Source organism: Paracoccus sp. NBH48 (assembly GCF_015390265.1).
Lineage (GTDB): Bacteria > Pseudomonadota > Alphaproteobacteria > Rhodobacterales > Rhodobacteraceae > Paracoccus > Paracoccus marcusii.
On sequence record NZ_VUOJ01000002.1, the window covers coordinates 224,797 to 282,308 of the forward strand.

At 67.4% G+C, this 57,512-nt stretch carries 45 protein-coding genes, 1 tRNA gene and 12 pseudogenes (1 of these 58 running past the window's edge); 28 read left to right on the plus strand and 30 right to left on the minus strand.

Annotated features, from left to right (window positions below; genetic code table 11):
* Positions 1 to 244: 244 nt before the first annotated feature.
* Together F1642_RS15385 and F1642_RS15390 are read left to right on the plus strand one after the other, a co-directional pair.
* Positions 245 to 502 (plus strand): annotated as a pseudogene (locus F1642_RS15385) (cation transporter); the annotation flags it as partial.
* Positions 503 to 581: 79 nt separating this feature from the next.
* Complete coding sequence (locus F1642_RS15390) at positions 582 to 1,133, plus strand: cation diffusion facilitator family transporter (protein WP_255522128.1); 552 nt, start codon at positions 582 to 584, stop codon at positions 1,131 to 1,133.
* A gap of 24 nt (positions 1,134 to 1,157) precedes the next feature.
* Here F1642_RS15390 and xth read toward each other — a convergent pair whose 3' ends face one another.
* Both xth and F1642_RS04610 read right to left on the minus strand, forming a co-directional pair.
* Positions 1,158 to 1,943, minus strand: a complete 786-nt coding sequence (gene xth, locus F1642_RS04605) for an exodeoxyribonuclease III (protein ID WP_194885595.1) — start codon at positions 1,941 to 1,943, stop codon at positions 1,158 to 1,160.
* Positions 1,944 to 2,531: 588 nt separating this feature from the next.
* Positions 2,532 to 2,856: pseudogene (locus F1642_RS04610) on the minus strand (HesB/IscA family protein).
* Between the two features lie 74 nt (positions 2,857 to 2,930).
* Between F1642_RS04610 and F1642_RS04615 the strand changes: the two are divergent.
* The 3 genes and pseudogenes from F1642_RS04615 to F1642_RS04625 all read left to right on the plus strand — a co-directional run bounded on the left by F1642_RS04615 (position 2,931) and on the right by F1642_RS04625 (position 5,438).
* Positions 2,931 to 4,099, plus strand: a pseudogene (locus tag F1642_RS04615) (deoxyguanosinetriphosphate triphosphohydrolase).
* A 59-nt stretch (positions 4,100 to 4,158) separates the two neighbouring features.
* Positions 4,159 to 4,581, plus strand: a complete 423-nt coding sequence (locus F1642_RS04620) for an OsmC family protein (RefSeq protein WP_045999588.1) — start codon at positions 4,159 to 4,161, stop codon at positions 4,579 to 4,581.
* Entirely contained in the window at positions 4,581 to 5,438 is an 858-nt protein-coding gene (locus F1642_RS04625; RefSeq protein WP_194885596.1) for a transglutaminase family protein, read from the plus strand. Before F1642_RS04620 ends, F1642_RS04625 begins: the two co-directional genes overlap by 1 nt.
* On the opposite strand, the pseudogene F1642_RS04630 reads toward F1642_RS04625, so the two are convergent.
* Positions 5,435 to 7,031: pseudogene (locus F1642_RS04630) on the minus strand (peptide chain release factor 3). The gene F1642_RS04625 and the pseudogene F1642_RS04630 sit on opposite strands and share 4 nt — an antisense overlap.
* A gap of 160 nt (positions 7,032 to 7,191) precedes the next feature.
* On the opposite strand from F1642_RS04630, the gene F1642_RS04635 reads away from it, so the two are divergent.
* Together F1642_RS04635 and F1642_RS04640 are read left to right on the plus strand one after the other, a co-directional pair.
* A complete protein-coding gene (locus F1642_RS04635; protein WP_194885597.1) occupies positions 7,192 to 8,103 on the plus strand; it encodes a hypothetical protein in 912 nt (303 codons plus the stop codon).
* A complete protein-coding gene (locus tag F1642_RS04640) occupies positions 8,058 to 8,582 on the plus strand; it encodes a hypothetical protein (RefSeq protein WP_194885598.1) in 525 nt (174 codons plus the stop codon). Before F1642_RS04635 ends, F1642_RS04640 begins: the two co-directional genes overlap by 46 nt.
* Before the next feature lie 5 nt (positions 8,583 to 8,587).
* On the opposite strand, the gene F1642_RS04645 is transcribed toward F1642_RS04640, so the two are convergent.
* The 5 genes and pseudogenes from F1642_RS04645 to F1642_RS04665 form a co-directional block, all read right to left on the minus strand.
* A complete protein-coding gene (locus F1642_RS04645) occupies positions 8,588 to 10,252 on the minus strand; it encodes a formate--tetrahydrofolate ligase (protein ID WP_194885599.1) in 1,665 nt (554 codons plus the stop codon).
* Positions 10,253 to 10,255: 3 nt separating this feature from the next.
* The gene (locus tag F1642_RS04650) at positions 10,256 to 10,681 is read right to left on the minus strand and encodes a universal stress protein (RefSeq protein ID WP_045981702.1); all 426 of its coding nucleotides are present in this window, start codon (positions 10,679 to 10,681) and stop codon (positions 10,256 to 10,258) included.
* Positions 10,674 to 13,480: pseudogene (locus tag F1642_RS04655) on the minus strand (TRAP transporter permease). Before F1642_RS04655 ends, F1642_RS04650 begins: the two are co-directional and overlap by 8 nt.
* An 83-nt stretch (positions 13,481 to 13,563) precedes the next feature.
* Positions 13,564 to 14,532, minus strand: a pseudogene (locus F1642_RS04660) (TAXI family TRAP transporter solute-binding subunit).
* A 139-nt stretch (positions 14,533 to 14,671) separates the two neighbouring features.
* Positions 14,672 to 15,263, minus strand: a pseudogene (locus tag F1642_RS04665) (uracil-DNA glycosylase family protein).
* Between the two features lie 169 nt (positions 15,264 to 15,432).
* Here F1642_RS04665 and F1642_RS04670 point away from each other — a divergent pair.
* The 4 genes from F1642_RS04670 to F1642_RS04685 are packed head-to-tail and all read left to right on the plus strand — an operon-like array spanning position 15,433 to position 19,985.
* On the plus strand, positions 15,433 to 16,086 hold the full coding sequence (locus F1642_RS04670) for an ABC transporter ATP-binding protein (RefSeq protein ID WP_045981699.1): 654 nt from the start codon (positions 15,433 to 15,435) through the stop codon (positions 16,084 to 16,086).
* Between the two features lie 25 nt (positions 16,087 to 16,111).
* Positions 16,112 to 17,842, plus strand: a complete 1,731-nt coding sequence (locus F1642_RS04675) for a capsule biosynthesis protein (protein WP_194885600.1) — start codon at positions 16,112 to 16,114, stop codon at positions 17,840 to 17,842.
* The gene (gene kdsA, locus F1642_RS04680; protein WP_194885601.1) at positions 17,839 to 18,681 is read left to right on the plus strand and encodes a 3-deoxy-8-phosphooctulonate synthase; all 843 of its coding nucleotides are present in this window, start codon (positions 17,839 to 17,841) and stop codon (positions 18,679 to 18,681) included. Before F1642_RS04675 ends, kdsA begins: the two co-directional genes overlap by 4 nt.
* Positions 18,678 to 19,985, plus strand: a complete 1,308-nt coding sequence (locus F1642_RS04685; protein WP_194885602.1) for a mechanosensitive ion channel family protein — start codon at positions 18,678 to 18,680, stop codon at positions 19,983 to 19,985. The genes kdsA and F1642_RS04685 overlap by 4 nt, the downstream gene beginning before the upstream one ends.
* Here the strand turns inward: F1642_RS04685 and F1642_RS04690 are convergent.
* Positions 19,982 to 21,152, minus strand: a pseudogene (locus F1642_RS04690) (NAD(P)/FAD-dependent oxidoreductase). The gene F1642_RS04685 and the pseudogene F1642_RS04690 overlap by 4 nt on opposite strands.
* A gap of 94 nt (positions 21,153 to 21,246) precedes the next feature.
* On the opposite strand from F1642_RS04690, the gene F1642_RS04695 reads away from it, so the two are divergent.
* Positions 21,247 to 21,321: transfer RNA gene (locus F1642_RS04695), tRNA-Gln, on the plus strand.
* Positions 21,322 to 21,374: 53 nt separating this feature from the next.
* Here F1642_RS04695 and F1642_RS16335 read toward each other — a convergent pair.
* Positions 21,375 to 21,878, minus strand: a complete 504-nt coding sequence (locus F1642_RS16335; protein WP_370582780.1) for an IclR family transcriptional regulator — start codon at positions 21,876 to 21,878, stop codon at positions 21,375 to 21,377.
* Between the two features lie 124 nt (positions 21,879 to 22,002).
* Positions 22,003 to 22,167: pseudogene (locus F1642_RS16340) on the minus strand (helix-turn-helix domain-containing protein); the annotation flags it as partial.
* 171 nt (positions 22,168 to 22,338) lie between these two features.
* Here F1642_RS16340 and F1642_RS04705 point away from each other — a divergent pair.
* From F1642_RS04705 to F1642_RS04740, 8 genes and pseudogenes are all read left to right on the plus strand, one after another.
* Positions 22,339 to 23,457, plus strand: a pseudogene (locus tag F1642_RS04705) (M81 family metallopeptidase); the annotation flags it as partial.
* A 356-nt stretch (positions 23,458 to 23,813) separates the two neighbouring features.
* Positions 23,814 to 25,379, plus strand: a complete 1,566-nt coding sequence (locus F1642_RS04710) for an ABC transporter substrate-binding protein (RefSeq protein WP_045998967.1) — start codon at positions 23,814 to 23,816, stop codon at positions 25,377 to 25,379.
* A gap of 54 nt (positions 25,380 to 25,433) precedes the next feature.
* Entirely contained in the window at positions 25,434 to 26,375 is a 942-nt protein-coding gene (locus F1642_RS04715; protein WP_045981692.1) for an ABC transporter permease, read from the plus strand.
* Positions 26,375 to 27,250, plus strand: coding sequence for an ABC transporter permease (locus tag F1642_RS04720; RefSeq protein ID WP_045998965.1), 876 nt, complete (start codon positions 26,375 to 26,377; stop codon positions 27,248 to 27,250). The genes F1642_RS04715 and F1642_RS04720 overlap by 1 nt, the downstream gene beginning before the upstream one ends.
* Positions 27,250 to 28,923 carry an ABC transporter ATP-binding protein gene (locus F1642_RS04725; protein ID WP_194885603.1) on the plus strand — a complete coding sequence of 558 codons (1,674 nt, stop codon included), beginning with the start codon at positions 27,250 to 27,252 and terminating at the stop codon, positions 28,921 to 28,923. The genes F1642_RS04720 and F1642_RS04725 overlap by 1 nt, the downstream gene beginning before the upstream one ends.
* Positions 28,907 to 30,076 (plus strand): M20 aminoacylase family protein, encoded by a 1,170-nt coding sequence (locus F1642_RS04730; RefSeq protein WP_194885604.1) that lies wholly within the window; start codon positions 28,907 to 28,909, stop codon positions 30,074 to 30,076. The genes F1642_RS04725 and F1642_RS04730 overlap by 17 nt, the downstream gene beginning before the upstream one ends.
* The gene (locus tag F1642_RS04735; protein WP_194885605.1) at positions 30,073 to 31,203 is read left to right on the plus strand and encodes a M20/M25/M40 family metallo-hydrolase; all 1,131 of its coding nucleotides are present in this window, start codon (positions 30,073 to 30,075) and stop codon (positions 31,201 to 31,203) included. The genes F1642_RS04730 and F1642_RS04735 overlap by 4 nt, the downstream gene beginning before the upstream one ends.
* A gap of 7 nt (positions 31,204 to 31,210) precedes the next feature.
* Positions 31,211 to 32,617 (plus strand): amidase, encoded by a 1,407-nt coding sequence (locus tag F1642_RS04740; RefSeq protein ID WP_194885606.1) that lies wholly within the window; start codon positions 31,211 to 31,213, stop codon positions 32,615 to 32,617.
* On the opposite strand, the gene F1642_RS04745 is transcribed toward F1642_RS04740, so the two are convergent.
* The gene (locus F1642_RS04745; protein WP_370582781.1) at positions 32,614 to 33,663 is read right to left on the minus strand and encodes an NAD(P)-dependent oxidoreductase; all 1,050 of its coding nucleotides are present in this window, start codon (positions 33,661 to 33,663) and stop codon (positions 32,614 to 32,616) included. The genes F1642_RS04740 and F1642_RS04745 overlap by 4 nt on opposite strands.
* Here F1642_RS04745 and F1642_RS04750 point away from each other — a divergent pair.
* Positions 33,607 to 35,065: pseudogene (locus F1642_RS04750) on the plus strand (aldehyde dehydrogenase family protein). The gene F1642_RS04745 and the pseudogene F1642_RS04750 overlap by 57 nt on opposite strands.
* Positions 35,066 to 35,097: 32 nt before the next feature.
* Here F1642_RS04750 and F1642_RS04755 read toward each other — a convergent pair.
* Genes F1642_RS04755 through F1642_RS15410 form a run of 3 tightly spaced genes read right to left on the minus strand, consistent with a single transcriptional unit; the run spans position 35,098 to position 38,328 of the window.
* A complete protein-coding gene (locus F1642_RS04755) occupies positions 35,098 to 35,670 on the minus strand; it encodes a L,D-transpeptidase (RefSeq protein ID WP_045981684.1) in 573 nt (190 codons plus the stop codon).
* Positions 35,671 to 35,699: 29 nt separating this feature from the next.
* A complete protein-coding gene (locus F1642_RS04760) occupies positions 35,700 to 37,970 on the minus strand; it encodes an ATP-binding protein (RefSeq protein WP_194885608.1) in 2,271 nt (756 codons plus the stop codon).
* A gap of 52 nt (positions 37,971 to 38,022) precedes the next feature.
* Positions 38,023 to 38,328, minus strand: coding sequence for a molybdopterin-dependent oxidoreductase (locus F1642_RS15410; RefSeq protein ID WP_370582804.1), 306 nt, complete (start codon positions 38,326 to 38,328; stop codon positions 38,023 to 38,025).
* Between the two features lie 311 nt (positions 38,329 to 38,639).
* Between F1642_RS15410 and F1642_RS15415 the strand changes: the two are divergent.
* The 3 genes and pseudogenes from F1642_RS15415 to F1642_RS04775 all read left to right on the plus strand — a co-directional run.
* Positions 38,640 to 38,792, plus strand: a pseudogene (locus tag F1642_RS15415) (GntR family transcriptional regulator); the annotation flags it as partial.
* A gap of 136 nt (positions 38,793 to 38,928) precedes the next feature.
* Positions 38,929 to 39,303, plus strand: a complete 375-nt coding sequence (locus F1642_RS15420) for a GntR family transcriptional regulator (protein ID WP_370582782.1) — start codon at positions 38,929 to 38,931, stop codon at positions 39,301 to 39,303.
* 13 nt (positions 39,304 to 39,316) lie between these two features.
* Entirely contained in the window at positions 39,317 to 40,321 is a 1,005-nt protein-coding gene (locus tag F1642_RS04775; RefSeq protein WP_370582783.1) for a sugar kinase, read from the plus strand.
* On the opposite strand, the gene F1642_RS16345 is transcribed toward F1642_RS04775, so the two are convergent.
* The 10 genes from F1642_RS16345 to uxaC form a co-directional block, all read right to left on the minus strand.
* Positions 40,251 to 41,006 (minus strand): hypothetical protein, encoded by a 756-nt coding sequence (locus F1642_RS16345; RefSeq protein ID WP_370582784.1) that lies wholly within the window; start codon positions 41,004 to 41,006, stop codon positions 40,251 to 40,253. The genes F1642_RS04775 and F1642_RS16345 overlap by 71 nt on opposite strands.
* Positions 41,007 to 41,027: 21 nt before the next feature.
* A complete protein-coding gene (locus F1642_RS16350; RefSeq protein ID WP_370582785.1) occupies positions 41,028 to 41,726 on the minus strand; it encodes a UxaA family hydrolase in 699 nt (232 codons plus the stop codon).
* A complete protein-coding gene (locus F1642_RS04785) occupies positions 41,719 to 43,143 on the minus strand; it encodes a mannitol dehydrogenase family protein (RefSeq protein WP_194885609.1) in 1,425 nt (474 codons plus the stop codon). Before F1642_RS04785 ends, F1642_RS16350 begins: the two co-directional genes overlap by 8 nt.
* Entirely contained in the window at positions 43,121 to 43,861 is a 741-nt protein-coding gene (kduD, locus tag F1642_RS04790) for a 2-dehydro-3-deoxy-D-gluconate 5-dehydrogenase KduD (RefSeq protein ID WP_045998954.1), read from the minus strand. Before kduD ends, F1642_RS04785 begins: the two co-directional genes overlap by 23 nt.
* Positions 43,858 to 44,682, minus strand: coding sequence for a 5-dehydro-4-deoxy-D-glucuronate isomerase (gene kduI / locus F1642_RS04795; protein WP_127898745.1), 825 nt, complete (start codon positions 44,680 to 44,682; stop codon positions 43,858 to 43,860). Before kduI ends, kduD begins: the two co-directional genes overlap by 4 nt.
* An 11-nt stretch (positions 44,683 to 44,693) precedes the next feature.
* On the minus strand, positions 44,694 to 44,975 hold the full coding sequence (locus tag F1642_RS04800; protein ID WP_194885610.1) for a cupin domain-containing protein: 282 nt from the start codon (positions 44,973 to 44,975) through the stop codon (positions 44,694 to 44,696).
* A 13-nt stretch (positions 44,976 to 44,988) separates the two neighbouring features.
* Positions 44,989 to 46,269 (minus strand): TRAP transporter large permease, encoded by a 1,281-nt coding sequence (locus F1642_RS04805; RefSeq protein WP_045998951.1) that lies wholly within the window; start codon positions 46,267 to 46,269, stop codon positions 44,989 to 44,991.
* Between the two features lie 4 nt (positions 46,270 to 46,273).
* Positions 46,274 to 46,867, minus strand: coding sequence for a TRAP transporter small permease (locus F1642_RS04810; protein WP_239441287.1), 594 nt, complete (start codon positions 46,865 to 46,867; stop codon positions 46,274 to 46,276).
* Between the two features lie 67 nt (positions 46,868 to 46,934).
* Positions 46,935 to 47,906: a TRAP transporter substrate-binding protein gene (locus tag F1642_RS04815; RefSeq protein ID WP_045981674.1), complete on the minus strand. Its 972-nt coding sequence runs from the start codon at positions 47,904 to 47,906 to the stop codon at positions 46,935 to 46,937.
* 23 nt (positions 47,907 to 47,929) lie between these two features.
* The gene (gene uxaC / locus F1642_RS04820) at positions 47,930 to 49,336 is read right to left on the minus strand and encodes a glucuronate isomerase (protein WP_194885611.1); all 1,407 of its coding nucleotides are present in this window, start codon (positions 49,334 to 49,336) and stop codon (positions 47,930 to 47,932) included.
* A gap of 81 nt (positions 49,337 to 49,417) precedes the next feature.
* On the opposite strand from uxaC, the gene F1642_RS04825 reads away from it, so the two are divergent.
* Positions 49,418 to 50,113 carry a GntR family transcriptional regulator gene (locus F1642_RS04825; protein WP_194885612.1) on the plus strand — a complete coding sequence of 232 codons (696 nt, stop codon included), beginning with the start codon at positions 49,418 to 49,420 and terminating at the stop codon, positions 50,111 to 50,113.
* Here the strand turns inward: F1642_RS04825 and F1642_RS04830 are convergent.
* Positions 50,110 to 51,375 (minus strand): glycerate kinase, encoded by a 1,266-nt coding sequence (locus F1642_RS04830; protein WP_194885613.1) that lies wholly within the window; start codon positions 51,373 to 51,375, stop codon positions 50,110 to 50,112. The genes F1642_RS04825 and F1642_RS04830 overlap by 4 nt on opposite strands.
* Before the next feature lie 164 nt (positions 51,376 to 51,539).
* Between F1642_RS04830 and F1642_RS04835 the strand changes: the two genes are divergently transcribed.
* Together F1642_RS04835 and F1642_RS04840 are read left to right on the plus strand one after the other, a co-directional pair.
* Positions 51,540 to 52,070 (plus strand): biliverdin-producing heme oxygenase, encoded by a 531-nt coding sequence (locus F1642_RS04835; RefSeq protein WP_194885614.1) that lies wholly within the window; start codon positions 51,540 to 51,542, stop codon positions 52,068 to 52,070.
* Positions 52,071 to 52,117: 47 nt separating this feature from the next.
* Positions 52,118 to 54,256, plus strand: coding sequence for a histidine kinase dimerization/phosphoacceptor domain -containing protein (locus F1642_RS04840; protein WP_194885615.1), 2,139 nt, complete (start codon positions 52,118 to 52,120; stop codon positions 54,254 to 54,256).
* Here F1642_RS04840 and F1642_RS04845 read toward each other — a convergent pair.
* Both F1642_RS04845 and F1642_RS04850 read right to left on the minus strand, forming a co-directional pair.
* Positions 54,237 to 54,704: a response regulator gene (locus F1642_RS04845; RefSeq protein WP_127898753.1), complete on the minus strand. Its 468-nt coding sequence runs from the start codon at positions 54,702 to 54,704 to the stop codon at positions 54,237 to 54,239. The genes F1642_RS04840 and F1642_RS04845 overlap by 20 nt on opposite strands.
* Positions 54,701 to 55,816 (minus strand): PAS domain-containing protein, encoded by a 1,116-nt coding sequence (locus F1642_RS04850; protein ID WP_194885616.1) that lies wholly within the window; start codon positions 55,814 to 55,816, stop codon positions 54,701 to 54,703. The genes F1642_RS04845 and F1642_RS04850 overlap by 4 nt, the downstream gene beginning before the upstream one ends.
* A gap of 117 nt (positions 55,817 to 55,933) precedes the next feature.
* Here F1642_RS04850 and F1642_RS04855 point away from each other — a divergent pair, with 117 nt between their 5' ends.
* Complete coding sequence (locus F1642_RS04855; RefSeq protein WP_045999581.1) at positions 55,934 to 56,551, plus strand: hypothetical protein; 618 nt, start codon at positions 55,934 to 55,936, stop codon at positions 56,549 to 56,551.
* Here the strand turns inward: F1642_RS04855 and F1642_RS04860 are convergent.
* Both F1642_RS04860 and F1642_RS04865 read right to left on the minus strand, forming a co-directional pair.
* Positions 56,548 to 57,336 carry an ABC transporter permease gene (locus F1642_RS04860; RefSeq protein ID WP_194885617.1) on the minus strand — a complete coding sequence of 263 codons (789 nt, stop codon included), beginning with the start codon at positions 57,334 to 57,336 and terminating at the stop codon, positions 56,548 to 56,550. The two genes, F1642_RS04855 and F1642_RS04860, sit on opposite strands and share 4 nt — an antisense overlap.
* A protein-coding gene (locus F1642_RS04865; protein WP_045981665.1) for an ABC transporter permease crosses the window boundary here: on the minus strand, positions 57,333 to 57,512 show its 3' portion. It continues 702 nt past the right edge of the window; only the last 180 of its 882 coding nucleotides appear in the window; the start codon falls outside the window, past its right edge; the stop codon is at positions 57,333 to 57,335. Before F1642_RS04865 ends, F1642_RS04860 begins: the two co-directional genes overlap by 4 nt.

Genomic DNA, 57,512 nt, shown 5'->3' on the forward strand with positions numbered 1-57,512 from the left:
TACAGCCGGGCATGTGGCCCGCTGCACGCGCATGATCACAGCCAAGTGGCCGCATGTTTCTTTGATACTCTAAGGATGCTTTATATTGAGTGACGGGTCAATCAACAAATGCAATGCGTGTCTATCCGGCACCCGAACGCCTATTGTGCGCAAATGGCTGCAACCGTGGCTTGAGATTTCACAAAGCATCTGCGACATGCTGCGCCTCATACCCATCCCGTCCATGGCCAAGGGGAACGATCTGATGTCCAGCAGCCTGAAAATCGCCGTCGGCAGCATCTTTGTCGGCTTGATCGTGCTTGGGCTGAAGACCCTGGCCTGGTACCTGACCGGGTCGGTGGCGCTGCTGTCGGACGCGTTGGAAAGCATCGTGAACGTGGCGACCGCGGTTGCGGCGCTGGTCGCGATCTCGGTGGCGCAACGACCGGCCGATCAGTCGCATCCCTATGGCCATCACAAGGCCGAATTCCTCAGCGCCGTTCTGGAAGGGGTGCTGATCATCGTGGCAGCCCTGCTGATCCTGCGCGAGGCGTGGCACGCCTTCCAGAACCCGCGCGAGATTTCAAGCCGTCGGCATGGGCATGGCCATCAACGCCAGCGCGGGCTTGCTGAACGCGATCTGGTGCAGCATCCTGATCCGTCAGGGGCGGCGGCTGCGCTCTCCCGCGCTGGTCGCGGACGGCAAGCACCTGCTGACGGACGTGGTGTCGTCGGGGGGCGTCCTGCTGGGCGTGGGGCTGGCGGGTGGCGACCGGCTGGTCGATCCTGGACCCGGCGCTGGCGATGCTGTGGGGGTGAACATCCTGTGGTCGGGATGGAAGGTCATGGCGTCTTCCGTCTCCGGCCTGCTGGACGAGGCCGTGCCTGAAAAGACGCTGGTGACCATCCGCGACATCATCTCGGACAAGGCCAGCGGCGCGCTGGAGGCGCATGACCTGCGCACCCGTCATGCGGGCGCCGTCACCTTCATCGACTTTCACCTGGTCGTGGACGGCCAGACCACCGTGTCGGACGCCCATGACATCTGCGACCGGGTCGAGGCCAGCCTGAAGGCCAAGCTGCCCGACGCCCAGATCACCATCCATGTCGAACCGGAACACAAGGCCAAGCATTCCGGCGTTCTGGTGATCTGACCCGCCGCCGGGCGCCGCCTGCCGTCAGGCGGCCATGCGCACCCAGACCGGGACGTGGTCACTTGGTTTTTCACCGGCCCGCGCATCGCGGTCGACGCCCGTCTCGATCATCAGGTCGGCCGCCTGGGGCGAGAGCAGCAGATGGTCGATGCGGATGCCGTTGTCACGCTCCCACGCGCTGCCCTGATAGTCCCAGAAGGTGAACGGCCCGCGCGTGGCCCAGGGGTCGCGGATGCGCACCGCATCGGTCCAGCCTTGATTCACGATGGCCCGGAACGCCGCCCGGCTTTGCGGCAGGAACAGCGCATCCTCGGTCCAGCGGTCGGATGGGGCGGCGTCGCGCGGCTCGGGAATGATGTTGTAGTCGCCCAGCATCACCACCGGCAACTCGGATGCCAGCAATTCCGCCGCGCGCAGGCGCAGGCGTTCCATCCATGCCAGCTTGTAGTCGTATTTCGGCCCCGGTGCGGGGTTGCCGTTGGGCAGGTACAGCCCGGCGATACGCACCGCATGGGTGCCGACCACGGTCGCCTCGATATAGCGGGCCTGCTCATCGGCATCGTCGCCGGGCAGGCCGCGGGTCACGTCCTCCAACGGCAGCCGAGACAGGATCGCCACGCCGTTGAAGCCCTTCTGGCCGTGGGTTTCCACCTGCCATCCCAAGTCCTGGAAATGCTCGCGCGGGAACCCCTCGTCCACGGATTTGATTTCCTGCAGCACGACCAGATCGGCATCGGTCGAGGCCAGCCAGTCGGTCAGGGCCTGCACGCGGGCCTTGACGCCATTGATGTTGAAGCTTGCGATTTTCATGGGCGGCATCTTTTAGCGCCGCCTGCGCGTTTGGCAACACGAACCGGAAAGGGGCCGCGATGATCCGACTGCTGATCCTGCTGATGGTCCTGCCCGTGGCGGCCACCGCGCGCCGGTCACCGGGCTGCTGGAAAAGGCAAGCCCCCTGCCCGCGACGATCCCACTGCAGGTCCGCGCCCCCGCCGACATGGATCACGCGATCATCCTGACGGATGACCAAGGCACGCCCGTCATCAGCGGCTATCTGCGCGGCGGCGCGGGTCCTGCGGCTGCTGGTGCCGCCGGGAGATCACCGCCTGACGGTGGCCAGCGGGCCCGCGCAGGACTGGCAGGGTCTGCCCGACTTGTTCGGCGCGCCTGCCATCGCGTCGCCGCAGCCCCTGCCCTTCTTCATCGATGGCACGCGGCGCGAGGGGCAGGCGATCACGCTGTCGAAAGACGGTGACGGCCTGCGGATCACCGACCGGCAGAACCGTGTCATCTGTCAGAACGCCGGATGGGAAACCACGCGCGTCGTCAAGACGCTGCCCTCGGGACGCAGTTCCGTTATGTGGAGCGGCGACTGGACCCGCGCAGCATCCCCTGCGACTAGATCGAGAAGCTGGTCCCGCAGCCGCAGCTGGCCGTGGCGTTCGGGTTGTCGATCACGAAGCGCGCGCCGATCAGCTCGTCGGTGAAATCGATGACCGCCCCCCGCCAGATAGGGCAGCGACACCGGATCGACGACGACCTTCTGTCCCGATTTCTCCAGGATCAGATCGTCGGTTTCGGGCGCGTCCAGGCGGATGTCGTACTGAAACCCGGAACATCCCCCGCCCAGCACCGCGATGCGCAGCGGTACCGGGTCCTTGCCCGCATTGATCTGGGACAGGCGGTCAAAGGCGCGGTCGGTCACTTTGGGCGGCAGGTTCATGGGGCGTTCCCGTTTTCGTCTGGTCGCATCAAATATAGGGTCCGGCGGGTGAACCCGCAAGGAAGGCTGACCCCGTGACCGCACTCGCGCCCTATGCCTGCCATCCGCAAGACAGCCGCGGGCGATTGCAGGACGAAAGCCTGTCCACCTTCCGGTCGCCCTGGCAACGCGACCGCGACCGCATCATCCATTCCAGCGCCTTCCGCCGGCTGAAACACAAGACCCAGGTCTTTGTCGAGCATGATGGCGAAGGCTATCGCGGCGACTATTTCCGCACCCGCCTGACCCACACGATCGAGGTCGCGCAGGTCGCGCGCACCATCGCCGGGGCGCTGCACCTGAACACCGACTTGGCCGAGACCCGTAGCCCTGGCCCATGATCTGGGCCACCCGCCCTTTGGTCATACCGGAGAGGACGCGCTGTCCGCGCTGATGGCGCCCTATGGCGGGTTCGACCACAACGCGCAGGCGCTGCGCATCGTCACCAAGCTGGAACGCCACTATGCCGATTTCGACGGGCTGAACCTGACCTGGGAAAGCCTGGAAGGCATCGCCAAGCACAACGGCCCAGTGACCGGGCCGCTGCCCTATGCCCTGGCCGAGGTGAACGCGCTGTGGGATCTGGAACTGCACACCAATGCCAGCGCCGAGGCGCAGGTGGCGGCGGTGGCCGACGACGTGGCCTACAATCACCACGACCTGCATGACGGGCTGCGCGCGGGGCCTGTTCACCGAGGACGATCTGGTGGAACTGCCCGTGATCGGCCCGGCCTTTGCCGAGGTCGACCGCCTGTATCCCGGCCTGGACCCCACGCGGCGCCGCTACGAGGCGCTGCGCCGCGTCTTCGGCGTCATGGTCGAGGACGTGATCGCCGTTGCCCAGAACCGGCTTGCCGGGCTGCAGCCGCGATCGGCGGACGACATCCGCGCGATGGACGGGGCGATCATCCGCTTTTCCAAGCCGCTGTACCAGAACATCAAGGCGATCAAGTCCTTCCTGTTCCAGCGCATGTATCGCGCGCCCTCGGTCGTCGTCGAACGTACCCATGTCACGCAGATGCTGAACGACCTGTTTCCGCTGTACCTGGATCATCCCGACCGCCTGCCCGACCAGTGGCGCGACGCGGCCATGCGCCTGAACGATCCGACCGAACGCGCGCGTCTTGTGCTGGATTACGTCGCAGGGATGACCGACCGCTATGCGATTGCGGAACATCAACGTCTGATTCAGCCACAGTCCTGAACCTTGGATGGTGTTGCCGCGTTGGGCGGGCAACATTGACCAAGAAAAGGATGGATCAAATGATTACCCGCACCGGATCGGCTGAATGGACTGGCGGCCTGAAAGAGGGCAAGGGCCAGGTTTCGACCAAGTCGGGCGCGCTGTCGGCGCAGCCCTACGGCTTCAACACCCGCTTCGAGGACAAGCCCGGCACCAACCCCGAGGAACTGATCGGCGCCGCGCATGCGTCGTGCTTCTCGATGGCGCTGGCGATGATGCTGGAGCAGGAAGGCATCTCGGGCGTGTCGATCAAGACCAAGTCCGACATCTCGATGGACAAGGAAGGCGACGGTTTTGCCGTCAAGAAGGCCCACCTGACCACGACCATCACCGCTGATGCGGACCAGGCGAAGATCCTCGAAGTCGCCGAAAAGGCGAAGGAAGGCTGCCCGATCAGCAAGCTGCTGAATGCCGAAATCACGATGGACGCATCGGTTTCCTAATGCGCGTCCGGGTCGGTCACGAGTTCCGTATCAAGGTCGAGCAGCCGACCCCCCTCATCTGCCTTGTCGCCCCCGAGGCGGCACGGCACGACGATTTCACAGCCTCCGAACAGGTCACGACCGATCCTCATGTCGACGTGCATGAGTACCGCGACCTGTTCGGAAACATCTGCCGCCGCATGGTCGCCCCTGCGGGCGAATTTGTCCTTCGTGGCGATGTGACCCTGAATGACGACGAAATGTGGGACGATGTCGATTTCGCGGCCCAGGAAACGCGGGTCGAGGATCTGCCCGACGATGCGCTGATCTACCTGATGGCGTCCCGCTATGTCGAAAGCGACGTCCTGTCCCAGCAGGCATGGGACCTGTTCGGTCATCTGCAGCCGGGCTGGGGCCGTGTCCAGGCAGTGCTGGACCATGGCCACAAGGTGCTGACATTCGATTACGGCACGGCGTCGGTCTTTCGCACTGCCCATGATGCCAGCAAGGGCGGCATGGCCGTCTGCCGCGATTTCGCGCACCTGGCGCTGGCCTATCTGCGGGCGCTGAACATCCCGGCCCGCTATGTGAACGGCTATGTCGGCGATATCGGCGTGCCCAAGGTCGATGCGCCGATGGATTTCGCCGCCTGGATCGAGGTCTACCTATCTGGCCGCTGGTGGACGTTCGACCCGCGCAATAACGAACGCCGCCTTGGCCGCGTCGTCGTCGCACGGGGCCGCGATGCCGCCGATGTGGCGATGCTGGCCAGCTTTGGCCCGCATCAGCTGTTGGACTTCACCGTCTGGTGCCACCCGGTCGACGAGACCGGGCAGGAGTTGGACGGCATGGCCTTCGGTCAGGAGCCCCGGCGCTAGACCATCATCTCCTTGGTCGCGGTCAGCCTCAGGTCCGGGTGATCGCGACCGATCCGGTCGATGTCCCATTGCAGGCGGGTCAGATAGACCAGATCGCCGTCATGGTCATGGGCCAGATGCGCCTTGTTCGTTTCGGCGAAGGCATCGACCACCGATTTGGCGCCACTGACCCAACGGGCGCTGGTGAACTGGCTACCCTCGAACCGCACCGGGATGCCGTATTCCAGCTCGATCCGGCTGGCCAGCACCTCGAACTGCAGCGCGCCCACGACACCCACGATGAAGCCCGATCCGATCGCGGGCTTGAAGACCTTGGCGGCCCCCTCCTCGGCGAACTGCATCAGCGCCTTTTCCAGATGCTTGGCCTTCATAGGGTCCGTCGCGCGCACCGTCTGCAGCAGCTCGGGCGCGAATGACGGAATGCCTGTAAACCGCAGCGTCTCTCCCTCGGTTAGGGCGTCGCCGATGCGCAGCTGGCCGTGGTTCGGAATGCCGATGATGTCGCCGGCCCAGGCCTCCTCGGCCAGTTCGCGGTCGGCGGCCAGGAACAGAACCGGGTTCGACACCGCCATCGGTTTCTTCGTGCGGACGTGGACCATCTTCATGCCACGTTCGAAATGTCCCGATGCCAGCCGAACAAAAGCCACGCGGTCGCGGTGCTTGGGATCCATGTTGGCCTGAACCTTGAACACGAAGCCGGTCACGGTGTTCTCGTCCGGGGGAAATCTCGCGCTCGGCACTGTTCTGGGGCTGCGGCGGCGGGCCATAGGTGCTGATGCCCTGCATCAACTCCTGCACGCCAAAGCTGTTGATCGCGCTGCCGAACCAGATGGGCGTCATGTGCCCCTCCAGGAACGACCGCTGGTCGAAGGTCGGCAGCAGCTCGCGGGCCATCTCGACCTCCTCGCGCAGCTTGGCCAACAGGTCGGCGGGAACGTGATCGGCCAGCCGCGGGTCGTCCAGCCCCTTCATCGAGATCGACTGCGCCACCTTGTTGCGGTCGGCCCGGTCCATCAGTTCCAGCCGGTCGCCCAGCATGTCATAGCAGCCGATGAACTCTCGCCCCACGCCGATCGGCCAGGATGCCGGTGCCACGTCGATGGCCAGGTTTTCCTGGATCTCGTCGATGATCTCGAACGTGTCGCGGGATTCGCGGTCCATCTTGTTGCAGAAGGTCAGGATCGGCAGATCGCGCAGGCGGCAGACCTCGAACAGCTTGCGGGTCTGCGATTCGACACCCTTGGCCCCGTCGATGACCATGATCGCCGCATCCACCGCGGTCAGCGTCCGATAGGTATCCTCGGAAAAGTCGCTGTGGCCCGGCGTATCCACCAGGTTGAAGCGATGTCCGTCAAAATCGAACGACATCGCCGACGCGGACACCGAGATGCCGCGATCCTGCTCCATCTTCATGAAATCCGACCGCGTGCGCCGCGCCTCGCCCTTTGCGCGCACCTGCCCGGCCATCTGGATGGCGCCACCGTACAGCAGGAACTTCTCTGTCAGCGTTGTCTTGCCGGCATCGGGATGCGAGATGATCGCAAAGGTCCGGCGGCGGGCGATTTCGGGTGGAAGCTGGGGGCGGTTTGTCATGCCGCCGCTTTATCCTGCGCGCGCGTCCGACGCAATTCCCGGCATCATGCCGCCAATGGCGCGAATTGTCTGCATCCGGTTCTTGAACCCGCGCGTCCTTGTCGCATGATCAACCGCGAAACGGACGAGGGCGCAGATGGACGGATCATGGGACCAATTGATGCGGCTGCTGTCCAACCGCGGCCTTGAATGGCTGCGCCAGCGCATCATGGCCCTGCCCGATCCCTGCCCGCTGGATCATCCCGACATCGGCGCGCTGGCGCTGGTGGGACAGATCGCACCGGTGCTGTCGGGCCTGCGCGGGCGCATCTCTCCGATCGAGGTGATCGTGCTGCGTCGCCTGACGCCCGATCTGGTTCGCCAGGGCGCCTTGCGCGTTCTTGACGGCGCGCGGGACGATGCGCTGGTCCGTCTGACGCTGGCGGGCGGTCTGGTCGCCCAGACGGACCCCCTGTGGCAACTGGCCTGCGAGGCGCTGGCCGACGACCCCGCCCTGCCCCTGCCGCACAGGTTGGCGCTGTCCGACGACCCCGTCCTGCTGGCACAGGCCGAGGCCGTGCTGACCATGCCCCCGACCTCGATCACCCTCGATCACGTGGCACAGGTGGCGCAGCTGCTGATGCAGCTTTATCATCATGGCGCGCGGCGTCCCCGCCTGTCCCACCCGCGCGCCTATACGCTGATCTTCGACCACCTGAGGATGCTGGCAACCTGGGCCCAGGGCGCGGGATGCACGGGGTCGGTTGCCCGGATCGCGTTTTGCCTGCGGCTGCTGGACGACGACCACCCGGTGGCGGACATGCTGTCCGACCTGATCCAGGTCCAGCGGCCCGACGGATCATTTCCCGTCAAGCTGGGATTTGCCACCGCGGACCAGACGTTCGCGGATGCGGTCCAGCGACGGTCCATGTGGCGATGGCGCTGCACATGGCGGCGTGGAAACGCTGGCGCGGTCCCGCGCCCGTCTGGCTGCAGCCCCATCCCGTCCAGGCCACCGCCCGCCAGCTGGCCGACCGGATCGCCGCGATGGACATCCCCAAGGCGCAGGCCCTGCACGCGGCAACCAGCCTGACCCGCGCGACCGGAGAGAACTGGTTCGCCCGCCTGTCCCCCGCGCGCCAGGCGGTGCCCGATGACCTGACCCGATTGGGACGCATCTGCTTTCGCGACGCGGTCGCGGCCCGGCATCTGCGCGCATGGCTTGGCCTGACGCGTCACGGTAACCGCCCGTCCGGCCTGGACGGACCCGAGGCCGCCTGGCTGACCGGGCGCATCGTGGCCATCGCGACCCCCCTGCCGGATGCCGTGATGCGGCTGTGGGACCGCGCCGCGCTGGCCGGTGACCTCGCGGCCTTCACCGACTGCGCGCGCATCGCGCAGCATCACGGGGACGGCCCGGCCAGCCCCGCAGTCCGCGCCATGACCCGCCGCCTGTGCGTCGAGGCGCTGACGGAGGATGCGCCCCTGTCCCGGATGCTGGACTGCCTGGATCGCCTGACCCTGCTGTCCCGCCTGTTCGAACCGGAAGCCAAGGCCGCGGCCGCCGCCTGATCGCGTCAGAACAATCCCTCGACCTGTCCCAGATCGTCCAGCCGGATGACCTCGGCTGCGGGATGGCGCGGCAGGCCCGGCATGGTCATGATCTGCCCGCAGATCGCCACGACAAAGCCCGCGCCCGCGTTCAGCCGCACCTCTCGCACCGGGATGACATGCCCGGTGGGCGCGCCGCGCAGGTCCGGATCGGTCGAAAAGCTGTACTGGGTCTTGGCGATGCAGACCGGCATATGCCCATGGCCCGCCGCCTGCCACGCGGCCAGCTGATCCATGACGCCGGGACCGGGTTCGACCCGCGCAGCGCGATGAATATGGGTGCAGACCGTCTGGATCTTGTCCCACAGCGGCATCGCGTCGGGGTAAAGCGGCGCGAATGCCGCAGGCTGTTCCGCCAGGGCGACGACCGCGCGGGCCAGATCTTCGGCTCCGGCGCCACCCATGGCCCAGTGCCGCGCCAGAATGGCCTGCACCCCCTGTTCGGCGCAATAGTCCTGCAGGGCCGCGATCTCGGCCGGGGTGTCGCCGTCGAAATGGTTCAGCGCAACGACGACCGGCAGCCCAAAGCTGCGGATGTTCTCGATGTGCCGGCCCAGATTGGCGCAGCCCGCGGTGACCGCCGCGGCGTCTTCCGCCGCCAGATCGGCCTTGGCCACGCCGCCGTTCATCTTCAGCGCCCGCACCGTGGCCACCAGCACGACGGCCGCCGGCGCAAGCCCCGCAAGGCGGCACTTGATGTTCAGGAACTTCTCGGCCCCCAGATCGGCGCCGAAGCCCGCTTCGGTCACCACGTAATCGGACATGCGAAGGGCGGCACGGGTCGCGATGACGCTGTTGCAGCCATGAGCGATATTGGCGAAGGGGCCGCCGTGAACCAGCGCCGGGTTGTTCTCCAGCGTCTGGACCAGGTTCGGCTGCAACGCGTCCTTTAGCAGAACGGTCATTGCGCCGTCCGCCTGCAGATCGCGCGCGGTGACGGGTTGGCGGTCGCGGGTATAGCCCACGACGATCCGGCCAAGCCGGTCCTGCAGATCGGCCAAATCACGCGACAGGCACAGGATCGCCATCACCTCGGACGCGACGGTGATGTCGAAACCGGTCTGGCGCGAAAACCCGTTCGCCGGACCGCCCAGCCCCACGACCACATCGCGCAACGCGCGGTCGTTCATGTCCATAACCCGCCGCCAGGTGATGCGGCGCGTGTCCAGGTCAAGCGCATTGCCCCAGTGGATGTGGTTGTCGATCATCGCGGCCAGCAGATTGTGCGCCGAGGTGATGGCATGGAAATCGCCGGTGAAATGAAGGTTCATCTCCTCCATCGGCACGATCTGCGCGCGCCCGCCCCCGGCCGCCCCGCCCTTCATGCCGAAGTTCGGGCCCAAGCTGGCCTCGCGGATGCAGATGGTGGCACGGTGGCCGATCCGGTTCAGCGCATCGCCCAGACCCACGGTCGTGGTGGTCTTGCCCTCTCCCGCAGGGGTCGGGTTGATGGCGGTGACCAGGATCAGACGTCCTTCGGGCCCGCTTAGACCGGCCAGCGCGTCATGGGTGATCTTGGCCTTGTCATGACCATAGGGCAGGATCTGATCCGGCGTCAGGCCAAGACGGGCGGCGATGTCGTTGATCGGCCGCTTGGTCGCGGCGCGCGCGATCTGAAGGTCGGTCTGCATGTCCTAGCGCACCACCATGACCGAGACCGGCGAATGGCGGACGACCGCATTGGCATCGCGGCTGACCAGGATGCTGCGCAGCTCGTCCGGCTTGTCGCTGGCCATCACGATCAGGTCCGCCTTGTGCCGGGCCGCGGCCTTGAGGATCGTCTCGGCCACATGCCCGTGGCCGACATGCACCTGCACGCGCGACTGGTCGGGGAAATGCTGGCTGGCGAAATCGTCCAGTGCGCCCTTCATCTTCTGCAGGGCCTTCTGTTCGTACCCCTTGGGCAGGAAGGTCGCTACCATCGAGCTGCCGAAATCATGCACGATCCCCAGCAGGTGGATCACGCCCCGGTCCCCCGCCAGCCGCATCGCGGCCGGCAGGGCCTTTTCCCAGCTTTCAGGATGCTGAAGGTCGATCGGCAACAGCACGACGTCATGCATGGCGCGGTCCTTTCACGGGCTGGGGGCGCGTCTCGCGCCGACGCTGCGACCAGATCACCAACCCCATCAGCAGGAAGGCCGGGATATAGATCCAGTACCGCGACGGCGCCGCCGCCGGGGCGTTCACGGCAAGCACGGTCTGATCCCAGTCCAGCCCCGCCGCCTGCGCCGGGCTGTCGAACGCCACGTTATCGATCAGCGTGCGATCACCGTCCTGGATCAGGGTGATGCCCGCGGCCTCCAGCCGTTCCTCTCCGGTGGCGCCTTCGGGGACGGGCAGCAGGGCCGTGAACTCAACAGGGTTGCCGATGTCGTTCAGCCCGGCGATGCGCAGGCGCAGGCCGTCGCCGACCTCGCTGTCCTCCAGCGCCTGGACCAGTTCCGCGCCCGAACGCTCCTCGAACGGCGGGAAGACGTAGCCCCAGGAGAAGCCGGGCCGGAAGATGGTAAAGGCGATCACCAGCAGCAGGACCGTCTCCCACAGCTTGCTGCGGACCAGGAACCAGCCCTGGGTCGCGGCCGCGAACAGCAGCATCGCGATGGTCGCCGTGATGAAGACGAAGATCCCCTGCCCCCAGCCCACGTCGATCAGCAGCAGATCGGTGTTGAAGATGAACAGGAACGGCAGGACCGCCGTGCGCATGCTGTAGCCGAATGCGACGACCCCGGTCTTGATCGGATCGCCTCCCGACACGGCGGCCGCGGCAAAGGATGCAAGGCCCACGGGCGGGGTCACGTCGGCCATGATGCCGAAGTAGAACACGAACAGGTGCACCGCGATCAGCGGCACGATCAGCCCGTTCTGCTGTCCAAGCGTCACGATGACCGGCGCCAGCAGTGCCGAGACGACGATATAGTTCGCCGTCGTGGGCAGACCCATCCCCAGAATCAGCGACAGGACCGCGGTCAGGCCAAGGATGGCCAGCAGATGGCCGCCCGACAGGACCTCGACCACCTCGGCCAGGGCCGATCCGACGCCGGTCTGGCTGACCGCACCCACGATGATGCCCGCGGTCGCCGTGGCGATGCCGATGCCGATCATGTTGCGTGCGCCCGAGATCAGCCCGTCCACCAGATCGTCGAACCCCGCCCGCAATGCGCGCCCGGTGCGGGCGTTTCCGGTGCGGTCGGACCCGCGCAGCAGCACCATCAGCGGTCGCTGCGTCAGCAGGATGAAGATCATGTAGGCGGTGGCCCAGAAGGCCGACAGGCCCGGCGACAGGCGGTCGACCATCAGCGCCCAGACCAGCACGACCACCGGCAGGATGAAGTGCAGACCCGACCGGACCGTCGGCCCCGGCAGCGGCAGTTCCGTCACCGGCGCGTTGGGATCGTCGATCTGCAGCGGCTCCTCGCGCGATGCGACCCACAGCAGGCCGACATAGGCCGCCGTCAGGACGGCAAAGACCACGTAGGGGGCGGCCGCACCGAATGCGGGCCGGATCCAGCCCATCAGATAATAGACCGCCAGCGACAGCGCGCAGATGCCCGCGATCAGGAAGGCCGCGAACATCAGCCGGCGCAGCAGCGGCGGCGGCGTATAGGCGCGCGGCAGGCCCTGCATCCCGGCCTTCATGGCCTCCAGATGCACGATGTAGACCAGTGCGATATAGCTGATCGTGGCAGGCAGGATGGCGTGCTTGACCACGTCGAAATAGGGAATGCCCACATATTCGACCATCAGGAAGGCTGCGGCGCCCATGACGGGCGGCATGATCTGGCCGTTGACCGACGACGCGGTTTCGACCGCCCCGGCCTTTTCGCTGGAAAAGCCCACCTTCTTCATCAGCGGGATGGTAAAGGTACCGGTGGTGACCACGTTGGCGATGGACGAGCCCGAGATCAGGCCGGTCATGGCGCTGCTGACCACGGCGGCCTTGGCAGGCCCGCCGCGCAGGTGGCCCATCAGCGAAAAGGCGACCTGGATGAAATAGTTGCCCGCGCCCCGCCTTGTCCAACAGCGCGCCGAACAGCACGAACAGGAACACGAAGCTGGTCGATACCCCAAGGGCGATGCCGAACACGCCTTCGGTCGTGACCCACTGGTGGTTGGCGACCTCGGCCAGGGAATTGCCGCGATGCGCGATGATCGACGGCATGTAGGGGCCCAGGAAGGTATAGGCCAGAAACACCGTGGCCACGATCATCAGGGCAGGCCCAAGGCTGCGGCGCGTGGCCTCCAGCAGCAGCAGGATGCCCACGACCGCCACGATCAGGTCAGTGGTGATCGGCGCGCCGACCCGGCGGCCAAGGGCATCGCTGTTGATAAAGACGTACATGGTGACGACCACGCCGGCCAGCGCCAGCAGCCATTCCCATGGCGGAACGCGGGTCTTGGGACTGCCCAGCAGCACGGCCGCAACGACGCCCGCCCCGGCCAGTGCCAGCCACCACAGCGGCATCGCGGCGGGCGCGCCATAAATGAACAGCCCGGACAGGATCACCGGAACCGAAACACCAAGGGCCAGCTGGAAGGGCGATTTTTTCAGCAGGATAGGCCATGAAAGCCAGAAACAGCGCGAAGGCCAGATGGACCGCGCGGGCATCCGTGGCGCTGATGATGGCAAAATTCAGCATGAAGGGCAGCGGCGAGGCAATCCACAGCTGGAACAGCGACCAGCACAGGGCCACCCCCAGGATCAGCTTGCCCACGAAACCCGGCGGAGTGCGCGCGCCCGTGTCCGACGAGGCGACCAGTTCGTCCAGTTCCTCCTGGGTCAGGGCGCCATGGCCCGACGCCTGCATCTCGACCGCGCTGGCCTGCTGCTGACGTTCCCTGGTCTTGTCGTCGTCGCTCATCACGGCACCCCCTGCGATGCATCTTGTTGTTCGTTGGTCATGATGAAGGGCGGCCCGATGGGGCCGCCCCGGTCAGGCCTGGATTACTGGATCCAGCCCTGTTCGCGATAGTAGCGCTCGGCACCGGGGTGCAGGGGCGCGCTGTTGCCGTCGGCGATCATCTCCTCGGGGGTCAGCGAGGCGAAGGCCGGGTGCAGACCCTTGAAGCGATCGAAGTTGTCGAAGACCGCCTTGACGACCTGGTACACCGTCTCGTCCGGGATCGCGGCCGAGGTCACGAAGGTCCGCCTTGACGCCGAAGGTCTCGGTGTCGTCGTCGTTGCCGGCATACATGCCGCCGGGGATCACGACCTTGGAGTAGAACGGATTGTCCGCGATCAGCTTGTCGATCGCCTCGCCGGACACGTCGACCAGGGTCGCGTCCACGGTCGAGGTCGCTTCCTGGATCGAACCGTTGGGATGGCCAACGGTATAGCTGATGGCATCGACCTGGTTGTCGCCCAGGGCAGCCGACTGTTCGGCGGGGCGCAGTTCCGACGACAGCGCAAAGTCGTCCATGCTCATGCCCATGGCTTCCAGGACGACCTCGAACGTGCCGCGCGATCCGGAACCGGGGTTGCCGACGTTGACGCGCTTGCCTGCCAGGTCGGTAAAGGTCTCGACGCCGCTGTCGGCGCGGGCAACGACGGTAAAGGGCTCGGGGGTGGGACGGCGAACACGGCGCGCAGGTCGGTGAAGGCATCGCCCTCATAGTCCGAGCTGCCGTTATAGGCGTGGAACTGCCAGTCGGACTGGGCCACGCCCATCGTCATGCCGCCGGACCGGATCTGGTTGATGTTGTCGATGGACCCGCCGGTCGCAGGCGCGGTGCAGCGTAGGCCGGTGGTCGCGGTGTCACGGTTCACCAAGCGGCAGATCGACTGCCCCACAACGTAATAGACGCCCGTCTGGCCGCCGGTGCCGATGGTGATGAACTGTTCTTCCTGCGCCATCAGCGGCGTGGCACCCAGTGCCATGGCGGTGCTCAGCAGGATCGGTTTCAATTTACCCATGTCGGCGTCTCCCTAACGATGATTGGCGGGAAGGCATGACAGGCGCGTTCCCGCTGGATGGTCTTAATCGTCACGGATGCGTGTGCGAAACACAAGCCCGCACGGCCACAAAGCGTCCCGGGCGTGGACCTGGCCTTGATCAGCCCAGCAGGGTCGCCACCCGGTCCCGCAGCACGGGCAGCAGGTCGGTCGCGAACCACGGATTGGCGCGCAGCCATCCGGTGTTGCGCCAGCTGGGATGGGGCAGCGGAAACACCGCCGGCGCATGGGTGCGCCAGTCTCGGACGGTCTGCGTCACGTTTCGCGCGCCCAGATGCCACCGCATCGCGTGCCCGCCGACCAGCAGGGTCAGCTGCGGGTTCAGCTGGTCCATCACCTGCCGCCGCCACGTCGCCGCGCAGATGGGCGGGGGCGGCAGGTCCGCTCCCTTGGCGTCGTAACCTGGAAAGCAGAAGGCCATCGGCCACGATCGAGATCCGGTCGCGGTCATAGAAGGTGTCGGGCTCCACCCCCATCCAGTCGCGCAGCCTGTCGCCGGAACGGTCGGTGAAGGGCCGCCCGCTGTCATGGACCCGTGCCCCCGGCGCCTGCCCCACGATCAGGATGCGCGTTCCCGGCCGGAACCAGACCACCGGTCGGGGCGCATGGCGCGTGGCGGTCACGGCAAAGCGGTCCGCGCACAGCCTGCAGGCACGGATACGGTCGGCCAGCGGGGCGTCGTGATCATACATGCGTCGCATTTATGGCGAAATTGCGGCGATATAAGGCTGGTCAGATCACAAATTATCGGGCCCGATGGCAAGACTGGACACCCCGTCCGCCCCACCCTAATGTCGCCTTGGCAGTCGAGGCACCCGGCATGGCACGCCTCGTGCCGAAACGCGTTGGTATAACAAGGCCATGCTTGAATTCGACAATGTGTCCAAATCCTTCTGGACCGGCAAGCAGCACAAGATCATCCTCGAGCAGGCCTCGTTCAGGGTCGAGCTGGGGCAATCGCTTGGCATCCTGGCCCCCAACGGCACCGGCAAGACCACCCTGGTGAACATGATGTGCGGGCTGGAAAAGCCCGACGAAGGCAAGATCCGCCGCGAATGCCGCATCTCGTTTCCCCTGGGGTTCATGGGCGGCCTGGTCACGCGCCACACCGGCAACGAGAACGCGCGTTACATCGCGCGCATCTATGGGCTGGACCCTGATTACGTCGCGGCCTTCACGCGGTGGCTGTGCGACATCCACGAATATTTCGACATGCCGGTCGGCACCTATTCCACGGGCATGCGGCAACGGTTCAACTTCTCGCTGCTGCTGGCGCTGGATTTCGACATCTACCTGATCGACGAGGGCATGCCCCAGACCACGGATGTGGAATTCAATCGGAAGGCCGGTCGCGTCCTGTTCGAGCGGCTTCAGACCGCGACCACGGTGATCGTGTCCCACCAGCCCAGCACGATCGAAAAGTTCTGCAACCGCGCCGCGATCCTGCGTGATGGCAGGCTGTATCTGTTCGAGACCCTCGACGAGGCCAAGCAATATTATGACTACACCTCCTAAAGCGCGCCGGTACAACACGCAGGCGATGGCCTCGATCACGCCCCAGACGCCCCCGCCGGCGGAACCGACCGCATCGGACAGCCCCGCGCCGCCCCGGTTGGAGGTCGCGCGCCGCAGCGATGCCCCCGCCTCTGACGCGTCCGAACGCCAGGCGCGGCTGGAACGGTTCCTGGCCACCGAACCGATCGACGACGGTCTGGGTGATTTTCGCCTGACCAAGCCCGCAGCGCCGTCCCCCGAAAAGGACACGCCGGCCGCGCCCCCCGCGGATTCTGGCGACATGGAGGCGCGACTGGCCGCAATCCGCGCAGAGAAGCTGACCGAACGCCAGCTGCGCATCGCCAAGCGCATCGCCGCCCTGCACCAGATCGAGGTTTCCTCGGCCGAGGAGGCCGTGCTGCGTCTGCGCGAGCGGGGGATCGATCCGTCCCACCGCACCGCCGTCGGCAGCATCCTGTCGTCGGAGGGCACGCGCGCGCAGGCCGCCCCCTCGCCCAACGCGCCCGCCGTGCGGCAGGCCCCCGTGCCGTCGATCCTACCCGACCGCAGCCCGGCGCCCCCCGGCCGCCCCGCCCTGCCGTCCCGCGAGGAACTGACCGAGGAAAAGCGCGCCGCCGAAATCTATCGCATCCAGCGCGACCTGGCCCGCCGCCGCCGGCGCCGCATGGCAATGCTGGCGATGCGGCTGGCGCTGTTCGTGTTCCTGCCGACCGCACTGGTCGGCATCTATTACGGCCGCTATGCCTCTCCGCTTTACGCAACGGTATCGCAGTTCCAGATCCAGTCGGCCGAAAGCGGATCCGGCGCCAGCGGGCTCAGCGGGATGCTGGGCGGGTCGGGCCTGGGCACGAACCAGGACGCGGTCGCGGTGCAAAGCTATCTGACATCGCGCGACGCGATGCTGCGCCTGGACGAGGACCTGGGCTTCCGGCGCGCCTTCCAGGACCCGTCGGTCGATGCGATCAAGCGCCTGCCCGCGGATGCCACGAACGAGGCAACGTTCAGCCTGTACAAGGATTCCGTCAAGATCGGCTATGACCCGACCGAAGGCGTGCTGAACATGGAGGTCATCGCGCCCGACCCGCAGCTAAGCGAACAGTTCTCGCGCGCGCTGATTTCCTATGCGGAACAGCTTGTTGACGCCCTGACCTCACGCATGCGCTCCGACCAGATGGACGGCGCGCGCGAGACCTATCAGGACGCCGAGGAAAAGATGCTGGCCGCCCAGCTTCGCGTCCAGGAGTTGCAGGAGAGGCTGGGCGTGCTGGACCCCGTCGCGGAAAGCGGCGTGGTCATGGCGCAGGTCAGCATGCTGGAAGGCCAACTGGCCGAAAAGCAGCTGGAACTGGGCCAGTTGCAGTCGAATGCCCGCCCCCTGCAAAGCCGCGTCGATGCGGTGGAGGGCGACATCGCCCGCCTGCGGGACCTGATCACGCAGACCCGCCAGCAGCTGACGCAGGGCAACGACACCCGCAACTCTCTGGCCGCCATCGGCGGAGAGCTGCGCGTCGCCGAGGCCGAGATGCTGACGCGCCAGGAAATGCTGGCCGCCGCCGCCGCCCAGATGGAGACCGCGCGCATCGAGGCGAATAAGCAGGTCCGCTATCTGTCGCTGTCCATCGCGCCTATTCCGCCGGATGAGGCCACCTATCCGCGCGCGTTCCAGAACACCCTGGTGGCATTCCTGGTGTTTTCGGGTATCTATCTGATGCTGTCGCTGACGGCCTCCATCCTACGCGAACAGGTATCGACATGACGACTGCCAAGCATATCCCCATCGGTTCGATCACCTGCGGCAACGACCTGCCGCTAACGGTGATCGCCGGACCCTGCCAGCTGGAAAGCCTGGACCACGCGCTGATGATCGCCGAAGTGATGGCTAGGGCCTGTGCCGATGCTGGGGCGTCTTTCGTCTTCAAGGCCAGCTATGACAAGGCGAACCGCACCTCTCTGTCGGGTCGCCGGGGCTTAGGCATCGACGAGGGGCTGGAGATCCTGGCCGCGGTCCGCGATCGGTTCGGCTGCCCCGTGCTGACCGACATTCATGACGCCGACCAGGCGGTGCGCGCCGCGCAGGTGGTCGACGTGATCCAGATCCCCGCCTTTCTGTGCCGCCAGACCGACCTGTTGCTGACCGCGGGCCGCACCGGCGCGGTGGTCAACATCAAGAAGGGTCAGTTCCTGGCCCCTTGGGACATGCCCAACGTCGCGGACAAGGTCGCCTCGACCGGGAACGAAAACATCCTTCTGACCGAACGCGGGGCCAGCTTCGGCTATAACACGTTGGTGGCCGACATGCGGTCGCTGCCGATCATGGCGCGCACCGGCTATCCGGTGATCATGGACGCGACCCATTCGGTCCAGCAGCCGGGCGGTCAGGGCGGCAGTTCGGGCGGGCAGCGCGAATTCGCCCCGGTCATGGCAAGGGCCGCGGTGGCCCTGGGTGTGGCCGGCGTCTTCATCGAAACGCACGAAGCCCCAGACACCGCGCCGTCCGACGGGCCGAACATGATCCCGCTGGACCGCATGCCCGCGCTGATCGCATCGCTGATGGCCTTCGACCGGCTGGCAAAGGCCGACCCGCTCCCGGCATGATCCGCGTACTGCTGATCCTGTTGACGCTGGCGGCCCCCGTGGCCGCCCAGGTCGCCGATCCGTCAGCACCGTCGACGCCAAGCGGCGCGATCTCGACGCAGGACAACCGGGCGACGGATCTGGCAATCCTGTCGCGCATTTCCAGCATCCTAGCGCAAGTCCCTGAATTCGATGGCGTCCGTGCCAGCGTCGATGCGGGGATTGTGACCCTTGTCGGCGAGGTGACCGAACAGCAGACCATTTCGCGCCTTGAATCGCTGCTGGCGCGCGTCGAGGGGGTCGTCGCGATCGAGGATCAGGTAACCCTGTCCACCGACCTGGGCACGCGGCTGGTCTCGGTCCGCGACAGGTTTCAGTCCCGCCTGACCGCGGTCATCGCGGGCCTGCCCTTCATGGCACTGGGCCTGGCCGTGGGGGCGATAATCGTGCTGGCCGGCGGCTGGTTGTCGCGGCGGGAACGAACCCTGTCGGGGATCGCACCGAACCCGTTCATCGCCGGGTTTCTGGCGCAGACGATCCGGCTGACCGCATGGATCGTGGCGCTTGTCGTGGCGCTGGACCTGATGGGCGCGCGGGCTCTGTTGGGTACATTGCTGGGTGCGGCGGGCATCTTCGGCCTGTCGCTGTCCTTTGCGGCCCGCGACACGATCGAAGGATTCGTGGCCACGATGCTGCTGTCGCTGCGCCAGCCCTTCAACCCGAACGACCTGATCGAGGTGAACGGTTTGCGCGGTCGGGTGATACGCCTGACCAGTCGCGGCACCACCCTGCTGACGCTGGACGGCAATCACATCCGCATCCCGAACCAGATCATCTACAAGGCCGTCCTGACCAATTACACGCGCAACCCCGAACGCCGATTCATGGTCGACCTGACCATCGACCCCGGCGCCGATCTGGGCCGCGCGCGCGATCTGGTGCTCAGGGCGCTGGCGGGGATGGATTTCGTGCTGAAGCGTCCCGAACCCGTTGCCTGGCTGGATGCCCAGGGACCGGATCACGTGGTCATCCGCGCCGGGGGTTGGGTCTCGCAGGACGGCACCGATTTCGACCTGGCGCGCGGAGAGGCGTTTCGCCTGCTGCGCCATGCGCTGGACAGCAAGGGCTATCTGGTGCCGGAACCCGTCCACCGCATCCGCCTGGAACAGCCCGAAGCGGAGGCGCGTCCAAGCCCTGCCCGCCCCTCACGCCCCGCCGATGCGCGCCTGTCCGACCTGAACCCCGACGCCGCGTTCGAGGAGATGGTCGAACGGGGTCGCATCGATGACGGGCGCGACCTGCTCAGCCCGACGCCACGGACCTAGGCGGCGCGCCCGGCGGCATCCGCCGACGCCCAGGCCCACTGAAAATTATAGCCGCCCAGCCACCCCGTCACGTCGACGCATTCACCGATGAACGCCAGTCCGGGCACCTGGCGCGCCTGCATGGTCCGCGCGTCCAGATCGCGCGTATCCACGCCGCCCAGGGTCACTTCGGCGGTGCGATAGCCTTCGGTCCCCACGGGTCGGACCTGCCACCGGTTCACACGCGCGCCCAGCGCGTCCAGCCGGGCGTTCGGCTGATCGGCCAGCCGCGCCTGTGCCAAGCCCGCGTCCGCCGCCACGGATTGCGCAAGGCGTTCCGGCAGCATCTGGGCCAGTACGGTCGCAACCTGCGCCTTGCCACCGCGTGCGGCCTTCAGGTCGGCGGCGATGTCGCGGTCGGGCGCAAGATCGATCGTCAGCACCTCGCCCGCCTGCCAGAAGCTTGAGATCTGCAGGATCACCGGGCCGCTCAGCCCGCGATGCGTGAACAGCAGCGCATCGCGAAAGCTGCCCTTGCCATGCGTGATCCGCGCCTCGACCGACAGCCCGGCCAGCGGACGGCACAGCGCCAGATCCTGTTCCGCCAAAGGTCAGCGGTACCAGCGCGGGCCGCGTTTCGACAAGCCGCAACCCGAACTGGCGCGCCAGATCATAGCCTAGCCCCGTCGCCCCGATCTTGGGAATCGACTTGCCGCCCGTCGCGACGACGACCCGACCCGTGCTGATCGACCCGCCGGAGGTCGCGACCACGAACCGATCACCATCCTTGCTGACGCCGTCGATGCGCGTGCCAAGGCGCAGGTCCGCCCCGGCCATGCGGTCCAGCAGCATGTCGGTGATCTGCGTGGCCTTGCCGTCGCAGAACAACTGCCCCTGGGTCTTTTCATGCCAAGCGATTCCCGCCCGGTCGACCAGATCGACGAAGGCCTGCGGACGATACCGCGCCAAGGCACTGGCTGCGAAGCGCGGGTTGTCCGATAGGAAACGGTCCGGCCCGGTCGCGAGGTTGGTGAAATTGCACCGCCCGCCGCCGGAAATGCGGATCTTTTCGGCGGGCGTCGGCGCATGATCCAGCACCACGACCCGCCTACCCTGCGCGACGGCAGAGCCTGCGCAGAATAATCCGGCCGCTCCGGCCCCCAGAATGACGATATCGGCGTGTTCCATGGCGCGTCGATACCGGGGCTTTGGGATGGGGGCAAGATTTCTGCATTTTTCGTCTTGCACCCATCTGCGGGCTTGGGTAATCACCCTCCACAGTTGGGGCGTGGCCAAGTGGTAAGGCATCGGTTTTTGGTACCGTGTACCGTAGGTTCGAATCCTACCGCCCCAGCCAATATCCAGAAAGTTAAATGATCAGCCGCACTTGGCGGCCATACATGATGTCGCCTACGCTGACATGATGCTGCGCACGGCCTCTGCGGCCAGGGGTGCATTGCGGCGGCGGAACTCCTCCGGATCCCACTCCGAGAGCGATCCGGCGATGTGGATCGCGGCGATCGGGCGGCCCGATGCGTCCGGGATCGCCACGCCAAGGGCCACCTCTCCCATCAGGATCTGCTCCAGCGCCAGCGCGTGGCCGGCCTCTCGCGCCAGCGCGACCTGGTCGCGGATCGCCTGGGGATCGGTCAGGGTCCGGGGCGTCAGCGGCCGAAGACTGGCCTCGTCCAGGATCTGGTCGACCTCGGTCGGGGGCAGCATCGCCATGACGGCCCAACCACCCGACGTGCAGGTCGTGGGCACGCTGTTGCCCACCAAGGTCGCAAAGAACGTCTCGCGCTTGCTTTGCATCCGGGCGGCATAGACCATGCGCTGACCATCGAACAGTGACAAGTCGACCCGTTCGCGGACGTTGCGACGCAGGTCCAGCAGGATCGGACTGGCGCGACGCACCAGCGGGTTTCAGGCGCAGATAGTCGTGCGTCAGGTCCAGGATCGGCAGGTCCAGACGAAAGCCGCGACCATCCTCGGCCAACGTCAGATAGCCCAGTGTGCGAAAGGTGTGCACCAGACGCTGCGCCGCGCTGCGTGTCAGACCGGTCCGCGTGGCGATCTGGCCAAGCGACAGTGCCCCATCGGCATCGCGAAACGCTTCCAGAACGCTCATTCCGCGGGCAAGGGATTGGACGAACAAGGCATTCTCGGCCTGCGGAGCGTCCGGATCGTGATTCTTGCGCTGCATGCAATCTCCGACGTTGACATGATCAATTTTGGGTTAATACACTCGTGATACAATGCAACTGTATCGGATGACAATACATTGCTGACCCAGACGATTCCTGCCCGTCCTTTGCGGATCGCCCTTGCGGGCTTCGTTCATGAGAGCAATTCCTTTGCCCCAAGCCCCGCCGACATGGCGGCCTTTGAACAGGGCGGTGGCTATCTGCCGCTGTGCCGTGGGGCGCAGATCATCGAGCGTGCACGGGACGTGAACCTGCCGATCGCCGGTGTCATCGCGCATGGCGAAAGGCAGGGTTGGCAGATGGTGCCTGTCGTCTGGGCCGGCGCGGTCCCATCGGCCCCGGTGACCGCCGATTGCTATGCCGCCCTGACCGAGGAGATCGTCCAGGGCCTGCGCGATGCGGGGCCGCTGGACGGCGTCTTTCTGGACCTGCACGGCGCGATGGTGGCCGATGGGGCGCCGGACGGCGAAGGCCTGCTGTTGGAGCGGGTCCGCCAGGCAGTCGGGCCGAACACGCCTGTCGTCGCGGCGCTGGACCTGCACGGCAACATCACGGCGCGGATGGTGGACAATGCCGACCTGATGGTGGGGTTCCGCACCTATCCGCATGTCGACATGGCCCTGACCGGGCATCGTGCGGCGCAGCAACTTGACCGCCTGATGGGCGGCGCGCCCAACGCCAAGGCGTTCCGGCAGCTGGATTTTCTGATCCCGATCGCGTGGCAGGCAACCGATGCACAGCCCGCAGCCGGGCTTTATGACCGGGTTGCCGCATGCGACGGTCAGGGCTGTGCGTCGCTGTTCATGGGGTTTCCCGCGGCCGATTTCGCCGACTGCCGCCCCTCGGTCATCGCCTATGCCCAGACGCAGGCACAGGCCGATGCGATGGCCGACGGCCTGGCACAGGCCCTGCGCGAGGCCGAACCCGCGTTCCGCGGCGAATGCCTTAGCCCCGCGGGCGGGGTGGCAGAGGCGATGCGCCGCGCCACCGATCGGCCGGTGATCCTGGTCGACACGCAGGACAATCCCGGCGCAGGCGGCAATTCCGACACGACCGGCATGCTGCGCGCCCTGGTCGAGGCCGATGCCCGGGACGCGGCCATCGGCCTGATCATCGATCCGGAGGCGGCGGCGGCGGCCCATGCCGCGGGGGTGGGCGCGACCATCGATCTGGCCCTGGGCGGTCGGTCCGGCATTCCGGGCGATGCGCCATTTCAGGGCCGGTTCACGGTGGACGCGCTGTCCGACGGGGCCTGCCATGCCACGGGCCCGTTCTATGGCGGCGCGCATCTGGCGCTTGGGCCGTCCGCCTGCCTCAGCATCGGGGGCGTGCGGGTGGCCGTCGCGTCGGAAAAAGGCGCAGATGGCCGATCGTCAGATGTTCCGCTTCCTTGGGATCGTCCCCGAGGAGCAGGCCATCCTGGTCGTGAAAAGCTCGAACCATTTCCGTGCCGATTTCGCCCCCATCGCGGCGGGCGATCCTGACCTGCGCCGCGCCCGGGCCCATGCCCGTCAGCCCGGCAAGCCTGCCCTTTCGCAACCTTGTCCCCGGCATCCGGCTGGAGCCGGGCGGCGCACCCTTCACACCCCCCGCGCAAAGCTGACGCCAAGATCACCCCGCGGACCCGTTCAACAGAGAGGACACCATGCTCAAGAAATTGACTGCCACGCTTCTGGCCTCGACCATGCTGACAGGCGCGGCCTGGGCCGAGACCACCGTCAAGGCCGTGATGCATTCCGGCCTGCGCGTGCTGGACCCCGTTATCACCACCGCCCACATCACGCGCAACCACGCCTACATGATCTACGACGTGCTGATCGCGCAGGATTCCGAATTCCAGCCGCAGCCGCAGATGGCCGACTGGACCATCTCGGACGATCAGCTGACCTATACCTTCACGCTGCGCGACGGGCTGACCTTCCATGACGGCGCGCCGGTGACGGCGGCCGATGCCGTGGCCTCGCTGCAGCGGTGGGGGCAGAAGGACGCGGGCGGACAGGTCATCATGGACCGCACCGCCAGCCTTGAGGCGACCGATGACAAGACGATCACCTGGACGCTGACCGAACCCTTCGTGCCGATGCTGGACGTGCTGTCCAAGCAGTCGGCCCTGCCCCCCTTCATCATGCCCGCCCGCGTGGCCCAGACCTCGGCCGACGAGGCGATCACCGAATACGTGGGTTCGGGGCCGTTCCGCTTCGTCGAGGCGGAGTTCCAGCCGGGGCTGATGGTCGTCTATGAGAAGTTCGACGAATACGTGCCGCGCGACGAACCCGCCGACTGGATGGCCGGCGGCAAGGTCGTCAATGTCGACCGCGTCGAATGGGTCAACATGCCCGACGTCCAGACCGCCGTGAACGCGCTGTCGGGCGGAGAGATCGACTATATCGAGGCGATGCAGGTCGACCTGATCCCGCTGCTGGAGGGTGATCCGAACATCGTCGTCGAGACGCGCGAGCCGACCGGCATGCAGACGATGACGCGGATGAACTTCCTGCACCCGCCCTTCGACAACGTCCAGGTCCGCCAGGCGGCAATCAAGGCGATCACCCAGGAACCGGTCCTGGCCGCGATGGTCGGCAACCCCGAATATTATTCGGTCTGCGGCGCCATCCTGGGCTGCGGTACGCCGCTGGAGAACGCGATCGGCACCGAAACCCTGACCCAGGGCGGCGGCGCCGAGGAGGCGCGGGCGCTGCTGGAACAGGCGGGCTATGACGGCACGCCGGTCGTGCTGATGGCGCCCACCGACATGGTGGCGCTGGCCACTCAGCCCGTCGTCGTGTCGCAGATGCTGCGCGAGGCCGGGTTCCAGGTCGAGCTGCAGCCGATGGACTGGCAAACGCTGGTCACCCGCCGTGCCAGCCAGGCAGCCCCGGCCGAAGGGGGCTGGAACGTGTTCATCACAAACTGGATGGTGCCGGAGATCTCGAACCCGATCTCGAACCCGATGCTGAACGGACGCGGCGACGACGCCTGGTTCGGCTGGCCGACCGACGAGACCATCGAGGGTCTCAAGGAGGAGTTCATCGACGCCCCCGACGCAGCAGCCCAGGCCGCGGTCGCCGAGAAGATCCAGGCCCATGCCCTTGAGAACGGCCTGCTGATCCCTCTGGGTCAGTACACCCTGCCGCAGGCCCGTCGCACCACGATCACCGAGATGATCAACTCGCCCGTGCCGGTCTTCTGGGGCCTGCAGAAGTCCGAGTGATCGAAAGCAGGGGGCGGTCCTGCCGCCCCCCACCCACCTGATCGGAGAAACCTGATGCTGGGGTACATCCTGCGGCGCATTCTGGCCGTCATTCCGGTGATGCTGCTGGTCGCCGTCTTCGTCTTCCTGCTGCTGCGCCTGACGCCGGGCGACCCGGCCGCGATCATCGCGGGCGACATGGCGACCCCCGCCCAGCTGGAGCGCATTCGCGAGGCCATGGGCCTGAACGATCCGCTGCACATCCAGTTCGTGACCTGGGTCGGACAGCTGCTGCGGGGCGATCTGGGCGTGTCGCTGATCTCGAACACGCCGGTGGCCACGATGGTCGCCGACCGCATCGCGCCGACCCTGTCCATTGCGGTGCTGACCATCGTGATGTCGGTCGCGATCGCCGTGCCGATGGGCGTCCTGGCCGCGTGGAAGCATCGCAGCATGGCCGATTACGCGGTGATGACCTTCTCGGTCCTGGGGTTTTCGGTGCCGGTCTTCGTGATCGGATACCTGTTCATCCTGGTCTTCTCGCTGCAGCTGGGCTGGTTCCCGGTGCAGGGATACACGCCCCTGTCGTCGGGCCTGGGCGGGTTTCTGTCAAATGCCTTCCTGCCCGCGCTGACGCTGTCCACCATCTATGTCGCGCTGATCGCGCGCATGACGCGGGCCAACATGCTGGAGGTGCTGGGCGAGGACTATATCCGTACTGCCCGCGCCAAGGGGGCCCCGGAACGCACCGTCCTGTTCCGCCACGCGCTGAAGAACGCGGCCGTCCCGATCCTGACCGTGATCGGCACCGGCTTTGCCCTGCTGATCGGCGGCGTGGTGGTGACCGAGACCGTCTTCAACATCCCCGGCGTGGGCCGCCTGACGGTCGATGCGATCTTGGCGCGCGACTATCCGGTCATCCAGGCGATGATCCTGCTGACCAGCTTCCTCTATGTGCTGGTGAACCTGCTGATCGACCTCAGCTACAGCCTCTTTGACCCAAGGATCCGTTACTGATGGCACAGGTACCGCAACCGACCTCGGCGATGCAGCCGGTCCTGCGCGCGCTGCGCCTGCCGCATCTGGGCGCAGGCAGCAAGATCGCGGCGCTGGTGCTGGCCGTCATCGTCGTCCTGACGCTGCTGGCGGGCTGGATCGCGCCGCATGACCCGCTGGCGATGAACCCCATGGCCCGCCTGCAGGGCCCGATCGAGGGCCATCCCCTTGGCACCGACAATTTCGGCCGCGACATCTTCAGCCGCGTGCTGATCGGGGGACAGCTGTCGCTGATCATCGGCATCGCCACGGCGGTGGTGTCGGTCCTGCTGGGCCTGATCATCGGCATGATCGCGGGGTTTTTCCGCACGGCGGACGCGATCATCATGCGGGCGATGGACGCGCTGATGGCGATCCCCTCGATCCTGCTGGCCATCGCGCTGGTGGCGCTGAACGGCCCGTCGGTCGGATCGGTCATCGCCGCGATCACCATCCCCGAGATCCCCCGCGTCGTGCGCCTGGTCCGCGCCGTGGTCCTCTCCGCGCGCGAGGAGCCCTATGTCGAGGCCGCGATCGCGCTTGGCACGCCGATGCGCAAGATCCTGGTGCGCCACCTGGTGCCGAACACCACCGCGCCCCTGATCGTGCAGGGCACCTACATCCTGGCCAGCGCCATCCTGACCGAGGCGATCCTGTCCTTCCTGGGTGCAGGCGTCAGCACCGAGACCCCCACCTGGGGCAACATCATGGCCGAGGGTCGGCTGTTCTTCCGCATCAAGCCGGAACTGATCCTCTATCCCGGCATCGCGCTGTCGCTGTGCATCCTGTCGATCAACCTTCTGGGCGACGCGGCACGCGACATGCTGGACCCGCGGCTGAAGAAAAGGGCAGGCTGATGCAGTTCAAGACACGTAATTTCGACGCGGCCGACGTGGTGCTGCAGGCCCGCGACCTGACCGTGACCCTGCCCGAGACGCCGGGAAACCCCGCGGTCCTCAAGGGCATCGACGTGACCATCCGCGCGGGCGAGACCGTCTGCCTGGTGGGCGAATCCGGGTCGGGGAAATCGGTCACCTCGCTGGCGATCATGGGGCTCTTGCCCGACGCGCTGCGCGTCGCGGGGGGCACGATCCAGTTGCAGGGGCGCGACCTGTTGCCCCTGACACAGGCGCAGATGCGCGACCTGCGCGCGGCCCGCGTCGCGATGATCTTCCAGGAGCCCATGACCGCACTGAACCCGGTCCTGCGCGTGGGCGACCAGATCATGGAGGTGATGGAACTGCACACCGACCTGCCCGCCGCGGAGCGCCGCCGTCGCGCGGTGGCGATCATGGAGCAGGTCGATCTGCCCGATGTCGAACGCATCTTTCGCAGCTATCCGCATCAGCTGTCTGGCGGCCAGCGCCAGCGGATCATGATCGCGATGGCGCTGGTTCTGGAACCCGTCCTGCTGATCGCGGACGAACCCACGACCGCGCTGGACGTGACCACGCAAAAGCAGATCCTGGCGCTGATCGACGAATTGCAGCGCGACCATGGCACGGCGGTGCTGTTCATCACACATGACATGGGCGTCGTCGCCGAGATCGCCGACACCGTCTATGTCATGAAGCAGGGAGAGATCGTCGAACACGGCGCGGTCGAGACGCTACTGCGCGACCCGCAGGCGGACTATACCCGCAAGCTGCTGAAGGCCGTGCCCAGCCTGTCGCCCCGCGAAGCCCGGCCCCAGGCGGCGGATGCCGTCCTGCGGGTCGAGCGGCTGAACAAGATCTATGGCGGCGGCGGCATCCTGCGGAAGCTTCCGCAAGCGCATGCCGCCAAGGACGTGACCTTCGCCCTGTCGCGCGGCCGCACCCTGGGGATCGTCGGCGAGAGCGGGTCCGGCAAGTCCACCGTCGCGCGCTGCATCATGCGGCTGATCGACCCCAGCTCGGGGCGCATCCTGCTGGACGATGCCGACATCGCGAACCTTTCGCGCGGCGCGTTGCGCCCGCACCGCCAGAAGCTGCAGGTGGTGTTCCAGGACCCGATGCGCTCGCTGAACCCCCGCTGGACCATCGGCGAGAGTCTTATCGAGGGGCCATTGAACTATGGCACCAGCCGTGCGGACGCGATGGCCGAGGCCGCGCGCCTGATGGGCGTCGTGGGCCTGCCCGCCGACGCGCTGGCCCGCTATCCGCACCAATTCTCGGGCGGGCAGCGGCAGCGCATCGCGATCGCCCGCGCGGTGATGATGCGCCCCGACGTGCTGGTCGCGGACGAGGCCGTGTCGGCGCTGGACGTGTCGGTGCAGGCGCAGGTGCTGGACCTGCTGGACCAGCTTCAGCGCGACCTGGGCATCGCCATCGTCTTCATCACCCACGATCTGCGGGTCGCCGCCCAGATCTGCGACGAGGTGATCGTCATGCAGCGCGGCGCCGTCGTGGAACACGGCCCCGCGGGCGAGGTGCTGGCCGCGCCCGCCCATCCCTATACCCGCGCCCTGATCGAGGCCGCTCCCGGCCGGTCATGGGACTTCCAGAACTTCCGTGCCATGCCAGAGGTGAGACATGCCGAACCTGCCTGAGATCGATGCCGCCGTCCCGGAACTGACCGAGATTTTCCGCGACCTGCACGCGCACCCGGAAATCGGCATGGAGGAGGTCCGCACCAGCGCGGTCGTTGCGGCCAAGTTGCGCGAATGGGGCGTGGACGAGGTCCACGAGGGCGTGGGCAGGACCGGCGTCGTGGGCATTGTGCATGGCCGGGGTCAGGGCAACCGCCGCATCGGCCTGCGCGCCGACATGGACGCGCTGCCGATCCACGAGGCGACGGGGCTGCCCCATGCCTCGACCCAGGCCGGCAAGATGCATGCCTGCGGCCATGACGGGCACACGACCATGCTGCTGGGGGCCGCGCAGTATCTGGCGCGGACGCGCAATTTCGACGGCACCGCGGTCCTGATCTTCCAGCCCGCCGAGGAGGGTCTGGGCGGCGCCCGTGCCATGATCGCGGACGGGCTGTTCCAGCGATTCCCGGTCGACGAGGTCTATGGCATGCACAACCAGCCGACCGGCCAGCCGGGCCGCGCGACGCTGTGCAAGGGTCCGGCCATGGCGGGGGCGTCCTTCTTCGACATCACCGTGACGGGCAAGGGCAGCCATGCCGCCATGCCGCAGCAGTCGCGCGATGCGCTGGTCGCGGCATCGGGGCTGGTGGGGCAGTTCCAGACGATCCTGGGCCGCAACGTCGCGCCGCTGGATCAGGCCGTGCTGTCGGTGACCCAGATCCATGCGGGCAGCGCCTATAACGTCGTGCCCGAGACCGCGACCCTTGCCGGCACGATCCGCTTCTTCCGCCCCGAGGTCCGCGACCTGATGCAGGCGCGGATGCGCGCCATCTGCGAGGGTGCCGCGCAGGCCTTCGACCTGCGGATCACCTGCGACTTCCGCGAGATCTTCGACGTGCTGGTGAACGATGCCGACCTGTCGGACGCCTGGACCCAGGCCGCAGCCGACGTTCTGGGCGCGGACAATGTGCGCGACGATTCCCAGCCCTTCACCGGGTCCGAGGATTTCGCCGACATGCTGCAGCAGGTCCCCGGCGCCTATGGCAACGTGGGCCATGCGGGCACGGTGCCGCTGCACAATCCCGGCTTCGTGCTGGACGAGGGCATCCTGCCCGTCGGCGCGTCGATCTATGCGCGGCTGATCGAACGCCGCCTGCCGGTGGCGGCATGAGCGCGTTGGACCTGCCCTTCGACGCGGAGGAGATGCTGACGGGCCTGCGCCCCTGGATCGAATGCGAAAGCCCGACCTGGGACGCGGCCGCCGTCAGCCGGATGATGGACCTGGCCGCGCGCGATCTGTCCGCAATCGGCGCCACGGTCGAGACGGTGCCGGGCACCAAGGGCTTCGGCACATCGATCCGCGCCACCTTTCCGCATGCCGACCAGGGCAAGCCGGGCATCCTGGTGTCGGGGCACATGGACACGGTTCATCCCGTCGGCACGCTGGAGAAGCTGCCCTTCCGCGTCCAGGACGGCAAGGCCTGGGGGCCGGGCATCATGGACATGAAGGGCGGCAATTACGTCTTTCTGGAGGCGATGCGCCAGATCGCGCGGGCCGGGCTGACCACGCCTTTGCCGGTCACGTTCCTCTTCACCCCCGACGAGGAGGTCGGCACCCCCGCCACCCGCGGCCTGATCGAGGATGCCGCCCGCGGCCAGCGCGCCGTGCTGCTGCCCGAACCCGCGCTTCCCGACGGGGGCGCGGTGATCGGGCGATACGCCATCGCGCGCTTCGACCTGCTGACCCATGGCCGGCCCAGCCATGCGGGCTGGGCGCTGAAGGACGGGCGGTCGGCCATCGCCGCCATGGCCCGCCGCATCCTGCAGATCGAGGCGATGACCACCGAGGACTGCACCTTCTCCGTGGGCGTTATCCATGCCGGGCAATGGGTGAACTGCGTGGCCTCGGAATGCCGTGCCGAGGTCCTGTCCATGGCCAAGACCCAAGCCGACCTGGACCGCGGCGTCGCGGCCATGCTGGCGCTGCAGGGCGAACAGGACGGGGTCGAATTCACCGTCACCCGCGGTGTCACCCGCCCGGTCTGGGAGCCGCAGCCGGGTACGATGGCGCTCTATGACCTGGCGCGCGACCTGTCGGCGCAGATCGGGTTCGAGCTGTCCTCGGACCGGTCGGGCGGCGGGTCGGACGGCAACTTCACCGGCGCGATGGGCGTGCCCACGCTGGACAGCATCGGCGTGCGCGGCCGCGGCCTGCACACGCTGGACGAACATATCGAGATCGACAGCCTGCCCGAGCGTGCGCGCCTGGCCGCGGGCCTGCTGACCCGGATTATCTGAGGACCCCATGACCGCATTTGCCGACCTGACCGCCGCCGCGATGACCACGGCCTTTGCCGAGCGCAGCCTGTCCCCGGTGGAGGTGACCCGCGCCGTCTTGGAGCGCATCGACGCCTGCGAGCCGGTGCTGAACGCGATGTGGACCGTCGATCACGACCTGGCGCTGGAGGCCGCCCGCGCATCCGAGGAGCGCTGGCGGCGCGGAGAACCGCTGACGGTGGGCGGCGTGTCGCTGGACGGCGTACCCATCACCATCAAGGAGAACATCGCCACCCGCGGCGTGCCCATGCCCTTGGGCACCGCCGTCAGCGACATGACGCCGCGCACCGAGGACGCCCCCCCCGCCGCCCGCATGCGCGAGGCGGGGGCGGTCTTTCTGGGCCGCACGACGATGCCCGATTTCGGGATGCTGTCCTCGGGCCTGTCCAGCTTTCACCGGCTGGCGCGCAATCCGTGGAACACCGCCATGAACCCCGGCGGCTCCAGCGCGGGGGCGGGAGCGGCAGGGGCTGCGGGCTATGGGCCGATCCACCTGGGGACCGACATCGGCGGATCGATCCGGCTGCCCGCCGCGTGGTGCGGGCTGGTGGGGCTGAAGCCCAGCTTGGGGCGCGTGCCCATCGACCCGCCTTTCATGGGTCGCGCGGCGGGACCGATGACGCGGACTGTCACCGATGCCGCGATGGCCATGGCGGTGCTGTCCCAGCCCGACGGGCGCGACCACATGTCCCTGCCATCCATGACGATCGACTGGATGGACCTGGACCGCGACCTGAAGGGGCTGCGCGTCGGCCTGCTGATGGACGCCGGCTGCGGCATGGCGGTCGACCCGCAGGTCAGCGACGCCGTGACCGCCGCGGCGGCGCTGTTCGAACAGGCTGGTGCCGTCATCCGGCCCATCAATCCGTGGATGACCCCTGATCTGCTGCAGGGCCTGGATGATTTCTGGCGCACGCGGGCCGGGCTGGACGTGCTGGCGCTGTCGCCGGAACAGCGGGCCCGTATCTTGCCGCTGGTGCGCGAATGGGCGGAATCGGGTCTGGGCCGGTCCGGAGAGGACGTCTGGCGCAGCTATGGCGCCACGGTCGAGATCCGTCGTCGCACCACGCAGGCCATGGCTGATCTGGACCTGATCCTGTCGCCCATCTCTCCGAATGTCAGCTTTCCGGCGGATTGGGCCTATCCCGCCGACAACGACGTGACGCGCGCGATGCAGCATATCGGCTTTACCGCGCCCTTCAACATCGGCGAACAACCGGCGATCAGCGTGCCCTGCGGCCATGACCGGAACGGCGTGCCCATCGGGTTGCAGATCGCTGGCCGCCGGTTCGACGACCTGGGCGTGCTGCGCGCCGCGCGGGCGTGGGAACGGATCGCCCCGCCCGCACGCCCCTGGCCCGTGGTCACGGGCTAGTCGTGCGAGGGCTTGTCCTGCGGGGCGAACAGGGCCGCGGCTTCCGACAGATAGCTGTCGGCGAAACCGCCTTGGGCAAGCCCGTCCAAGGCCGCCCCGACGCCGTCTGCCGCGTCATGCGCGGCGCCCACGTCCCGCGACAGCTGCCGGTAATAGGACAGGTCCTTGGCCGCATTCGCGACCGAAAAGCGCATTCCCGACGTGTCCCCCGACAGCAGGAAGGGCGCGATCCGGTCCAGCGCGGCACCGTGCCCGCCGCCCTTGGACAGCACGTCGACAAAGGTCGCGTCACGGATGCCCGCCTGCCGCGCACAGGCCGCGGCCTCGCTGATCAGGGTCGCGCAGCCGATCGAGACGAAGTTGTGCAGCAGCTTCAGCGTATGGCCCGCGCCGACGTCGCCCGCGTAAAAGATGTTCTCGGCGAACGTGCCCAGCAGGGGGCGCATGCGGTTGAACAGATCACCGTCCGCGCCCACCAGCAGGTTCAGGCGGCCTTCCTCGGCCTCCTTTGGGGTGCGGGTCATGGCCGCGTCCATGAATTCCCCGCCCGCCTCGCGCGTCAGCCCCGCCAGGCGCAGGGTCGATGCCGGGATCGCGGTCGAACAGTCGACGATTACGGTTCCCGGACGGATCGCGGCCAGCAGACCGCCCGCGCCCAGCAGCACCTCCTCGACCTGGGGGGTGCCCGACAGGCACAGGATGACCGCGCGGCATTCCGCCAGGGCCTCCAGCCTATCGACGCGGCGCGCGCCAAGCGCCGTCAGGTCACCGACCGGCTGGTTGCCGGGATGATCCAGAAACAGCAGCGGCCACCCCTTGGCCGCAATGTTTCGCGCGATGCCGTGGCCCATCAGACCCACGCCCACCATGCCGACCGTCATCTTGTCCATCGTCTCCTCCTGTCCTGCCGGGGGGCCAGCTTGGGCGCTGGCCGCCCGGGCCACAAGGTGACCGGACGCAATTTTTTCCACCGACCACAGGACCGCAGCATGATCATCGACGATCTGACCCGCATCGACACCAGCCTGATCTTCGTGGATGGCCACTGGACCCGCCCCCAAGGCGGCACCCTGCCGGTCGAGGATCCGTCGACCGGCGATGCCATCGGGGTGATCGGTCGCGGCACCCCGGCCGATGTCGACGCCGCCGTCGCCGCCGCCCGCGCCGCCCTGGACGGCCCCTGGGGGGCGCTGACCGCCACCGACCGCGGGCGCATCCTGACGCGGATGTCCGCCCTGGTCCTGGACCGGGCCGAGGACCTTGCGATGATCGAGACGCTGGACGTGGGCAAAGCCGCTGGACCAGTCGCGCCGCGATTCGGTGGCCCTGGCCCGCTATCTGGAATTCTACGGCGGTGCGGCGGACAAGCTGATGGGCAGCACGATTCCCTATCAACAGGGCTATACCGCCTATACACTGCGCGAGCCGCATGGCGTTTGCGGGATCATCATCCCGTGGAACTATCCCATGCAGATCCTGGGCCGCGCCGTCGCGGCGGCGCTTGCCGCGGGCAATGCCGTGGTGCTGAAGCCGGCCGAGGATGCGTCGCTCTCGGCCCTGGTCTTTGCGCAGATCGCCCATCAGGCGGGTTTGCCCCCCGGCGCGTTGAACGTCGTGACCGGCCTGGGGGCCGAGGTGGGCGCGGCGCTGTCCGCACATCCGGGCGTGCATCATCTGTCCTTCACCGGCTCGGTCGGGACCGGGGCCGGCATTCAGCGCGCGGCGGCGGCCAACGCCGTGCCCGTGACGCTAGAACTGGGAGGCAAGTCGCCTCAGATCGTCTTTGACGACGCCGACCTGGACCGGGCGATCCCGGTTCTGGTCGGGGCCTGCATGCAGAATGCCGGGCAGACCTGTTCGGCCGCGTCGCGCGTTTTGGTACAGGCCGGTGTCTATGACGAGGTGCGTCGCCGCATGTCCGACATCTTCAACGGGCTGGTGGCAGGACCGGCGCCCGACAGCCACGACCTGGGTCCGCTGGTGTCGTCGCGCCAGAGGCGACTGGTGCAGGATTTCATCGATCTTGGCACCCGCGAACTGACCCTGGCGGCACAGGGGCGCCTGCATCCTGACGCGGCGGCCGGCGGCCATTTCGTGCGACCCACGCTGTTTGCGGACGTACCCTCCGATCACGCCTTGGCGCAGCAGGAGATTTTTGGCCCGGTGCAGGTCATGATGCCCTTTGCCGATGAGGCGGAGGCCCTTCGCATTGCCAACGGCACCGAATACGGACTGGTCGCTGGCATCTGGACCCGCGACGGGGCGCGACAGCTGCGCCTGGCGGGCCGGCTGAACTGCGGCCAGGTCTTCGTCAACAACTATGGCGCGGGGGGCGGGGTCGAGCTGCCCTTCGGCGGCATCGGCAAGTCGGGGCATGGTCGCGAAAAGGGGTTCGAGGCGCTGTACGGCTTCACCCGCACCAAGACCATCGCGATCCACCACGGTTGAAAGGCAGGGCGCCATGCGCCCCGCCCTGGCGATCAGAACACCGTCACCTGTGTGCCGATCTCTGCGACCGCATACAGCTTTTCGACATGCTCGTTATAGAGGCCATAGCAGCCCGACGACGACCGCCGCCCGATCTTGCGCGTGTCATGGGTGCCGTGGACCAGATAGGCCGGCCAGCCCAGGTACAGGCCGAACTTGCCCAACGGGTTTTCGGGCGCGCCCCCCTCGACCCGCTGCGGCAGGGTCGGATCCTTGACGCGCATGCTGGGCGTGGGCGTCCAGGGCGGGTTGGCGACCTTACGCACGATCTCGGTCTGGCCGCGGCGGGTCAGTTCGTCTGTCATCGGGATCGCGCAGGGAAAGACGAAATGCACGCTTTCGTCACCCGACCAGAAATGCACCGCACGCGAGGTCACGTCGGCCAACAGAACCCCCTTGCCCAAGGACGGATAGAAATCCTGCCAATGCCGCGCGCGGAACGACGACTGGTTGCGCTGCGGTCCCGGGTTTTCCTGGCCATAGGCCATGGCGGGGATCAGGACGCCCGTCGCCGCAAGACCTTGAAGGAAAGTTCTTCGGTCGCCGAAGGGACGATTCGTGGACATGCTGCTGCCTCGTGCTTGTATTGGCCTTTTCAGCGACAATAGCCCCGCGCGTGCCTTCCCCCAAGCCCCCGCCGCAAGGTTGGCGGCCCACCCCGGAGATTCTGCAACAGATGCAGGGGCACGCGGCCGATCACGCCTGCGGCAACGGACCCGCGGGACGCACCGCCTGCAACAGCGCGTTGAGCGCCGCCCGGCTGAGCGGCTTGACCAGCGATCGGTCCATCCCGGCCTGACGAAAGCTTGCCAGATCCTCTGGCATGGCATGGGCCGTCAGGGCCACGATGGGGCAGTCGCGGTTGGGGGCCGTCACCCGCGCGAATGCGCCGGGCCGCGTCGATGCCGTTCATGCGGGGCATGCTGATATCCATCAGGATCAGGTCGAACCGGCGCTGTTGGGCGGCGGCGACGCCGGCAAGGCCATCCTCGGCCTCGGTCACGTCGCATCCTTGGCGGCGCAGCATCTCGCGGGCAACCAGACGGTTGATGGCGTTGTCCTCGACCATCAGAATGCTGAGGCCGGGACAGTCCGGACTGGCCACCGCCTGCTGGGGCACCGTGTCGGGCGCAACGGGCGCAGGCTCCAGGGGCAGCGTGATCCGGAACGCGGTCCCCCTGCCCGGCTGGCTGGAGACCGTGATCTTTCCGCCCATGGCATCGACCAGGCCCTTGACGATGCTGAGGCCAAGTCCCGTCCCCTCGACCTTGCGGTCGAAGGTCGAACCCAACGTGACGAACGCATCGAAGATCCTGTCAAGATCGCCTGCGGGGATGCCAATACCCGTATCGGTCACGCGCAACGTGACGTGTCCCGGCGGCCCCGACGTATCGACCAGCACGGTGATATGTCCGTTCTCGGTGAACTTGATGGCGTTGCCGACCAGGTTCACGACGATCTGTTCCAGCCGCGCCGCATCGCCCAGGACCGGCGCCATATCGTCGCCGGAATATACCGCCATCAATTGGTTGCCCGCCGCCTGTGCCTGCGTCTGCAGACCCAGGATTGCCGAATCGACCAAGCTGCGCAGGTCGACCGGGTTCCGGGCCAGAACCAACTGACCGCTGCGCGCCCGCGAGGTGTCCAGCACATCGTTGACATGCCCCAGCAACATGCGGCCGGAATGCTCCATCGCGGCGACGTACTGTCGCTGGCGGTTGTCCAGTTCGGTCAGGCTCAGCAGGTCCAGCAAGCCCAGAATGCCGTTCAGGGGGGTCCGCATCTCATGGCTCATCACGGCGATCATGCGCGTCTTGGCCTGTTCGCCCGCGACGGCGCGGTCACGGGCCTCGATCAGTTCGGCCTCCTCGGCCGCGCGTCGGGATACGTCGCGCACGAAGGCGACCACCAGCGGTCCGTCCTCTCCTCGGGCGACCGACATGGACAGTTCGACGGGGATGATCCGGCCCGACTTGTGCCGGGCGGCGGTCTGCATGATATCGGGTCCGCCGGCGCGCGGGCGGGTGGTGCCGTCACGGACCCGGGCCAGAACCTCGCGCACCTTGGCACGCCGGTCGTGCGGGGTCAGCAGGTCGACGACGTCGGCGCCCACGGCCTCGGCTCGGTCATACCCGTAGATGCGCTGTGCTGCGGCGTTGAAGCCCAGGATCCGCCCATCGGGGCGCGCCACCAGGATTGCGTCGATCGACGCCTCGAACAGCGAATTCAGGCGATTGCTGACCGCGGCGATGCGGCGGTTTCGTTCGCCTGCGCTGCGCACCATCGCGGCCAGGACCACGACGCTGCCCGCCAGCACCATGAACAGCGGAACGACCAGCAGCGACAGGGTGGTCAATGCGCGGGCCACGCCTTCGCGGCGCAGCGCGGATTTCTCGGCGAACAGCCGCACCCCCTCCAGCGACACCTGCCTGACCAGGGGCACGGCGGCGTCGACGATGGGCATGATCCGGGGCAGACCCGCGATCAGTCCCGCGTCATCGCCGTCGATCACCGGCACGGCGGCGTCCAGCCCGGACTGGATCTCCTGCAGCGCGGTCGAGATGCCGGGTTCCGCGCGCAGGTGGTCATAGGTCCGCCCCTGCTGCAGCGTCTGGATGCGCGAATAGAAGATGTCGAACCGCTGCCGCAGATCCCGTGCCTGATCCGCGCCGGCACTCGGCGCGGCCAGCAGCAACGCGGCACGCTGCAGGGCCAGAACCTCGACCTCGGACTGGGCCAGGAACCATTGGGTGTTGTCCGTGGCGGCGGTCCCCATCTCGTCGATCTGACGGCGCGCATCGACCTGCAGCAGCCAGACGACCAGCCCCAGGGCCAGGATCACGCAACCGAAGAAGGCGGGCATCATCCTGACCGCCCGCGCGATGCGCGGGGATGCAGGTCGGTGCCCACTGCGTTGATCACCGCACGACCTCGATCCGGACCAGCTGCCAGATGCTGCGGGCATAGGTCACCTCGGACTGCAGTGCAGGATCGGAGTCATAGGGATAGATCACCCAGAGCGGCCCCTTGTCGCGCACGGACATCGCCTGCCCGTTCTGCTGGAACGCGACGATGGGATAATCCGCCGTCACCTCGTCCACGGGAATCTGCACCGCGTAATCGTTGATCGCCACGGCCGAGACCGTGCCCTCATCGATGCCTGCATCGGTCAGGATCGTCTGCAGCGGGACCCCGGTGAAGGTCGGCTGCCCCTCCGTCCAGATGGTCGAGGTGGCAAAGCTGACCGCCCAAACGCCTGAAGCGCCGCCTGGTCATAGGTCTGCGTGCCGTCCGGGCCGACCACGGTCAGCAACGGATCGTCGGCCAGCGCCGGACCCGCCAGCGCAAGCAAAAGGAAGAGGGCTGCGATCTTCATGGGACTGCCTTCGACAGGGTTGGTCGGGGTTGCGGTGTCGCGTCATCTTGACGCCCGCCGCGCCATTCTGGCAGCGAATCCTTTCTAAAATGCTATCGACCGACCGATGCTCTTTACTGGTATGGAAGTATGGTATAAATTTACGGAAAAAGGCCTTACATGATTCCGATCCGCGCTGCCACGACCGCTCAGCAGGTCCATGACTGGTTGTACCGCTGCGTCCTGCGCGGCGACCTGCTGCCGGGCACGCGCCTGTCGGAGACCGAGATCGCGGCCCAGGTCAACCTGTCGCGCCAACCCGTGCGCGAGGCCTTCATCCGGCTTGCCGCCGATGGCTTGGCCGAGGTGCTGCCCCAACGGGGCACCTATATCGGGCGCATCTCGATGCGGGCGGTCCTGTCGGCGCGCTTCATCCGCGAGGCGGTGGAAAAGCGACCTGGCCCGCCATGTGGCCGCCACCCGCCCCGACCTGACCGCGATGGCCGCCGAACTGACCGTGCAGGAAAGGTGCGATGTCGAAGGCGACGTGCCGGGGTTCATCGAATCGGACGACCGGTTCCACCGCGCCATGGCCTTGGCGGCGGATCAGGGCGCCGTCTGGCAGGATCTGGAACGGCTCAAGGCCCAGATGAACCGCCTGCGGCACCTGTCGATGCGCGTCTTCGACCGCAGCCAGACCATCGCCCAGCACCGTGCCGTCCTGACCGCGCTGCAGGCCGGCGACGCCGATGGCGCCGAAGATGCCATCCGCACGCATCTGCGCCAGATGCTGACCGAACTGCCGCAGATGGCCGCGGCGCATCCCGACTATTTCACCGACTGAAAGATCCCAAAACATGCCGCAAGCCGACCCCATCCGCATCCTGTCCATCGGCGAGGCCATGGTCGAGATGTCGCGCGCCCCAGATCCGGACCTGTGGCGGATGGGCTTTGCCGGCGACACGCTGAACACGGCCTGGTATCTGCGCCGCCTGTTGGACGACGCCTGGCAGGTCGACTATCTGACGCGGGTCGGCACGGGCGACTTTTCGACCCGGATGGTCGAGTTCCTGCGGGCCGAAGGGCTGGGCACTGCCCATGTCAGCCGTCAGCCCGATGCCGAGATCGGCCTCTATGCGATCAGCCTGACGAACGGGGAACGCAGCTTCTCCTACTGGCGCGACACGTCCGCGGCGCGGCGGCTGGCCGACGACCCGACCCTGCTGCACGCCGCCCTTCAGGGCTGCGCAATGGCCTATCTATCGGGGATCACGCTGGCGATCCTGCCCCCGCAGGGACGCATCGGCCTGATTCAGGCGCTGGACCGGGCGCGGCAGGCCGGCACCACGGTCGTCTTCGACACCAACCTGCGCCCGCGACTGTGGGCCGACGTGGACACCATGCGTGCGGTCACGCAGGACGCTGCCGGCCGCGCGGATCTGGTCCTGCCCAGCTTCGACGACGAGGCCGCGCTGTTCGGCGATGCCGATCCGCAGGCGACGCTGGACCGCTATCTGGCCCTGGGCGCGGGCCAGGTGGTGGTCAAGAATGGCGGTGGGCCGATCCGGTTCGGCGGGCGCGATGGTGCGGGCCACATCGACGATCTCAGCGTCGAGCCCCCGGTCGACAGCACCGCCGCGGGCGACAGCTTCAATGCGGGCTATCTGGCGGCACGGCTGACAGGGGGCCGATTGCGCCGGTGCCATCCGGGCCGGGCACGCGCTTGGCCGACAGGTGATCCGCCATCCGGGCGCCTTGATCCGGCAGGCGGTTCAGGACGCGCGGCGCTGACTACAGCACCGCGCCGATCTGCCAGGGCAGGAACTCGTGGTCGCCCAGGCCCAGGGCCTCGCTTCGGGTGACCTGGCCCGAGGCGGTGCGCAGGATCAGATCGACGATCTGGCGGCCCTTGTCGTCAAGGCTGACACCGGACAGCACGTCGCCGCAGTTCAGATCCATGTCGTCGCGCATTGCGGCGAACAGGGCATCGTTCGTCGCCAGCTTGAGGGTCGGCGCGGGTTTCGACCCGAAGGCCGATCCGCGCCCGGTGGTGAACACGATCAGCTGCGCCCCCCCGGCGATCTGACCCGTGGCCGAGACCGGGTCGTAACCCGGCGTGTCCATGAAGTTCAGGCCCGGCGCGGTGATGGGTTCGGCATAATCCAGCACGGCGTTCAGCGGCGTGGCGCCCGCCTTGGCCACCGCGCCCAGGGATTTCTCAAGGATCGTCGTCAGCCCGCCCGCCTTGTTGCCGGGGCTGGGATTGTTGTCCAGCGAGGCGCCGTTCATCGCGGCATACCCCTCCCACCAGCGCAGGCGGGCCAGCAGCCGGTCGGCCAATGCCGGGTCGGCGGCGCGGTCCAGCAGCAGGCGTTCCGCGCCGTGGATCTCGGGCGTCTCGGACAGCACGACCGATGCACCCTGCGCGGCCAGGATATCGCAGGCCACCCCAAGTGCCGGGTTGGCCGTGATGCCCGAAAATCCGTCCGACCCGCCGCATTGCAGCCCGATCCGCAGGGCCGATGCCGGGGCGGGTGCGCGCGTCACTGCATTGACCTGCGGCAGCATCTAGCGGACGCGGGACTTGATGGCGTCGATGGTCGCGCGGGTGCCGCCGTTGTCCTGGATCGTCAGCCCGTGAAACCGCGCGGCCTGTCCCAGCTCCTGCTTCATGCGGGCGATCTGCATCACCTCGCAGCCCAGCCCTACGAACAGCGCGGCCCCGACGTTCGGGTGCCCGGCATGCCCGGTCAGCACCCGCTGCAGCGCGATCCACCCCGGACCGCTGTCGGCCATCCCGCAGCCCGATCCGTGGGCAAAGGCCACCACCCCGTCAACATTCGGATAATCGGCCAGCGCGCCCTCGGCCTGCAATTCGTCGGCGGCGCGGCGGATGACCGTCGCCGAACAGTTGACCGTCGCCACCAGCGCCACGAAGTTGCGCGTGCCGACCTGTCCGCCGTCGCGGTGATAGCCCTGAAACTGCATCTCCGGCCCGCGATGCCGGTCAAGAGCCGTCCGCGCGGCGGCAAGCCCGGCGCCGGGAGTCTGGTCGCGGTCGTGATCGCCAAAGGCCAGGTTGTGGCTGTGAACATGGTCGCCCGCCACGATGTCGCAGGTGGCATAACCGATGACCTGCCCGTACTTCACCACCGCCGCCCCCCGCGCGATGTCCGCGCGGGCGATCTTGTGTCCGGCAGGCGCCACGCCGCGCGTGGTCAGGATGGCGACGGTGTCCGACGGGTTCAGGACCAGCGGTTCAGCCACTTGCGGCGACCCGCGCGCCATCACGCACCAGCTTCGTCAGCGCATCGGTCAGCTCCGCGCGGAACCCCGTGTCGTCGCGCAGCACGGCGGGAAAGACCTGCGACAGGGCCAGGAACCCGTCGACCGTCGCCGCCGGATCGTCGCGCCACAGCGCGGCCATCTGCGGGGCCAGCGGGTCTTTGACCTCGATCGTTCCACCCGTCTCGTCGCGCCCCGAGGCATAGCGCATCCAGGCCGCCACGGCCAAGGTCAGCCCCGGTACGGGCCGCCCGGCGGCGCGGCCTTCGGCGATGGTGCCAAGGATGCGCTGCGGCAGTTTCTGGCTGCCGTCCATGGCGATCTGCCAGGTCCGGTGACGGATCGCCGGATTGGCATAGCGCGCCGCCAGCGCGTCGGCATAGGCTGCAAGGTCGGTGCCCGGCGGCGGCGTCAGCGCCGGGATGATCTCGGACCGCCACAGACGGTCGACGAATTGCGCCATCACCGGGTCGGCCATCGTGTCGGCGATGGTCTGGTGCCCGGCCAGATAGCCCAGATAGGCCAAGCTGGAATGGGTGCCGTTCAGCATCCGCAGCTTCATGTGCTCGAACGGCGTCACGTCGTCGACCAGCTGCACGCCGACCGCGCCCAGGTCCGGGCGACCGTTGCAGAACCGGTCCTCGACCACCCATTGGCGGAAGGGTTCGTGCATCACCGGGGCCTCGTCGCGCCGGCCCGTCAGGGTCTCGACCCGGTCCAGATCGGCGGGCGTGGTGGCCGGAACGATGCGGTCGACCATGGTCGAAGGGAAGGCCCCTTGCGCCTCGATCCAGGCGGCCAGATCGGGGTCGATCAGCCGCGCCAGGTCCAGCACGACGCCACGCACGACATGGCCGTTTTCCGGCAGGTTGTCGCAGCACAGCACGGTGAAGGGCGGGATACCGGCCCCGCGACGCGCCTGCAGGGCCCGGACCAGAAAACCCGGCGCCGATCTGGGCAGCGGATTGTCCAGATCATGGCGAATGTCGGGGTGATCGGCGTTCAGCCGTCCCGTGGAAGGCTCATGGCAATAGCCCTTTTCGGTGACCGTCAGGCTGACGATCCGCACCGCGGGTGCGGTCATCGCGTCCAGCACGGCCTGGGGGTTTTCAGGCGCGACCAGAACGTCGCGCAGCACGGTGACGACCTGCGCGGTCTCTCCCTCCGGTCCCAGCTGCAGCGCGGTATAGGCCCAGCCCTGCGGGGCCAGCCGGTCGCGCGTGCCGGGCGATTGCAGCGACACGCCGACGATCCCCCAGTCACCGCCCGAAGCTGCCATGGCTTGTTCGACATAGATTGCGCCATGCGCACGAAAGAACGCACCCAGGCCCAGATGAACGATGCCCGCGGGTTCGGCGGACGGGGTATGGTGCAACCTAGCGGGCAAGCCAGCCTCCATCGACGTTGAGGATCGCGCCGTTGACGTAATCGGACGCGGGCGCGGCCAGGAACACGGCGGTCTGGGCGATATCCTCGGGGCGGCCCCACCGGCCGGCGGGGATGCGCTCCAGGATGGCGCGGCTGCGGTCGGGATCGGCGCGCAGTGCCTGCGTGTTGTTCGTCTCGATATAGCCCGGGGCGATGGCGTTGACGTTCAGGCCGCGCCCGGCCCATTCGTTGGCCATCAGCTTGGTCAGCCCCGCCACGCCATGCTTCGACGCGGTATAGGACGGCACCCGGATGCCGCCCTGAAAGGACAGCAGCGACGCGATGTTGATGATCTTGCCCCTTCCCCGTGGCAGGGCGGCGCGCGCAAAGGCCTGGCAGGTAAAGAACAGCGCCTTGGCATTCACGTCCATCACCGCGTCCCAATCGGCCTCGGTGAAATCGACCGCATCGTCGCGGCGGATGATGCCCGCATTGTTCACCAGGATGTCGATGGGCTGGTCCGCAAAGACGTCGCGCGCCGCCATCGGATCGGCGAAATCCAGGGTCAGCGACCGCCCCGCCTTGTCAGACACCTGGCCCATCATCGCCACCGTCTCGGCGCAGTCGCGCCGGCCGCTGGCGATCACGTCCGCCCCGGCCTGCGCCAAGGCCACGGCGATGGCCTGACCGATGCCGGTATTCGCGCCGGTGACCAGGGCTGTGCGTCCCTCGAGGGAAAAGGGGGTCACCGCAGGTCCTCCGGCTGGATGAAGTCCATGTCGGTGTAATCGACATTGTCCCCCGCCATCGCCCAGATGAAGGTGTATTCACCGATGCCCGCGCCGGAATGGATCGACCAGGTCGGCGACAGCACCGCCTGTTCGTTGGCCACGAACAGGTGGCGCGTCTCTTGCGGTTCGCCCATCAGGTGCAGGACCCGCGATTCCGGCGCCATGCCGTGATAAAGGTATGCCTCCATCCGGCGGTCATGGACATGGGCGGGAATGGTGTTCCAGACCGACCCTTCCTGCAGCGAGGTATAGCCCAGCACCAGCTGGCAGCTTTCCATGACCAGCGGATGGATGAACTGCTTGATGACGCGCTTGTTCGAGGTCGCGGTCGCGCCCATCTCGACCTTCTTGGCCTGATCGACGGTGATCAGCCGATGCGGCAGCGCGCGATGGGCGGGCGCCGAGGTGATGTAGAACCGCCCCCCGCCCGAAAACGTCACCGCCCCCGCGCCCATGCCCAGATACAGCACGTCGCCATTGGCCATGTCCCAGCCCTGCCCCGCGGCCTCCACCCGGCCCGGCCCGCCAATATTGACGATGCCCATCTCGCGGCGGTCCAGAAAGCTGGGCGTGCGGGTTTCGTCGATGGCGTCCAGGGTCAGGGGCGCCCCGTCCGGGACCGCGCCCCCAACCACAAAGCGGTCGTAATGCGTATAGGTCAGGCGGATCTGACCGGCGGCGAACAGACCCTCGACCAGGAAATGCTGCCGCAGCTGGGCGGTGTCCATGCCGCGGGCGTGGTCCGGGTGGATCGCGTGGCGGGTTTCGACATGGGTCATCAGGGGTCCTTTCACAGAAAATCGTCGCGGCGGGGGGTGAAGCTGTCGATCAGCACGCCCTCCTCCAGGCACAGGCAGCCGTGTTCGGCGCCCGAGGGAATGATGAAGGCATCGCCGGGCCCGACCTCGGACGGTTGGCCGTCGATGGTGAAGCGGTAGCGGCCCGACTGGACATAGGTCGACTGCACATGCGGATGGCTGTGCAGCGCGCCCCGGTCGCCCGCCGCAAAGGCGAAGCGGACAACCATCAGGTCCGGCGCATGGGCCAGGACGGTGCGGACGGGATCGGTCATGGCGACACCTTCATCAGCGGAACACGGAGGGCAGCCACAGCGACAGCGCCGGGACATAGGTGACCAGCATCAGCGTGGCGAAGGCCGCGCCGTAGAACGGCCAGATCGTGCGCATCGCCTGCCAGATGCTGATGCGGCCCACCGCGCAGCCCACGAACAGCACCGCGCCGACGGGCGGCGTGCACAGGCCGATCCCCAGGTTCAGGATCATGATGACCCCGAAATGCACCGGATCGACGCCGAAGGCGGTGGCGACCGGCAGAAAGATCGGCGTTGTGATGACGATCAGCGGCGACATGTCCATGAACGTCCCCAGGATCAGAAGGACGATGTTGATCATCAGCAGGATCACGATGGGGTTGCTGGACACGCTCTGCAGGATCTCGACCAGCTGTGTCGGCACGCGCAGATAGGCCAGCAGCCAGCCGAAGCAGGCCGCGCAACCGATCACCAGCAGCACCATGGCGGTGGTGCGCACCGCGCCCTTGGTCGCCTCGACGAATTCGGACCAGGGCAGGCTGCGATAGACCAGGGCCGTCACCAGCAGCGCATAGACCACCGCCACGTTCGAGGACTCGGACGCCGTGAACCAGCCCGACCGCACGCCCCCGAAGATGATCGCGATCAGGATCAAGCCGGGCATGGCGGACACGAACAGCGCGCCCAGCATCCGCAGGCCCGGGAACGGCTCGGTCGGATAACCCTTCCGGCGCGCGACCCACCAGGCGGTGACCATCAGCGATACCGCCAGCAGCAGGCCCGGAATGATGCCGGCGGTGAACAGGTCTGCGATGGACAGACGGCCCCCGGCGGCGATGGAATAGATGATCATGTTGTGGCTGGGCGGGATCATCAGCGCGATGATGGAACTGACGACCGTGATGTTCACAGCGTAATCGACGTCGTAACCGCGCGCCTTCATCTGGGGGACCATCAGGCCGCCCACTGCGCTGGCGTCGGCCGCGGCCGACCCGGACACGCCGCCGAACATCAGCGAGGCCATGATGTTGACCTGGCCCAGCCCGCCGCGCATGTGCCCGACCATCGCACCGGCCAGCGCCACCAGGCGCCGGGCGATGTCGCCCCGCACCATCAGGTCTCCCGCGAAGATGAAGAACGGGATGGCGATCAGCGCAAAGACCGAAATGCCACTGTTCAGGCGCTGGAACACCACCACCGGCGGCAGTCCCATATAGAGGACGGTCAGAAAGCTGGCCACGCCCAGGCAGAAGGCCACCGGCGTGCCGATCATCAGCAGCGTCACGAAGCTGCCGAACAGGATCCACAATTCCATGATTTCAAGTCCTTTCGCGGGGGCGCGCAGCCTTGCCGTCCAGAAGGTCATCGGCGCGCACCGCACCCGGCGCGCCGTCGACGACGCCGTCCGCGGCATCGTCCATGTCACCAAAGCGCATCGTCTTCAGCCCCGCCGCGCGGCGCAGGATGCGTTCGATCGAAAACAGCATCAGCAGGATGCCGCCCCCGATCAGCGGCGCGAAATCCCACAGGCGGGAAATGCCGATGCCCGGCACTACGCCGCTGGCCGCGCGCGCCGCCAACTGCCAGCCGAACCACGCCATGCCGAAGCCGAAGGCCGTCACGACCACGTCGGACAGGCTGTGGAACCACGGCCGCCAGCTTTCCGGCACGACCATTAGGCCGACGTCGAAGGACAGGTGATAGCCTTCCTTGACCCCCACGGCGGCGCCCAGGAAGATGAACCAGCCCATCAGCATGACGGCGGCCGGTTCGGCCCAGAACAGGCTGGACCCCATCACGTAACGGAAGAACACCTGCGCAAAGACAAAGGCGGTCATCAGGACCAGCCCGATTCCCGCCAGCCACAAGGCCGCCTGCGCGACCGCGCCGGTCAGCGTGGCAAATCTGATCATCCCCTCGCGCATCGCGCATCCCCCGGAAAAGAAAAGGCCGCCCGCGAGGTCCGCGGGCGGCGTGATGTCACTGGGTCGCGCGGATGCGTTCGACCAGGTCCTTGTTCTCGGGGGTGGTCACGTACTTGTCGTAGACGGGCACCATCGCCTCGATGAACGGAGTCTTGTCGATCTCGGTGATGACCTCGGCACCGGCGGCGGTCACTTTGTCCAGCGATTCCTGTTCCTGCGCCGCCCACAGCTCGCGCTGCAGGGTCGAGGAATTCTGCGCCGCCTCGCGTAGGATCGCCTGATCCTCGGGGGTCAGCTTGTCCCAGCTGGTCTTGGACATCGCGACCAGTTCGGGAACGATCAGGTGCTCGTCCAGGGTGAAGTACTTGGCGACCTCGGCGTGGCCCGAGCTGTCATAACTGGGAAAGTTGTTCTCGGCCCCGTCGATCACGCCGGTCTGGATGCTGGAATAGACCTCTCCATAGGGCATCGGCGTGGCGTTGGCGCCAAGCGCGTCCATCATGTCGACGAACACGTCGTTCTGCATGACGCGGAACTTCATCCCCTCGAGGTCGGCGATCGACTGGATCGGCCGCTGCGAGTTGTAGAAGCTGCGCGCGCCGCCGTCGTACCAGGCCAGCGCCACCAGATCGCGCTCTTCGAACGCGGCGGCGATCTCCTCGCCGATGGGACCGTCCAGGACCGCGTGGCTGTGCTCGACGGACGTGAACAGATAGGGCAGCGACATGATCTGGGTGACCGGCACGATGTCGTTGAACGACCCGAAGCTGGCGCGGACCATGTCGATGACGCCGAACTGGGTCTGCTCGATCGTGTCCTTCTCCTCGCCCAGCTGGGACGACGGGAACACCTCGATGCAGATGCGGCCGTCGGTCTTCTCGCGGACCTCCTCGGCCATGGCCTTGACACCCTCGACCGTCGGATAGCCGTCGGGATGGGTATCGGACGACCGCAGCGTGATCTCGCAGGCGGTGGCGAAGCTGGCCGAGGCCAGCAGGCCCGCCAGGGTTGTCATCAGCAGTTTCATGTTATCCTCCCAGATACAGATGCTCAAAGCTTGTAGGCCCGCTTGGCCAGGCCATAGGTCAGGTCGCGCGCCACCTCGGGGGCCTCGTCCTCCTCCAGACGTCCCGATGCGACCAGGTCGGCCAGCCAGGCGCAATCGACCCTGCGCGCCACGTCGTGACGGGCCGGGATCGAACAGAAAGCGCGCGTGTCGTCGTTGAACCCCACGGTGTTGTAGAACCCCGCCGTTTCCGTGGTCATCTCGCGAAAGCGGCGCATCCCTTCGGGGCTGTCATGGAACCACCAGGCCGGACCCAGCCGCAGGCAGGGCCAGACCCCGGCCATCGGTGCCAGTTCGCGGGCATAGGCGGTCTCGTCCAGCGTGAACAGGATCACCGTCAGGCGCGGGTCCATGCCCACCGCATTCAGCAGCGGCCGCAGCGCGGTCACGTAATCGGTGCGGCCAGGGATGTCGAAGCCCTTGTCGCGGCCGAACATCGCCAGCACGTCGTCGGAATGGTTGCGGCGCGACCCGGGGTGGATCTGCAGGACCAGCCCGTCGTCAAGGCTCATGCGCGCCATCTCGGTCAGCATGTGGCCGCGGAACGCGTCGGCCTCCTCTGCGGTGCAGGTGCCGCGCAGGGCCTTGGCGAACAGCGCAGCGGCCTGGTCGCGGGGCAGATCCTCGGTGCGGGCCGAGGCGTGGCCATGGTCGCTGGACGTCGCCCCGTGGTCGATGAAGAACGCCCGACGCGCCCGATGCGCGTCCAGGTATCCGTCCCAGGTCGCGGTGTCGAACCCGGTCTGCTGGCCCATCAGCGCGACATTGTCGGCGAACCCGGCCATCTCGGGGTCGATCACGCCGTCCGGACGATAGGCGGTGATGACCCTGCCCCCCCAGTCGCTGTCGCGGATCATCCGATGCCAGCGCAGATCGTCGGTCGCGGCCTCGGTCGTGGCGATCGCCTCGATGTTGAAACGGTCGAACAGCGCGCGGGGCCGGAATTCGGGCCGGGCCAGGCAATCGGCGATGTGATCGTAATACCAGTCGGCCGTGTGTTCGGACAGGCGGCGGTCGATGCCGAAGACGTGCTGGAAGCTGTGGTCCAGCCACAGGCGCGACGGCGTGCCGCGAAACAGCGGATAATGCCGCGCGAACAGCCGCCAGATGGTCCGGCCATCCGTTTCGGTCGGCCCGCCATCGGCGCGGGGCACCCCCAGGTCGGTCAGCGCCACCCCCTGCGAACACAGCATGCGGAACACGTAGTGATCGGGCGTCACGAACAGCTGCGCGGGGTCGGGGAATGCCTCGTTCTCCGCGAACCAGCGCGGATCGGTATGGCCATGCGGGCTGACGATCGGCAGGTCGCGCACCTGTTCGTACAGCGCGCGGGCCAGATCGCGGGCGCGGCCATAGGTCGGGAACAGGCGGTCGTCGTCCAGCAGTGTCATGTGATCCCCCTCCGACTCACTTGCCATTCCGCTAGTCGTCTAATATGCTAGTTTACAGGTTCGGTCAACGCGGGGATGATCATGTCGGTTCAGGAACTGGACAGCTTGCCACCGCTGCAGGATCTGCGCCCCCGCACCGTCACCGACCAGATCTTCGAGCATCTCTATGCACGGGTCGTCGGGCTGGACCTGCCCCCCGGCGCAAAGCTGTCCGAGGCCGAGGTCGCGGCCCGGATGGGTGTGTCGCGCCAACCGGTGCGCGACGCCTTCTATCGGCTGTCGCAACTAGGCTTCATTCAGATCCGCCCGCAGCGCGCGACCACCGTCACCCCGATCTCGACCGAGGCGGTGATGCAGGCCTATTTCATCCGCAGCGCGCTGGAACAGGCGACCATGCGGGTCGCGGCGCTGACGTTGCAGCCGTCGGACTGGGACGGCCTGGAACGCCTGATCGACCTGCAGGAGGCCGCCAGCCGGGAGGACCGGCGCAGCGATTTCCATGCCCTGGACGACCAGTTCCACCGCGACATCTGCGCGGCGGCGGGCAAGGAATTCGTCTGGAACCTGGTGCGCGACAACAAGGGCCATATGGACCGCGCGCGCTTTCTGTCGCTGTCCTACGGCGCCTCGACCGCCTTCATCGAGCATCGGGATATCCTGACCGCCCTGCGCGCCCGCGACCCCGAGGCCGCCGCAGGCGCCCTGCGCGACCATCTGAGCCATATCGAACACATCCTGGAACGGCTGCGCATCGACCAGCCGGGCATCCTGGCCTAGCCGGCCGGTACCACCAGCACCGCCCGGAAATCGTTGACGTTGGTCAGCGTCGGCCCGGTGCGGATCAGGCTGTCCGTCGCGTCGAACAGGCTGTAGCTGTCATGCCCCGCCAAGGCCGCGCGCATGTCCAGGCCCAGCTCCGCGACCCGCTGCGGCAGATCGGGGCCGATGATGGCGCCTGCCGCGTCCTCGGTCCCATCGATGCCGTCGGTGTCCGCGGCAAGCGCGTGGATGCCCGGCTGCCCGCGCAGCGCCACGGCCAGGGACAGAAGAAACTCGGTGTTGCGCCCGCCGCGGCCGGGATCGCCCAGACCGATGGTCACGGTAGTCTCTCCGCCCGACAGCAGGACCGCGGGGGCCGTGGCGGGGGTGCCATGGGCGGCGGTGGCGCGGGCGATGCCGGCCATGGCGATGCCCAGCTGCGCGGCCTCTCCCTCCAGCGCGTCGCCCAAGAGGACGGGCGTCACCCCGGCCCGTTCCGCCACGCGGGCGGCCGCCAGCAACGACATCTGCGGCGTGGCGATCAGGCGGTAATCGGCGTCGAAGGCCGCGGCGGGCTGCGGCGGCGCCATCAGCAGATCACGCGCCGCCTGCGGCAGGTCGGGGCCTAGCCGGTCGACCAGCCAGGACAGGTCCTGTCCGGCGGTGGGGTCCGGCACCGTCGGACCGGACGCGATGGCCGCCGGATCGTCGCCCGGAACGTCGGAAATCGCCAGCGTCACCAGCCGTGCGTGCGCGGCCGCCTGCGCCAGCCGCCCGCCCTTGATCGCCGACAGGCGCCGGCGGACGCGGTTCATGTCCTCGATCGTCAGGCCCGACCGCAGCAGCAGGCGGTTGACCACGATCTTGTCTTCCAGCGTCAGCGGCGCGCGGGGTGCCGCCATCAGCGCCGACCCCCCGCCCGAGATCAGCGCCAGCACCAAGTCGTCCGGGCCCGCCGCCTTGGCCGCAGCCAGAATTCGTTCGGCGGCATCCTGCGACGCCGCGTCAGGCACCGGGTGGGACGCCTGGCACACGGTGATGCGCCGCGTCGGAACCTGGTGCCCATCCCGCGTGACCACGATGCCGGACAGGTCGACATCGGGCCAGGCCGCCTCCAGCGCGGCGGCCATGGCGGCGGCGGACTTGCCCGCGCCCACCACGATGCAGCGGCCCTGCGGCTTGGGCGGCAGGTGATCGGCCAGCACCTGCGCGGGATCGGCGGCGCCCACCGCCGCATCGAACATGTCGCGCAACAGCGCCTGTGCCTGGTCCTGGTTCATTCCGCCTCCGTCGGTGATCGCGTCGCCCGGGGGCGCGCCTGTGCCGCCATCATAGGGATGGTGCCGCGGTTTGCCAGCACCGCCGCCGCTGGCCCCTGCCCCGCCGATCTGCTAGGGCGCCCCGGATTGCGGTCCCGCGCCGCCCCAACCCGCCCGAGGCCCCGGTGACCCAGCATGTTCTGCGCAGCGTCCTTCGCGACGGCACCGGCGATCTGCACGCCACGCTGGACGCGCAGGTGGGCGCGCTGGACAGCCCGGCGGCCTATCTGGCCTATCTGCGCGGCAGCCACGCGTTTCGCAGCGCCATCGATCCGCTGCTGGAGGCCGGCTCGGCCCGGATCGGCTGGCGGCCGGTGATGCTGTCGGATGCGACGGCGCGCGATCTGGCGGACCTTGGCGCAGGGCGCCCGACCCCGGTGGCCCCGCCTGCCCTGCCCGACGCCGCGTCCGTCGCGGGTGCGCTGTATGTGGTCGAAGGATCGACCATCGGTGCGGCGCTGATTGCGCGCAGGGCGGCGGCCCTGGGGTACACCGCGGGCCACGGCGCATCGCACCTGGCGCTGCAGACGGGCGATCCGCGCCGGTGGCGGCGGTTTCTGGACTGGCTTCATGCCGCGGACCCGGACCCCGCGCGGGCGGTCAAGGCCGCACGGGCGGTGTTCCAGACCGCCATGACCGCATTTACGCAACGGTAAACGAAAAGCAATTGGACGGCTGACATGGTCCGCCTTAGAAATCCGAAATGTCCACAGCCCTGCCCAACCCTGCCGATGCCCGTGATCTGACTGCCTGCGACCGCGAACCGATCCATGTTCCCGGATCGATCCAGGCGCATGGCCACCTTCTGATCTTCGACCCGGGCGATGGCCGGATCGTCGGCGCCGCGGGACGTGCCGACGGCCTGACGCGCGACCTGATCGGCCAGACCCTGTCGCAGGCGCTTGGCGGTGTGCTGCGCAATGCGATCGACGATCTGCCCGATATCGGTCCCGTTCCCCTGGCACCCGTGATGATCGAGGGGGCATCCTGGGACCTGCTGGCCTATCGCAGCGGCGGGCATGTCGTGATCGAGATGCTGCCCGCGCTGGATCAACCGCCGCTGGATGCACGTTTCCTGGGCCGGATGCAGGCGCTGGACGCGGTGCTGGAACGGGCGTCGTCCCTGCCCGACCTGATGCGGAACGCGGCGGGCGTGTTCCGCAAGCTGACCGGCCACGCGCGGGTGATGATCTATCGCTTCATCGACGACGAGGCCGGGGCCGTGGTGGGCGAAAGCCGTGCCAAGGGCATGGGCACGTTCATGAACCACCATTTCCCGGCATCCGACATTCCGCGCCAGGCGCGCGTCCTTTACGTGCGTAACCGCGTGCGGGTCATTGCCGACGTGCATGCCCCGGTCCAGCCGATCACCGGCAGCGTTCCCGGGATCGAGGCCATCGACCTCAGCGATTCGATGCTGCGCAGCGTCTCTCCGGTGCACCTGCATTATCTGCGCAACATGGGGGTGGGTGCATCGGCGTCGATGTCGATCATCAAGGACGGGGCGCTGTGGGGTCTTGTCGCCTGTCACCACCCCGAACCGCGCGACCTGTCACTGGCCACGCGCCTGGCCTGCCAGTCCCTGGCCGACAGCCTGGCCCGCCAGATCCGCCTGCGCGAGGAGACGGTGCTGTATCGCGAACGCATCCGCCTGCGCGCGCACGAGGATACCGTGCTGGCCCGTCTTGGTCCTGACGACCAGCTGGACCAGTTCTTCGCGCAATCCGCGGGACCGCTGGCCGAGCTGGTGGGCGCCGACGGCTTTGCCGCCGTTCAGGGCAGCGAGCTGTTCTCGTCGGGCAGCTGCCCCGATCCGGCGGCGCTGCGCCATCTGGCCGACCATGTGCGCCAGTCTGCGGCGATCACACCCTTTGTCAGTTCCGACCTAGAACGCGTCATCCCTGCGGCGGCGGCCTATCGCGACGTCGCCAGCGGCATGCTGTCGGTCACCATGTCGACCGAGGTGCCGACAATCCTGATGTGGTTCCGCGCCGAAAAGCTGCAGGTCGTGACTTGGGCCGGCAACCCGCACAAGGACGTCCCCACGGTCCCCGGGGCCACGCTGGAGCCGCGCGCATCCTTTGCGGCCTGGTCCGACGAAGTGCGCGGCAAGTCGCGCCCCTGGACCGCCGCCGAGGTCGAAGCCGCCAGCCGCCTGGTTCGCCTGATGCTGGAGGCGCGCAGCTCGCGGCGCATCCGCCGGCTGAACGCCGAGCTGTCCATCACGCTGCGCGAGAACGAGAGCCTGATCCAGCAAAAGGAATTCCTGCTGCGCGAGGTCAACCACCGCGTCCAGAACAGCCTGGCCTTGGTGGCATCCTTCCTGCGCATGCAGGGCCGGGGCGCCGATCCCCTGGTCCGCACCCAGCTGGACGAGGCGCAAAGCCGACTGTCGGCCGTCAGCCTGGTCCATCGCCGCCTTTATCAGGACGACAGCGCCCAGATCGTGGACTTGGCGATCTATCTGGACGACTTGCTGCGCGACATGAAATCGTCGCTGGACCCGGCTTGGGCCGACGCGATCCAGACCGAATTCGCGCCCATCCTGGTATCAGCGGATCGTGCAGTCAGCATCGGCCTGCTGACCAACGAGATCGTCGCGAATGCCATCAAGTACGCCTATGAGGGCCAGCCCGGCCCGGTGTCGGTCGTGCTGTCGCAGACGCGCAACGGGATGCTGTTGTCCGTGACCGACAACGGCGTGGGGTCGGACGGGTCCATCAAGGGCACCGGTTTTGGCATGCGGATGGTCGCGTCGCTGGTCGAGCAGCTGGGCGGCAAGCTGCAGTCGGACACGAATGCGCCCGGTCTGCGGGTGGTGATCACCGCTCCCCTGGACTGACGCCCCATTGCGCGGCGAAGGCGGGCGAGGCCACGAAGCTGCCGGGTTCGGGCGACACGGGGGGCGGATCGCACACGCCCTCCTCCAGATATTTCAGCGCAGCGACGAAGCCCGCTGATGAGAACGGCTTGGCGATGACGCCATGCGCGCCGTCGAAATCGTCGGGGATCTTCTTCGGGTTGGCCGTGACAAAGACCACGATGGTGTCGGGCCACTGCTTCTGGATGGCGCTGTTGACCTGCAGGCCGGTGCTGCCGCGTGCCAGCTGCATGTCGACCAGCGCGACGTCCGGGGCCTTGTCCGTGGGCAGGGCCATCACGTCCTGCAGTGACGATGCCACGGCCAGCACCTGATGGCCGGCATCCTCGATCATCATCTCGATGTCCATCGCGATGATGAACTCATCCTCGACCACGAGGATCGACAGCGGCGCCTTGGGGCGGTTCATGGAATTTCCTTGTCGATGACGACGCTGACCTGGATCGACCCATGATCGGTCCTGGACCAGGCCACGCGCGTTCGTGTCTGTGCGGCAAGCCGAGAGATGATCTGTTCGTTCACCCCGGACGGCGAATAGACCGGATCGGCCTCGGCGTCCCCGTGGCCCGGAGGTCCGAAGCCGATGGACAGCTCGACCCGCGCGGGCGTCGTCCGCGACGAGATGTCGAAGACCTGGCCCTCCGCGACGTTTTCGGGGCGGATCATGTGGGCCAGGATTTCGTTCACGATCAGCCCGATCGCCGCCGCCTGCCCCGCAGGCACCTCGGCCCGGCCCAGATCGGCGCGGATGCGGATGTCGCAATCGGCGCGGCTTTGCGTCAGGTCGGAGGCAAGGTTGACGGCATAGGATCCGATGTCGAACCGCGTGACGTCGTCGGACTGGTACAGATGGCGATGCACCGTGGCCAAGGCATCGATCCGGGTCATCATCGCGCGCAGCATGTCGGCCGTGTCGCTGTCCGCCGCCTCGCGCAGCTGCAGGCGCAGGATCGACCCGATCATGGTCATGTTGTTCTTCACGCGGTGATCGACCTCGTGCAGCAGCAAACGCTGTGCATCCAGCGAATCGCGCAGTTCGGCGACGCGGCGGGTCACCTCGGCCTCGACCCGCGATTTCTCGCGCGCCATGCGGGACTGCACGTCGATCCGGTCGGTGACGTCCAGCTGCGAGGCAAAGAAGAACCGGATACGGCCCGCATCGTCGCGCACCGGGCTGAGATACAGCGCGTTCCAGAACGACGTCCCGTCCTTGCGATAGTTCAAAATATCGACCGAGATGTCGGTCCCGTTCTCGACCGCCTCGCGCAGGCGGCGGATCGTGTCCTGATCTGTCTGCGACCCCTGCAGGAACCGGCAGTTGCGGCCCATCAGCTCGTCGCGGTCGTACCCGGTCAGACGCTGGAACGCGTCGTTGGCAAAGACGATGGGATTGTCGGGCAGGCTGGGGTTGGTGATGATCATCGGCATGCGCGTCGCGCGCACCGCGGCCGCGAAGGGATCGCCGCGTCCGTGTTCATGATGCAGCGCCTCGGTCAGGTGCCAGTCGTCCCGTTCGTCCACGTCGCGTCCCTTGTAAGCCTGCACCGGACCCTGTCGTCTGCTTCAAGGCACTGCCGCCTTGAATGGTTCCGGAATATCGGAAAAGGATCGCGGTGACAGGCCCTCAAAGGTGACATGATGACCACGACGACAGATCTTCCCGACCTGAGAGAGCGCCTGCGGACCATGGCCCGCAGCCCCGGCCGGACCATGATCGCGTTGGCGGGCCCTCCGGGCGCGGGCAAGAGCCATGTCACCGACGCGCTTCTGGCCGATCTGCCGGGGGCGGCGCTGCTGCCGATGGACGGGTATCACCTGGACGACCGGCTGCTGTCGGCACGCGGCGATCTGCCGCGCAAGGGGGCGCCCTGGACGTTCGACCTGAACGGCTTTGCGGTCATGCTGGAGCGGCTGGCCGCCGATGACGGCCGCGACGTGCTGGTCCCAGTCTTCGACCGTGACCTGGAGATCAGCCGCGCCGCCGCGCGTGAGATCCCGGCCTCGGCCCGGCTGATCCTGGTCGAGGGGAACTATCTGCTGCTGGACCGGCCCGGCTGGCGCGACCTGGGGCGTCATTTCGCGCTGACCGTGATGCTGGACGTGCCGCAGGCGGTGCTGCGGGCCCGCCTGACGGCCCGCTGGCGCGATCTGCCCCCCGATCAGGCCCGCGCCAAGCTGGAGGCCAACGACCTGCCCAACATGGAACTGGTGCTGACCGCCAGCCGTGCGCCCGACCTGATCCTGCCGAACGGCTAGGCCGCGCGCCTGCGCCGCGCGACCTCATAGGCGATGGCACCGATGACCGTAGCCACGATGATGATCAGCGCCAACGCGTTCACCGCGGGCGTCAGGCCGGTGCGGACCTTGGTCGCGATGAACACGGTCAGGGGCGTCTCGAACCCGCGCACGAACAGCGTGGTGTTGTAGTTCTCGATCGATTGCAGCACCGCAAGGCCTGCCGACGCGATCAGCGCGGGCCGCAGGAACGGCAGCGTCACGCGGCGGAACACCATCACGCGGCTGGCGCCGAGACCCAGGGCCGCCTCCTCCTGCGTGCGGTCGAACCGCTGCAGGCGGGCCATGACCATCAGCATGACATAGCAGATGATGAAGGTGGACTGCGCCAGCACGATCAGGAACACCCCGCCGCCCACGCCCATCTGCCGCCACAAGATCAGGGTCGAGATCCCGATCACCACCCCCGGCGTCAGCAGGGGAGACACCATCACCGCATAGGCAAAGCTGCGCGCCCGCGCATGCAGCGATGTCAGGACCAGCGCCGCCGCCGTGCCCACCGGCACCACGATCACCACCACGCAGACCGCGACCAGCACGGATGTCCACAGCGACTGCCACATGGCGGCGTCCGCCCACATGGCGGCGAACCATTCCGTCGTGGTCCCCTGCCACGGGATCACCGTGGGAAAGCGGCTTTCATTGAAGCTGGCCGCGCCCATGATGATCAGCGGTGCGAACAGATAGGCCGCGAAGACCATCAGATACAGCCAGAACATGGCGCCGAAGATGCGTTCCGCCCTCATTTCGCGACATCCGTCAGGTTGACGCGGAACAGCCGCAAGGTGATCAGGACGACGGCCAGGCACAGCACCAGCAGCACCAGCGCATAGGCCGCGCCGCGGTTCCAGTCGCCGCCCTCGAAGAACCAGTTGTAGATGATCTCGGTGAACCATCGGCTGCCGGGCGATCCCAGCAGCGC

Bases quoted from the DNA above. Each gene is read 5' to 3' on its own strand.
- F1642_RS04825 (WP_194885612.1), top strand. From the start codon at position 49,418: ATGTCGGTTCAGGAACTGGACAGCTTGCCACCGCTGCAGGATCTGCGC.
- F1642_RS04830 (WP_194885613.1), bottom strand. From the start codon at position 51,375: ATGAACCAGGACCAGGCACAGGCGCTGTTGCGCGACATGTTCGATGCG.
- F1642_RS04775 (WP_370582783.1), top strand. From the start codon at position 39,317: ATGCCGCAAGCCGACCCCATCCGCATCCTGTCCATCGGCGAGGCCATG.
- F1642_RS04740 (WP_194885606.1), top strand. From the start codon at position 31,211: ATGACCGCATTTGCCGACCTGACCGCCGCCGCGATGACCACGGCCTTT.
- F1642_RS04645 (WP_194885599.1), bottom strand. From the start codon at position 10,252: ATGCAGACCGACCTTCAGATCGCGCGCGCCGCGACCAAGCGGCCGATC.
- F1642_RS04755 (WP_045981684.1), bottom strand. From the start codon at position 35,670: ATGTCCACGAATCGTCCCTTCGGCGACCGAAGAACTTTCCTTCAAGGT.
- F1642_RS04805 (WP_045998951.1), bottom strand. From the start codon at position 46,269: ATGGAATTGTGGATCCTGTTCGGCAGCTTCGTGACGCTGCTGATGATC.
- F1642_RS04815 (WP_045981674.1), bottom strand. From the start codon at position 47,906: ATGAAACTGCTGATGACAACCCTGGCGGGCCTGCTGGCCTCGGCCAGC.
- F1642_RS04715 (WP_045981692.1), top strand. From the start codon at position 25,434: ATGCTGGGGTACATCCTGCGGCGCATTCTGGCCGTCATTCCGGTGATG.
- F1642_RS04720 (WP_045998965.1), top strand. From the start codon at position 26,375: ATGGCACAGGTACCGCAACCGACCTCGGCGATGCAGCCGGTCCTGCGC.
- F1642_RS04855 (WP_045999581.1), top strand. From the start codon at position 55,934: ATGACCACGACGACAGATCTTCCCGACCTGAGAGAGCGCCTGCGGACC.
- F1642_RS04725 (WP_194885603.1), top strand. From the start codon at position 27,250: ATGCAGTTCAAGACACGTAATTTCGACGCGGCCGACGTGGTGCTGCAG.
- F1642_RS04845 (WP_127898753.1), bottom strand. From the start codon at position 54,704: ATGAACCGCCCCAAGGCGCCGCTGTCGATCCTCGTGGTCGAGGATGAG.
- kduI (WP_127898745.1), bottom strand. From the start codon at position 44,682: ATGACCCATGTCGAAACCCGCCACGCGATCCACCCGGACCACGCCCGC.
- uxaC (WP_194885611.1), bottom strand. From the start codon at position 49,336: ATGACACTGCTGGACGACGACCGCCTGTTCCCGACCTATGGCCGCGCC.
- F1642_RS04860 (WP_194885617.1), bottom strand. From the start codon at position 57,336: ATGAGGGCGGAACGCATCTTCGGCGCCATGTTCTGGCTGTATCTGATG.
- F1642_RS04635 (WP_194885597.1), top strand. From the start codon at position 7,192: ATGCGGCTGCTGTCCAACCGCGGCCTTGAATGGCTGCGCCAGCGCATC.
- F1642_RS04840 (WP_194885615.1), top strand. From the start codon at position 52,118: ATGTCCACAGCCCTGCCCAACCCTGCCGATGCCCGTGATCTGACTGCC.
- F1642_RS04785 (WP_194885609.1), bottom strand. From the start codon at position 43,143: ATGGAGGCTGGCTTGCCCGCTAGGTTGCACCATACCCCGTCCGCCGAA.
- kdsA (WP_194885601.1), top strand. From the start codon at position 17,839: ATGACGACTGCCAAGCATATCCCCATCGGTTCGATCACCTGCGGCAAC.
- F1642_RS04800 (WP_194885610.1), bottom strand. From the start codon at position 44,975: ATGACCGATCCCGTCCGCACCGTCCTGGCCCATGCGCCGGACCTGATG.
- F1642_RS04735 (WP_194885605.1), top strand. From the start codon at position 30,073: ATGAGCGCGTTGGACCTGCCCTTCGACGCGGAGGAGATGCTGACGGGC.
- F1642_RS04730 (WP_194885604.1), top strand. From the start codon at position 28,907: ATGCCGAACCTGCCTGAGATCGATGCCGCCGTCCCGGAACTGACCGAG.
- F1642_RS04670 (WP_045981699.1), top strand. From the start codon at position 15,433: ATGCTTGAATTCGACAATGTGTCCAAATCCTTCTGGACCGGCAAGCAG.
- F1642_RS04675 (WP_194885600.1), top strand. From the start codon at position 16,112: ATGGCCTCGATCACGCCCCAGACGCCCCCGCCGGCGGAACCGACCGCA.
- F1642_RS04760 (WP_194885608.1), bottom strand. From the start codon at position 37,970: ATGATGCCCGCCTTCTTCGGTTGCGTGATCCTGGCCCTGGGGCTGGTC.
- F1642_RS04810 (WP_239441287.1), bottom strand. From the start codon at position 46,867: ATGATCAGATTTGCCACGCTGACCGGCGCGGTCGCGCAGGCGGCCTTG.
- F1642_RS15390 (WP_255522128.1), top strand. From the start codon at position 582: ATGGCCATCAACGCCAGCGCGGGCTTGCTGAACGCGATCTGGTGCAGC.
- F1642_RS04710 (WP_045998967.1), top strand. From the start codon at position 23,814: ATGCTCAAGAAATTGACTGCCACGCTTCTGGCCTCGACCATGCTGACA.
- F1642_RS04625 (WP_194885596.1), top strand. From the start codon at position 4,581: ATGCGCGTCCGGGTCGGTCACGAGTTCCGTATCAAGGTCGAGCAGCCG.
- F1642_RS04685 (WP_194885602.1), top strand. From the start codon at position 18,678: ATGATCCGCGTACTGCTGATCCTGTTGACGCTGGCGGCCCCCGTGGCC.
- F1642_RS04650 (WP_045981702.1), bottom strand. From the start codon at position 10,681: ATGCATGACGTCGTGCTGTTGCCGATCGACCTTCAGCATCCTGAAAGC.
- xth (WP_194885595.1), bottom strand. From the start codon at position 1,943: ATGAAAATCGCAAGCTTCAACATCAATGGCGTCAAGGCCCGCGTGCAG.
- F1642_RS04620 (WP_045999588.1), top strand. From the start codon at position 4,159: ATGATTACCCGCACCGGATCGGCTGAATGGACTGGCGGCCTGAAAGAG.
- F1642_RS04640 (WP_194885598.1), top strand. From the start codon at position 8,058: ATGGACATCCCCAAGGCGCAGGCCCTGCACGCGGCAACCAGCCTGACC.